The following is a 55,130-nucleotide window of genomic DNA, read 5'->3' as shown; positions in this document are numbered from 1 at the left end:
GTGCAGGCGAAGTGCACGAACTCCCTGGCCTGGGCCAGTGCGGGATCGGCGCCGATGCGCTCCTTGATGAAATACTCGATCGCCTTGACGTCGTGGTTGGTGGTGGCCTCGATCGCCTTCACGCGCTCGCCGTCGGCCACGCTGAAATCGTTGGCAATGGCGCGCAGCTGGTCGACCTGGGCCCCGGAGAACGGAGGCAGCTCCGCGATGGAGCCTTCGCCGGCAAGCGCCAGCAGCCATTCGATCTCCACCTGCACGCGCCGGTGCATCAGGCCGTATTCGCTGAAGATCGGGCGCAGGGGTTCGACCTTGCCGGCATAACGGCCGTCCAGCGGCGACAGGGCGGTGAGGGCGTGGCTGCTCATCGAGGTGTTCCGGCGAGGGGAAACGGCCATTTTACATTGCCGCCGCACTGATGGCCGGCGGCCTATAGTGGCGCCTTCCCCACACCCAAGGAGCGCCCGATGGCCGACTACCGCATCGAACACGACAGCATGGGCGAGCTCAAGGTCCCCTCCGCCGCGCTCTACGGTGCGCAGACCCAGCGCGCGATCGATAACTTCCCGATCTCCGGCCTGGCTCTCCCGCGGGAGTTCATCCGGGCGATGGGGCTGATCAAGGCCGCGGCCGCCGCGGCGAATCTGGCGCTGGGCCACCTGAAAAAGGGCCAGGCGGCGGCCATCCGCAAAGCCGCACTGGCGGTGGCGGAGGGGCGTTACGACCCGCAGTTTCCCATCGACGTGTTCCAGACCGGTTCGGGCACCAGTACCAACATGAATGCCAACGAGGTGATCGCACACCTGGCTGCGCAGGCTGGCGCCAAGGTGCACCCCAACGACCACGTCAACTACGGGCAGAGTTCCAACGACGTTATTCCCACCGCGATCCACGTCAGCGCCACGCTGGCCACCAGCGAGCGCCTGCTGCCTGCCCTCAGGCATCTGAAGAAGATGATCGACAAACGCTCGCGTGAGCTGAAGAACGTGCCCAAGACCGGCCGCACCCACCTGATGGATGCGATGCCGGTGACCTTCGGCCAGGAGCTTTCCGGCTGGTCGGCGCAGATCGGTTCGGCCATCGATCGCATCGAGGATGCCTTAAAGCGCATGCGCCGGCTGCCGCAAGGGGGCACCGCCGTGGGCACCGGCATCAACGCCGATCCGAAGTTCGGCGCGGCCGTGGCTCGCGAGCTCAAGGCGCTGACCGGCGTGCGCTTCGAATCTGCGGATAACTTCTTCGAAGGTATGGCGGCGCAGGATGCGGCGGTCGAGTTGTCCGGCACGCTCAAGACGCTTGCCGTCGCGCTCATGAAGATCGCCAACGACCTGCGCTGGATGAACTCCGGTCCCTTGGCCGGCCTGGGCGAAATCGAGTTGCCCGCGCTGCAGCCCGGCTCTTCGATCATGCCGGGCAAGGTCAACCCGGTCATACCGGAAGCCACCGCCATGGTTGCCGCGCAGGTGATCGGCAACGATGCCGCGATCACCATCGGCGGGCAGTCGGGCAACTTCCAGCTCAACGTGATGCTGCCGCTGATCGCCTACAACCTGCTGCAGTCGATCGAGATCCTGGGCAACGTCAGCCGCCTGTTGGCCGACAAGGCCATTGCCGGGTTCAAGGTCAACCGCGAACGCGTCAACCAGGCGCTGGCGATGAACCCGATCCTGGTCACCGCGCTGAACCCGGTGATCGGCTACGAAAAGGGCGCCGCGACTGCCAAACAGGCCTACAAGGAAAGGCGCCCGATCATGGACGTTGCGCTCGAAACCACGGGTCTGTCGAAAGAGGAGCTGAAAAAGCTGCTCGATCCGACCACGCTGACCCGCGGTGGTATCCACAGCGAGTAGCCCGCGAGGCCGGCGTGGCGGGCGTCTGGCCGACATCAAGCAGTTTGCGCTGCCGCTTTATCGGTGGTGGACGTTCGGCTGTAAACAAAGAAATCCGATAACGATCCTGTCTTGGTATTACCCGTGAAAGGAAATCGATTGGGAATATACTTGATCATATGCCAGTCGGCGCGATTTTCGTCCACCCAGTCCGAGAATTTCCTGTGCCGAACGTGAGGTGCCTGATCAGCTGGGTTATTGTCGGTGTTGGATGAGTAGATGATAACGAGGTGTCTCGACGCATCGAAAAGCCGCGCCATGTAGCTTTCAAATACCATATCCTCAACCAGGTGGAAGATGACGTCGAGCGATAGTGCCAGGTCAGCCTGCTGGCCGGCATAATCAGTGACAAGCCCGAACACCTTGCTTCTATCGGCGTGAAATTTTTTCTTGCAGAGAGCAATCGCCTCGGGGCTTACATCCAGACCCATGTATTTGGGGTACGTCGCCAACGCCAGTTGGTTTCCATCTCCGCATCCGAATTCAATGACCGATCCGATCCCGTTCAAGCAGACCCAGCCATTGATGACCTCGGCCTTGAATTCCGCAAGCTGATTGTAGGAGCCATCCCCTGAATTGCCGCCAGAGCGATATCGCCTTTTCCAATAGCTTTCCGATCCGGGAAAAGGCCGGTTTAGTCTGACCAGGTGGTAGGCTTTTTGAATCACGGGGCCCACGATTGGAATCTTCTTGAAGATGCTTTTCATGCCTGTTTCCAAATTGCATCTCACAGCCGCGAAATCCCTTTACGGGCCAGACCATGCTTCGCAGACGACAGATAGGGGCCCGGAAGCATCAAGCGCGCATGAAAACAATCTCGAGGCTGGTAATCGGAAAGAATCTCCCCTCGCTCTTAGGCTTCGCTTATTTGGAAAAAACGGAGATGTGAAGAATCGGTATTGGCCAACTGCGATTGGCCATCGGCCACAGCGAGCGGGCGGCGGACCGAGCTGAGCATCGCCGTGCTCAATGGAAATCCAGGAGAGGCGGTGTCACTGGCCACTGGCGAATGGGGGCGGGTTTTAACCATCGCTGCCTGCCCGAACCGATCGGCAATATCCCGCCGGCGGAGGCCGGCCTTTCCCCGTAGTCGCCTATTTAAGGCGCCAGACCTTGCCTCCGGCCGGCCCCTTGCCGACGCCATCTGATTCCTACGAGCCTCGACCTCGCCCCTGGACCACGCCACCTTGGACCACGCTGGATCGACAAAAAAGGCCGGAACCCGCGGTTTCGCTGGGGTTGCCGGCCTTTATTGGACTTGCTTGGAGTTTGAATTGGTGGAGGTGGCGGGAGTCGAACCCGCGTCCGAAGGCGCTTGACGCCCGGTACTACATGCTTAGCCCACCGTTGGATCTCGTCCCGCGGCAGCACGGTGTGCGAAGCGCGCCGAAGGACCAGCCTGCTTGATTTGACCCTGACCGACAGGCGGCGGCTTCGGGCGATCCTGTGATGATGACCCTACATCCACGAGCACAGGCACAAGTGGGTTCGGGGCTAGGCCTTAAGCGGCCAGAGCGTAGTTGTCGTCGTTGGCAACTATGAGTTTGCGGCTGGATTTACGAGGAAAGCTGCCCCCTCGGCATGCACCAAGCCATCTCACTACCCCCGTCGAAGCCAGGACACCCCCGGGGAAGATCTGAGCTGGTCAGTCGGACAAGTATATGGGGCCGGCACGGTGGGCTTCAATGCGCACGGTGGCCGGAATTCAGGCCTCGCGGTTGTGGGCGCGCATGGTCCGCTGCTTCTCACGCTGCCAGTCGCGTTCCTTCTCGGCATCCCGCTTGTCGTGTGCCTGCTTGCCACGGGCCAGACCGATCTCCACCTTGACCTTGTTGCCCTTCCAATACATGGCAATAGGCACGAGCGTGTAGCCCTTGCGCTCGACAGCGCCGATCAGCTGGTCGATCTCCTGCTTGTGCAGCAAGAGCTTGCGCGTGCGGCGGTCTTCGGCGATCACGTGGGTGGAGGCGCTGATCAGCGGCGGAATCGAGGTACCGACCAGGAAGATCTCGCCCTTGAGCACTACGGCATAGCCATCGCCAAAATTGATCCGGCCGGCACGCAGCGCCTTGAGTTCCCAGCCCTGCAGCGCGATGCCCGCCTCGTAACGCTGGTCGATGTGGTACTCGTGACGGGCGCGCTTGTTGAGCGCGATGGTCCCGCCTGCGTGCTTGTCCTTGTCTTTCGCTTTTGCCATGTCAGCTAGACTTGCGCCCTTGCGGATGCGCCGGAAGCCGTCGCACCCGAGTGATGAATGAGGTAGCCGTGATCGAAATCCGACGAAGCGCCCTGGTCAACTACACGCCGGCGCAAATGTTCGATCTGGTCAACGATGTGGAAGCATACCCAAAGCGCTTCGCCTGGTGTGCCGACGCGCAGGTGCTCGAGCGGGAGGGTGACGTGCTGGTGGCGCGCCTGGTATTGAAATTTGCCGGCCTGAAGCAGGCTTTCACCACCCGCAATACGACCGAGCCGCCGAAGCGCCTGAATATGCAACTGGTGGAAGGGCCGTTCCGCAGCCTCGACGGAGTGTGGGAGTTCATTGCGCTGGGCGAGCATGGCTGCAAGATCGCATTCGCGCTGGATTTTGACTACGTGGGTCTGGGCGCCGGGGCGATCAAGCTCGGGTTCCAGGGCCTGGCCACCAAGATGGTTGAAGACTTCGGCCGAGAGGCCCGGCGCGCGTATGGCTGAGATCACCGTGGAGGTGGTGCTGGCACTGCCCGGGCGTGTGCGGCGGAGCCAGGTGAAACTCAGCGAGGGCGCCACCGTCGAGCAAGCGGTGGCGGCAGCGGACCTTGGCGGCGAAGCGACACGGGTCGATCCTCGGCGCCTTGGCGTGTTCGGCCGCCTCGCGAACCCCGGGCAGGTGCTGCACGACGGCGACCGGATCGAGATCTACCGTCCGCTTGCGCTCGACCCTAAGGAGGCGCGCCGCCGCCGCGCCCGCTGAACGCGGGCATCGATAGGACTAAGGCGTATTGCCGCCCGGATTGTCCGAACCGCTGCCATCGCCGCCGTTCTTGCTCTTGTCGCCTTCGGTCTCGTCGACCGGATAGGTGGCATGGTACTTCTCGGTATCCTTGAGCATCTTCTCCGCGTCCTGCGCGAAGAAATCGCCTTCGGTGCGCACCAGGGTGTCGTTGTTGAAGGTGAGCGTGAACGTGCGCACCTTGACCGGACCGCCACGGTGCTGCTGGGTGGACACGTAGTCCCAACGGTTGTCGTTGAACGGAGTGTGGACCGAAGGAGAACCCAGGAGCACCAGTACCTGGTGCTTGGTCATGCCGGGCTTGAGCTGATCGACGTCTTTCTTTTCCAGAAAATTGCCCTGTTGCACGTCCGGGACATAGACGAGCCCGCAGCCCACCAGCGAGAGCGCCAGCATGGCGGAACCGAGCGTGCGAATCAGCTTGTGCATGCGTGTTCAAGTCCGGATCGTGAAGGTGTCGATGATACACTAACGGCCTTGGTACGCCGCGTGTGGAGCCCGCTATGGAACAGGAAACCAGAGAGCTGCGCAGGGTCGGCCTGAAGGTCACCCACCCGCGTATGCGTATCCTGCAGATCTTCGAGGAGGAGGGCGTCCAGCACCTCACCGCCGAAGACGTCTACAAGAAGCTGCTCGCCGAACAGGAAGACATTGGTCTGGCCACGGTCTACCGCGTGCTCACTCAGTTCGAGGCCGCCGGCATCGTGGTCAAGCACAATTTCGAAGGCGGCCAGGCCGTCTATGAGCTCGACCGCGGCAAGCACCACGACCACATGATCGACGTAGACAGCGGCAAGGTCATCGAGTTCGTCAGCGAAGAGATCGAGCGATTGCAGCATGAGATCGCTGCCCGGCACGGGTACGTGCTGGAGGACCACAGCCTGGTGCTGTACGTGCGGCCGAAGGGGAAGGGGCGCTGACGTAGTTCTTCCGTCGGCAGAGCCGGCAGGTCGCGAGGCAAAAAAAAAGCCGCGGGAGGACTCCTGTCCACCCACGGCTGATCCGTTACCACTCGGCGCCTCGGCGTTCGCGAATTGCTCGCTTGCCGGGCTGCGCCGTTGGTTCCGGCGGAACGGCATCCTGCCGTTCTTCGTGGCCACCGTCCCCACGGTGACCACGGCACGCCATCTTGCGATGGCGGCTCCCCCACATCGATGGACCGATGCTAACGAGCTGTTCACGATTGCGGTATTGGAAAAATTCCTATGCCAGGCGTCCCGGCTCACGGCCCGACGTGCTGCCCCGCAGCAAAATGCGCAAATGGACGCCCTGGCGGTCCGGCCGCAGCCGGAACAGGCCGCCCAGCGAGGTGACCCGGTCGCGCATGCCTTGCAGGCCACGGCCTCCGCGGGGCAAGCGGTTGGGCAAGCCGACGCCGTCGTCGCGGATGTCGAGCAGGGCCAGCACCACGCCATGGCGCTCGCCGATGCGCAGGCGCAGACGGAATTCGCTGGCCTGGGCGTGCTTGACCGCGTTGGTGGCGCTTTCCTGTACCAGTCGGTACACCGCGGTGCGGGTGTCTTCGTCGAGCAGGCGGGGGTCGCCGCGCATGTCGGTGTGGAAGAAGATCCCGGCGGTGGTCAGCAAATCGCGGATCGGGCCTTCGTCCAGCGCACGCAGCAGGCCGAACTCGTCGAGAACGGCAGGGCGCAGGTCGTCCAGCAGACGGTGCAGGGCGCGTCGCATGTAGCCAAGGATGGTATTGATCGAGACGCTGATGTCTTCCAGTCCGGCTTGGCGCAGGCGCACCTGCGCGAGCTTCATGTGGGTCTGGATGGCGGTAATGTTCTGGCCGAGTTCGTCGTGCAATTCGGCGGCCATATGGCGCCGCTGGTTCTCCTCGGCCTGCAGGTTGCCGCGCGCGGCGTCGCGCAGCTGGCGGGCGAGCTGGTCCAGGCGGCGATTGACTGCGCCCAGGTAGACGTTCTGTTCGGCCACCCGTTCGCTGCTGCGGCGCAGGGCATCGGTTGCCGCCCCCAGCATAAGTGCACCCGTGCCGGCCACCGCCAGGAACAGGTAGCCCGCCGCGCTCTGCGCATGCCCGGGCTGATGATCGACCGCGGCCATGCCCATGCAGGAAATCAGCATCGCCAGCGTGGCGCCGCGCCAACCGTGGCGAAACGCGAAGAACAGCACCGGCGCAAGCGACAGTACGCGGGCGAACTCCGGCTGCGGCGCAGCATGCTCGGAAAGCATGAGCAAAAGCGCCATCGCCGGCAGCATCACCAGCAAGCCGTCCATCACCAGGCTGGCCACCATCTTCCGGTTGGGCCGGGCGCGCAGCAGCATGATCGCCAGCGGCGCTACCAGCAGCACGCCCAGATAGTTGCCCAGCAATTCGCGTCCGAGCGCCCGGATCATTGCCGACGGAGCGGCGCTTTCGTGCAGCAATGCCAGCAATACCGCGTCCGTGGCGGCCACGGCGCCGACCACCAGCACGGCCGAAAGCAGCAGGCGGGTGGCTTCCTCGGGATCGCGCAGGCTGGCGTGCAGGTTGACCCGGCGCAGCAGCCACAAACCCACGGCCATCACCAGCGGTTCGGGCAGGTCGCCTATCAGGAAGGTCTCCCAGCCCATCGGCAAGCCGGAGCGCAGGTCGAGGATCGCGGTGGCGGCCAGTTCCAGCCCCAGCAGCCAGAACCACTGGCGTACCGGCACGATCAGCAGTGCTGCGAAGCGCAGGCCGAAAGGCAGCATCCAGTACGGTTGCTGGGTAGGCAGCAGCACCAGCCACAGCAGCACGTAAAGCACGCCCAGCAACGGGCCGGAGTCGGGCAGGGAAAAGGGCTTCGAACGCATCTGCGGATGGTACATGCGACTGTCGCCTGCCCAGCGTACGGCGAGACCTTGGGCACGGGCGGCCGGTCTCTTATAGACTCGGGCCGCAGGGCCGGGCGCGGGGCGTCCGAAGCGGGCGAGCCACAAGGCATGGGCTGGTGCGCCGCCCGAAACCAAGTCAGCGGGGCACCATGTACAGCATCGTTCTGGTCGACGACCACGCCATTGTCCGCGAGGGATTCAAGCGGCTCATCGAAATGGAGCCCGATCTGGAGGTCATCGCCGAGTGTCGTTGCGCCGACGATGCGGTCGAGGCGATCAACCACCGCCGGCCCGACCTGGTGGCACTGGATCTTTCCTTGCCCGATGGCAGCGGCCTGCCGCTGATCGAACACCTGCACAGCCTTGCGCCGGACACGCACATCGTGGTGTTGAGCATGCATGATGGCGAACCCTATGTCTCCGAGGCGCTGCGCCGTGGCGCCAGCGGCTACGTCACCAAGGGCGCCGCGCCGGAGGAACTGGTGGCGGGACTGCGCCAGGTGATGCAGGGCGACACCTTCCTGAGTTCGGATCTGCGCCAGCGCCGCGCCGAGCGGCCCAGCGAGGCGCTCGACCCGGTCAACCGGCTCACTGCACGCGAGCGCGAGGTTTTCCTGCTGCTGGCTGCAGGCAAGGCGCCCAAACAGGTGGCCGCTGTGCTGGGCGTGGGGCAGAAGACCATCTACATCCACCGTGCCAGCCTGATGGGCAAGCTCGGCGCCGGCTCGGAACTGGACCTGTACCGGATGGCCAGCGAGCGTGGGCTGCTCTCGGAGCGCAAGAACTGACGGGCGCGAGCGGGTGCGGATGGGGGCAGGGTAGGCCGTACCCATCGGCTGCATCACGAGATGGGCTGATGGCCCACCCTGCATCCCACCGCGGGATCAGGCGCTTTGCGCACGCTCCAGCATCTGTTTGGCATGCGCCCGCGTTTCGCGGGAGATCTCCACGCCGCCAAGCATGCGCGCCAGTTCGTCGCGGCGGCCGGCCGCGTCCAGCTTCCCGATCTGCGTGCGGGTGGTATCGCCTTCGCTGTGCTTGCTCACGCGCAGGTGGGCGTGGCCTTGCGCCGCGACCTGCGGCAGGTGGGTGACGCAGAGGACCTGGCGCTCGGCGCCGAGCGCGCGCAGTTTCTGCCCGACCACTTCGGCCACCGCGCCGCCGATGCCGGTGTCGACTTCGTCGAACACCATGCAGCCGATCGTATCCTTGCCCAGCGTAGCCACTTCGATGGCCAGGCTGATGCGCGCCAGCTCGCCGCCCGAGGCGACTTTGCGCAATGCCCGCGGAGGCTGGCCGGGATTGGCGCTGACCAGCAGTTCGCAACGTTCGCGGCCCTGCGCGTCCGGTTCGGTGCCGTCGACCGGTTCCAGCTCGATCACCAACCGCCCGCCGGCCATGCCCAGCTCGCTCATCAAGGCGCTGACTTCCTCGCCAAGGCGTGCAGCCGCCGTGCGGCGAGCCCGGCTCAGGGTGTCGGCAGCCTTGGCGTAGTCGCGTTCCAGCCTTGCGCGTTCGTCAGCAAGCCGTTCGAGCGCGTCGCCGGCGCCTTCGAGTTCGCCCAGTTCCGCCTGTAGCGTTCCCAGGCGGTCGTGCAGTTCGGCCACGGGCAGGCGATGGCGCCGGGCCAGTTCATGCAGGCGGGTGAGGTGGGTATCGACCTCGGCATAGCGCTCGGGATCCAGATCGACGTCCTGTGCGTAGCGCGACAGGACGTCGGTGGCCTCGCCGAGCTGGATCTCGGCGTTCTCCAGCAGTTCCAGTGATGGTGCGAGGCGCGGGTCGATCGCTGCGAGCTTGCCCAGTTCGCCATGTGCACGGCCCAGCGCGCGGCGCAAGGCGAACTCGCTGTCGCCGTCGAGCAGCTCGACTACACCCGAGGCGCCTTCGGCCAGCCGGCCGGCGTTGGCCAGGCGCTTGTGGCTGGCCTCCAGCTCGGCCAGCTCCACGGCCGGCAGGGCCCAGCGCTCGAGCTCGCCAACCTCGTGGCGCAGCAGCTCCAGTCGCTCGTCGCGATTGTCGCCGCCATTCAGCTTGCGGATGCGCGTTCCCAGTTCGCGCCACTGCGTCGCCAGCACGCGCACCTGCGCCACCGATTCTTCGTTCCCGGCGTAGGCATCGAGCAGGTCGAGCTGGTGGCTGCGCGAGAGCAGTGCCTGGTGTTCGTGCTGGCCGTGGATTTCCACCAGCAAGGTGGCCAGTTCCCCCAATTGGCTGGCGTTGGCCGGGCGGCCGTTGATCCAGGCGCGCGAACTGCCTTCGGCCCGGATCACCCGGCGCAGCTGGCAGACACCTTCGTCGTCCAGTTCTTCGCGCTCGAGCCAGGCGCGCGCTTCGGGCAGGGCGGACAGATCGAACTCGGCGGCCAGCTCGGCGCGGTCGCAGCCCTCACGCACCATGCCGCTGTCGGCGCGGGCGCCCGCCAGCAGCATCAGCGCGTCGACCAGCAGCGACTTGCCGGCTCCGGTCTCGCCGCTGACCACGGTCAGGCCGGGGCCAAAGGTGACTTCGGCTTCTTCGACGACGGCGAAATGGCGGACGTAAAGGGAGGTAAGCATGGCGGTGGATTGTAAGGGGAGCGATCCGCAGCGTGGCTACCGTCGCGGCCGGCTTTCTTGCAAACTGCGGGACCGCACCTTATTTCTGTGCCGTCTCACCGGTTGCCACAGCGCATGACCCGATCCCACGGCCACGACCTCGATACCCGCGCCCGGCGCCTGCTGCGCACGCTGATCGCGCAATACCTGGCCGATGGCGAGCCGGTGGGATCGCGCACGCTATCGCGCTCCTCCGGCCTGGACGTCAGTCCGGCGACGATCCGCAACATCATGGCCGACCTGGAGGATGCCGGGCTGGTCGCTTCGCCGCACACGTCGGCCGGCCGCGTGCCCACGCCGCGCGGCCTGCGCCTGTTCGTCGACAGCCTGATCGAGCTGCAGCCGCTGCCGCGCGATGAAATGGTCCGGCTCAAGCGTGAGCTGCCACCCGGGCCGACCACCACCCGTGACCTGCTCGGCAACGTCTCGACTTTGCTTTCGGCGATGACTCATTTCGCCGGTGTGGTGACGGTCCCGCGCCAGGGCGACTTCCCGCTGCGCCACATCGACTTCGTACCGTTGCCGGACGCGCGCGTGCTGGTGATCCTGGTGTTTTCCGACAACCAGGTGCAGAACCGCATTGTGCAACTGGCCAGGCCGCTGGACGGGCGCGAGCTGGAGCAGGCCGCCAATTACCTCAATACGCACTTTGCCGGCCTGCGCGTGGACGACATCCGCGCGCACCTGCTGCGTGAGCTGCGCGAAGCGGGCAGCGAACTGAACCGCCTGGTGGCCAGCGCTACCGAACTGGCGGCGGCCTCCTTCGCCCCGCAGGGCGATGCAGAAGACGTGCTGGTCAGCGGCCAGACCAACCTGATGGGCTATGCGGAGCTGGCCGACCTGGACCGTCTGCGCGAGTTGTTCGAGGCATTCCAGAAGAAGAACGAGTTGCTGCAGCTGATGGAGGTGTGCGCCCGGGCGCCCGGCGTGCGGCTGTTCATCGGCGAGGAATCGGGCTTCGCCGCGCTGGACGGTTGCAGCGTGGTGACCGCCAGCTACGGGGTTCAGGGCCGGGTACTGGGCGCCGTCGGCGTGATCGGCCCGACCCGCATGGCCTACGAACGCGTCATTCCGGTGGTGCAGGCGACGGCCGGATTGCTCAGTGACGCCTTGAATCGCGCCGCGACGTCCCTATAACCGGCCCCGGAGGGCGGGTTTCCCGCAGTTTTGACGGCCGGCACGGAGGTGCCGGCCCGGACTTTCGTTTGGGAGTAATGCATGCAGAACAACGAGCAGACGCCGGAGCAGGCGCAGGAATCCGGTCCCGCGGACGCGTTGGGAACCGACGCCCTGCAGGGGCGCATCGCCGAGCTGGAGGCAAGCAACGCCGAGCTGCGCGAAAGCGTGCTGCGCGAGCACGCCGAGCTGGAGAACCAGCGCCGGCGCCTGCATCGCGACCTGGAACAGGCGCGCCGCTTCGCCAACGAGAAACTGCTGAACGAACTGCTGCCGGTGTACGACAGTCTCGAGCGCGGGCTGGCCATCGAGAGCGGTGATGTCGCGGCGGTACGCGAAGGGCTGGCGCTGACCCTGAAGGCGCTGCTCAAGGTCGCCGAGAACCACGGCCTGGTGCCGATAGACCCGGTCGACCAACCGCTCGATCCGGAACGCCACCATGCCGTGAGCATGGTGGAGGCGCCGGGCAAGGCGCCGGGCACGGTGGTCAGCGTGCTGCAGAAAGGCTATGTGCTGAACGACCGGCTGCTGCGTCCTGCGCTGGTCGCCGTGGCCAGGGACTGACACATTCGTTCGCTGAACACGCACCCGGCCCCGCGGCATTGAATCGCCACACGTGGGCCACCATCTGAAAAGCCATCGCGGCCGCGGGGGCCGCCTAGAAAGCATTTGGAGCTGAACACTATGGGCAAGATCATCGGCATCGACCTGGGCACCACCAACTCCTGCGTCGCCGTCATGGACGGCAGCAACGCGAAGGTGATCGAGAACGCCGAGGGCGATCGCACCACGCCCTCCATCGTTGCCTTCAGCAAGGACAACGAGGTCCTGGTGGGCGCGCCGGCCAAGCGCCAGAGCGTGACCAATCCGAAGAACACCTTCTATGCGGTGAAGCGCCTGATCGGCCGCAAGTTCACCGACGCCGAGGTCCAGAAGGACCTGCACATCGTGCCCTACGGCATCGTCGCGCATGAGAACGGCGACGCCTGGGTAGAGACCTCCGACGGCAGGAAGATGGCGCCGCAGGAGATCTCCGCGAAGGTCCTGATGAAGATGAAGAAGACCGCCGAGGACTATCTCGGCGAGCCGGTCACCGAGGCGGTCATCACGGTGCCGGCCTACTTCAACGACAGCCAGCGCCAGGCGACCAAGGACGCCGGCCGCATCGCAGGGCTGGAGGTCAAGCGCATCATCAACGAGCCGACCGCGGCCGCGCTGGCCTACGGCCTGGACAAGAAGGGCGGCGACCGCAAGATCGCCGTGTACGACCTCGGCGGCGGCACCTTCGACGTGTCGATCATCGAGATCGCCGAGGTCGACGGCGAGAAGCAGTTCGAGGTGCTGGCCACCAACGGCGACACCTTCCTCGGTGGCGAGGACTTCGACAAGCGCGTCATCGACTACCTGGTCGACGAATTCCAGAAGGACCAGGGCATCGACCTGCGCAAGGATCCGCTGGCGCTGCAGCGCCTGAAGGACGCGGCCGAGCGCGCCAAGATCGAGCTGTCCTCCGCGCACCAGACCGAGGTGAACCTGCCGTACGTGACGGCCGACGCTTCCGGTCCGAAGCACCTGAACATCAAGCTCACCCGCGCCAAGCTCGAAGCGCTGGTGGAAGACCTGGTCAAGCGCACCATCGAGCCGTGCCGCATCGCGCTCAACGACGCCGGCCTGCGCGTATCGGACATCAACGAGGTGATCCTCGTCGGTGGCCAGACCCGCATGCCCAAGGTGCAGGAGTCGGTCAAGGACTTCTTCGGCAAGGAGCCGCGCAAGGACGTCAACCCGGACGAGGCCGTCGCCGTCGGCGCGGCGATCCAGGGCGGCGTGCTGGGCGGGTCGGTCAAGGACGTGCTGCTGCTGGACGTCACCCCGCTGTCGCTCGGCATCGAGACGATGGGCGGCGTGATGACCAAGCTGATCGAGAAGAACACCACCGTGCCGACCAAGGCCGCGCAGACGTTCTCGACTGCCGACGACAACCAGACCGCGGTGACCGTGCACGTGCTGCAGGGTGAGCGCGAGCGCGCCAGTGCGAACAAGTCGCTGGGCCGTTTCGACCTGTCGGGCATCGACCCGGCGCCGCGCGGCATGCCGCAGATCGAGGTCACCTTCGACATCGACGCCAACGGCATCCTGCACGTGTCGGCCAAGGACAAGAAGACCGGCAAGGAGCAGAAGATCGAGATCAAGGCCGGCTCGGGCCTGTCCGAGGACGAGATCCAGCGGATGGTCGCCGACGCCGAGGCGAACAAGGAAGAGGACAAGAAGTTCCACGAACTGGTCGCCACCCGCAACAAGGCCGACCAACTGGTCCATGCCACCCGCAGCGCGCTGAAGGAACACGGCGGCAAGGTCGGCGCGCAGATCGGTGGCATCGAAGAAGCGTTGTCCGAGCTGGAGAAGGTCAAGGACGGCGACGACAAGGCGCAGATCGAGGCCAAGATGCAGAAGCTCGAGCAGGTCGCGCAGGCGCTCTACGCCGCGGCGCAGGGCGGTGGCGCCGGTCCGGAAGCCGGTCCGCAGGCCGCGCCGGGCGGTGGCTCGGCACAGCCGGACGACGTGGTCGACGCGGAGTTCACCGAAGTCAAGGACGAGAAGAAGTAATCGTCCGTAGTCGGCGCAGCCGATGGTCGAGCAGCCCGCGCCGGCTATCATGCCGCGCGGGCTGTTTGTTGAAAGGGCGGCCCAGGGTCGGGCAGCGCCGGATTTCCAGCAGTAGGACATAGGGTTCAGTAGGGGTGTCGTCGAAGTCATGAATGCAGCAACGGGCAAGCGCGATTACTACGAGGTGCTCGGCGTCGAGCGCACCGTCACCGAAGTCGAGCTGAAGAAGTCGTTCCGCCGGTTGGCGATGAAATACCACCCGGACCGCTGCCCGGACGATCCCTCTGCGCAGGAGAAGTTCAAGGAGGCCAAGGAGGCCTACGAGGTCCTGGCCGATCCGCAGAAACGTTCCATGTACGACCAGCACGGCCACGCCGCCTTCGAGGGCGGCATGGGAGGCCGTGGCGGTTTCGGTGACATGGGCGACATCTTCGGCGACATCTTCGGGGACATTTTCGGCATGGGCGGCCGCGGCCGCGTGCGCCGTGGCGCGGACCTGCGTTACGTGATGGAGCTGGACCTGGAAGAGGCGGTGTTCGGCGTCGAAAAGACGATCGAGATCCCGACCCAGGTCAACTGCCACCACTGCAACGGCTCCGGTTCGGCCGACGGCAAGACGACCCAGTGCAAGACCTGCCACGGGCACGGCCGCGTGCGCATGCAGAACGGCATTTTCTCGATCCAGCAGGCGTGCCCGCATTGCGGCGGCAGCGGCCACACCATCGAGAAACCGTGCAAGGCCTGCCGCGGCGAGGGCATGCTGGAGGAAACGCGCACGCTGTCGGTGCGCATCCCGGCCGGCGTGGACAGTGGCGACCGCATCCGCCTATCCGGGCAGGGCGAGGCTGGCCCGGCCGGTGCCGAGGCGGGCGACCTGTATGTCGACGTGCGGGTGCGCGAACATGCGATCTTCCAGCGGGACGGCAACGACCTGCACTGCGAGGTGCCGATCCGTTTCTCTCAGGCCGCGCTCGGCGCCGAACTGAAGGTGCCCACGCTGGAAGGCGAAGTGCCGGTATCGATCCCGCCGGAAACGCAGACCGGGCAGACGTTCCGCCTGCGCGGCCGTGGCGTCAAATCGGTGCGCTCCGGGCGCGTCGGCGACCTGATCTGCCGGGTGATGGTGGAGACGCCGGTGCGCCTGACCCGCGAACAGCGCGAACTGCTCGAAAAGCTCGAGGCCACCTTCGCCGAAGGCGAGCCAGACGCGCACACGCCGCGCGCCAAGAGCTGGGTGGACGGCGTCAAGGATTTCCTCTCTCGCGTCACCTCGTAAGGCGAGGCTGCCCGCGCGACACGTTCACTGTCGACACCCGTTCCTGTCGGGGTCGGGTGCGGTGCGTGACGCCTTGCACGCGGTTACGCTACGCGCTTCAACCGCACGGATCCCGCGATGAACCCACCGCTTCGCCTCGCCATCAACGGCGCAACCGGCCGCATGGGCCAAGCCTTGCTCGATCTGCTGCAGCACGACAGTCGCTTCGAAGTCGTCGCTGCACTGACTGCGCCGGGAGTGCCGCAGTTGGGCGAACGCGCGTGGCAGAGCCCCGCCGCACCGTGCTTCCAGGCCGGCTGGCCGCAGGATGCGCTGGACGTGGTGATCGATTTCAGCGGTCCGGACGGCCTGGCTTCTGCGCTGGACCACTGCACGCCCCGCGGCGTCGCCCTGGTCAGCGGCACTACCGGCATCGATGCGGCGCTCAAGGCGCGAGTGGCGGAGGCATCCAAGCGCATCGCGTTGATGCACGCGAGCAACTTCAGCCTCGGTGTGGCGGTTCTCACCCGGCTGCTGCGCGAGGCCGCGGCGGTGCTGCCGGACTGGGACCTGGAAATCGTCGAGGCGCACCACAACCGCAAGACGGACGCGCCATCAGGCACTGCGCTGTCGCTGGGCGAGGCAGCGGCCGCGGCGCGTGGCAGCACGCTCGCACGGGATGGGGTCACCGGCATCCGAGAGGGCGCGCGCCACGCCGGCAGCATCGGTTTCGCGGTAGTGCGGGGCGGAGACATCGTGGGCGAGCACATTGCCATGCTGATCGGCGCCGGGGAGCGGGTGGAGCTCGGCCACCGGGCGACCGACCGCAGCATTTTCGCCCGGGGGGCGATCGAGGCGGCTTGTTGGCTTTGCCGGCAGGCAGCAGGTGCCTACAACCTCGAGGCGGTGCTTGCATCGAGGTTGACCTTGCGGTCTTAAGAGCGTTGCTCGGCGGCGGTCACCCGGCCGGATAAGGGCAGCCCTGGAGGCCGGGTCGCACGTGAGCGGAGGCCAGGCGGCATGCGTGCACCGCCGCTTGTCCCGTCCGCGTCGCGCCGCTACCATGCCGCCCGTTGTCATTGGGGAGTAGCCATCCTCACCCGCGAGGGCATCGCGCCTTCGTTCCCCGAGGAATTCGCGTCAACAGACTTGGAGCGACTCGCTCCATGGCGTGGATGGCCGCGCCGCCGCAAGCCGGCGGAGCGCTGCCCGGCGAGACCTTTGGCCACGATGCGCTCGAACCCTTGCCGGGCGGGCCGCATCGTCGTGCCATCGGTTTTCCGCTCGCCCGGCCGGATACGCATTGATGCTCACCACGTTGTGGTTCCTGCTTTCTGCCGGCGCGATTTACGCGGCCTGCGAGTACTTCGTCAACGGCATCGAATGGCTCGGCCGGAAATTCCGGCTCGATGCGACCGCGACCGGCACGGTGCTCGCGGCGTTCGGTACCGCGCTGCCGGAAAGTGCGGTCACTTTCATTGCCGTGGTGTTCGGGCACTCGCCCGAACAGCGGGACATCGGCGTCGGCGCCGCGCTGGGCGGACCGCTGGTGCTTGGCACCATCGCCTACGCCGTGGTCGGCGTCGCGTTGTGGGGCAACCGACATCGGCTCAAGCGCCCCAACGCACTCGTGAAGGTGGACAACGCGCGTCTTGCCCGCGACCAGCGCTGGTTCCTGTCGATCTTCGCGGTCAAGTGCACGCTGGGCCTGGTCGCATTCGCGTTCAAGCCGTGGCTGGGCGTGCTGTTCATCGCCGCCTACGGCCTGTACGTGTGGCGCGAGCTAAGGAGCGCCGAGACGGCATCGGAAGAAGAGGAACTCGAACCACTGAAATTCCAGCCGCATGCGGACGATCCGGCGATGTGGCGCGTGGCAACCCAGAGTGTGCTGGCATTGGTCGTGATCGCCATCGCCTCACGCGTATTCGTGACGCAGATCGAGGTGATCGGGATGGCTTTTGGTCTCTCGCCGCACCTGGTGGCGCTGGTGCTGAGCCCGGTGGCGACCGAATTGCCCGAGACCGTCAATGCGTTGATCTGGGTGCGCCAGGGCAAGGAACGCCTGGCGTTGGCGAATATCTCCGGCGCCATGATGATCCAGGCGACCATTCCCAGCTCGCTGGCCTTGTTCTTTACCCCGTGGCTGTTCGACGAGCCATTGATCGTGGCCGGCGCGCTCACCACGGTGGCGATCGGCTATCTGTGGTGGCTGTTCCAGCGCGGGCACGTCAAGGCGCGCTGGCTGGTGCCGGTGGGACTGCTGTATGGCGTGTTCGCCGCCTTCGTGGCCTGGCACCTGGCCTGAGGGTTAGTCGCGATGCGCGGCGCTGCGGTCGCGGCCGGCGCCGAACTTGCGATCGAGCGCGCCGACGAGCTTCTTGAAGGTGCGCGAGAACCTCCCGCGCCGCGTCTTGCGCAACTTTTCCTCCTCGCTGGTCAGCCAGGCGACCTGCACGACCCGGCGCTCGCCTTCGAAGGGCAGGTGGCCATGGAACGAGTTCTCGCAACGCTTGAACACGGCGAATTCGCCATACAGCGGAGTGAGCTCGGGGGCGACCAGGGCGTCGATGTCGTCGATGCGATGCAGGAACCGCAGGCAGCCGTCGCTCGTGTCCGGCCATTGCCCGTTGAGGTAGAGCAGGGCGGTGGCGACCTTGGATTTGCTGTCGGTATGGATGGTTCCGTGGCGCTTGTTGAGGTAGCGGCACAGCGTTACCAGCGTCGGGTATCGGCCCAGGTCGTCGATGCCCAGGCGTTCGCCGATCGCGCGGGCGAAAGCCGGTGCTGTCAGGTTCGCCACCAGCGCATTGATCGACGGACCGCAGTCGGCAGGGTCGTAGGGAAAGAAGCCTGCGCTCGTGTAGCGCGGAAAGTCGCGTTCGAGGCCGGCGCGCGCGTCGTCCGGCAATTGGCCGTGGGCGATCAGGAGCGGGAACGGCTCGCGCCGCACGTCCGTATCGGGGCGGTCGAGGCGGGCGGGATCGAGCAGGACGGTGGCGTTCATGGACGGCCGGGCGAACGGAATACGGCCAGTTTAGCGCGCGCCGACAGCGCACAGACGCCCGCGTTGTTCACGCTCCCGTGCGGTGGACAGATTCGGCCCCCGCTTCTATCATTGCGTCCCGCCCGAGACTTCTTCCGACCCAAGGTCCACAAGCCTGCTTCCAGCGGCTTGCGGACTTTGCTGCACCTAAAGGCGGCCCCATGCCCATTCCCGCTCTGCTTGCCCTCGAAGATGGCAGCGTGTTCCACGGCCATGCCGTGGGCGCGACTGGCGAAACCGTCGGCGAGGTGGTTTTCAACACGGCGATGACGGGCTACCAGGAGATCCTCACCGATCCTTCCTACGCCCGCCAGATCGTCACCCTCACGTACCCGCACGTCGGCAACACCGGCGTCAATCCGGCCGACGCCGAGTCCACCCGCGTACAGGCCGCCGGCCTGATCGTGCGCGACGTGCCTCGCCGTCCGAGCAACTGGCGCAGCACCGAAAGCCTTCCCGACTACCTGTCGCGCCAGAACATCGTGGCGATCGCCGGCATCGACACCCGCCGCCTCACCCGCATCCTGCGCGACAAGGGCGCGCTGAACGGCTGCATCCTGGCTGGCGAGGGGAGTGATGCCGAAACGGCGCTGGCCAAGGCGCGCGCTTTCCCGGGCTTGAACGGCATGGACCTGGCCAAGGTGGTGAGCGTGCGCGAGCCCTACCGCTGGACCGAGGGCGTGTACGACCTCGATCGCACGGCCTTCGCCGAGCCGGATACGCGTTACAAGGTGGTCGCGTACGACTTCGGCACCAAGCTCAATATCCTGCGCCTGCTGGCCAGCCACGGCTGCGACGTTACCGTGGTGCCGGCCCAGACGCCGGCTGCCGAAGTGCTGGCGTTGAAGCCCGATGGCGTGTTCCTGTCCAACGGCCCGGGCGACCCGGCCGCGTGCGACTATGCCATCGCGGCGACCAAAGCCTTCCTCGATGCGCAGATCCCGCTGTTCGGCATCTGCCTGGGCCACCAGTTGATGGGCCTGGCGCTCGGCGCGAGGACCCTGAAGATGAAGTTCGGCCACCACGGCGCCAACCACCCGGTGAAGGACCATGACGACGGCCGCGTGCTGATCACCAGCCAGAACCACGGTTTCGCGGTGGACCCGGCCACGCTGCCGGCCAACGTGCGCGTCACCCACACCTCGTTGTTCGACGGCTCGCTGCAGGGCTTCGCGCTCACCGATCGTCCGGCGTTCTGCTTCCAGGGCCATCCGGAAGCCGCCCCGGGGCCGCATGACGTCGGCTATCTCTTCGCGCGCTTCGCGCAGCTCATGCAGGAGGCCCGCTAATGCCCAAGCGCACCGACATCAAGAGCGTGCTGATCATCGGCGCCGGCCCGATCGTGATCGGCCAGGCCTGCGAGTTCGACTATTCCGGCGCGCAGGCCTGCAAGGCGCTGCGTGAGGAGGGTTACCGGGTGATCCTGGTCAACTCCAACCCGGCCACGATCATGACCGACCCGGAGATGGCCGACGCGGTCTACATCGAACCGATCAACTGGCAGACGGTCGAGCGCATCATCGCCAAGGAAAAGCCCGACGCGGTATTGCCGACCATGGGCGGGCAGACCGCACTCAACTGCGCGCTGGACCTGGCCGACCACGGTGTGCTCGAGAAGCACGGTGTGGAACTGATCGGTGCCTCGCGTGATGCGATCCGCATGGCCGAGGACCGCGAGCTGTTCAAGCAGGCCATGGCCGAGATCGGCCTGGAATGCCCGAAGGCGGAAGTGGCCAGGAGCTACGAGCAGGCGGTCGGGATCCAGGCCAAGGTCGGCTTTCCTACCATCATCCGCCCGAGCTTCACCCTGGGTGGCTCCGGCGGCGGCATCGCCTACAACGTCGAGGAGTTCGAGGAGATCGTCAAGCGCGGCCTGGAGCTCTCGCCGGTGCACGAGGTGCTGGTCGAGGAATCGGTGCTCGGCTGGAAGGAATTCGAGATGGAAGTGGTCCGCGACACCGCGGACAACTGCATCATCGTCTGCTCGATCGAGAACCTCGACCCGATGGGCGTGCACACCGGTGACTCGATCACCGTCGCGCCGGCGCAGACGCTTACCGACAAGGAGTACCAGCGCCTGCGCGATGCGAGCCTGGCCGTGCTGCGCAAGATCGGCGTGGACACCGGCGGCTCCAACGTGCAGTTCGGCATCAATACCGAGAACGGCCGCGTGGTGGTGATCGAGATGAACCCGCGCGTGTCGCGGTCCTCGGCATTGGCGTCCAAAGCCACCGGCTTCCCGATCGCGAAGGTCGCGGCCAAGCTCGCGGTCGGGTACACCCTGGACGAGCTCAAGAACGACATCACCGGCGGCCTTACCCCCGCCTCGTTCGAGCCGACCATCGACTATGTGGTCACCAAGATCCCACGCTTCGCCTTCGAGAAGTTCCCATCGGCCGATGCACGCCTGACCACGCAGATGAAGTCGGTCGGCGAGGTGATGGCGATGGGCCGCACCTTCCACGAATCGCTGCAGAAGGCGCTGCGTGGGCTGGAGATCGGCAAGACGGGCCTGAACCCCACTGGCCTGGACCTGACCACTGCCGATGGCCTGGCGACGGTCCGGCGCGAGCTGCGAGAGCCGCGGCCCGAGCGCGTGTTCTACGTGGCCGACGCCTTCCGTGCCGGACTGTCGCTGGAGGAAATCCACGACTGCAGCCGCATCGATCCGTGGTTCCTGGCCGCCTTCGAGGATATCGTCCTGACCGAGAAGGAGGTCAGGGCCCAGGGCCTGACCGCGCTCAACGCCCCGCGCATGCGCGAGCTCAAGCGCATGGGCTTCGCCGATGCGCGCATCGCCCAGCTGCTGAATACCGACGAGGCAGCCGTGCGCCACCTGCGCCACACGCTCGGCGTGCGCCCCGTGTACAAGCGCGTGGATTCCTGCGCCGCGGAATTCGCCACCAGCACCGCCTACATGTACTCGACCTACGAGGAAGAGTGCGAATCCAACCCGACCGACCGCGAGAAGATCGTAGTGCTGGGCGGCGGGCCGAACCGCATCGGCCAGGGCATCGAGTTCGACTACTGCTGCGTGCACGCTGCACTGGCGCTGCGCGAGGACGGGTTCGAGACCATCATGGTCAATTGCAATCCTGAAACAGTCTCGACCGACTACGACACCTCCGACCGCCTGTACTTCGAGCCGCTCACGCTCGAGGACGTGCTCGAGATCGTCGAGCTGGAGAAGCCCAAGGGTGTGATCGTGCAGTACGGCGGCCAGACCCCGCTCAAGCTCGCGCGCGCATTGGAGGCTGCCGGCGTGCCGGTGATCGGCACCTCGCCCGATTCCATCGACCTGGCCGAGGACCGCGAGCGCTTCCAGCAGATGATCCACAAGCTGGGCCTGCGCCAGCCGCCCAACCGCACCGCGCGCAACGCCGACGAGGCGCTGGCGCTGGCTCGCGAGATCGGCTATCCCCTGGTGGTGCGCCCGAGCTACGTACTGGGTGGCCGCGCGATGGAAGTGGTCTACGACGACGCCGACCTCTCGCGCTACATCCGCGAAGCGGTGCAGGTGTCGAACGACTCGCCGGTGCTGCTGGACCGTTTCCTCGACCACGCGGTCGAGGTGGACGTCGACATCATCGCCGATGCCGAAGGCAACGTGCTGGTCGGCGGCATCATGGAGCACATCGAGGAAGCCGGCGTGCACTCGGGCGACTCGTCCTGTTCGCTGCCGCCGTACTCACTCTCCACGGAAATCCAGGATGAACTGCGCCGTCAGGCCGCAGCGATGGCGAAGGAACTCAAGGTCATCGGCCTGATGAACACGCAGTTCGCGATCCAGGGCGATACCGTCTACATCCTGGAAGTGAACCCGCGCGCCTCGCGCACGGTGCCGTTCGTCTCCAAGGCGACCGGCGTGCCGCTGGCAAAGATCGCCGCCCGGTGCATGGCTGGGCGCACGTTGCCGAGCCAGGGCGCGACCAAGGAGATCATCCCGGGCTATTTCTCGGTCAAGGAAGCAATCTTCCCGTTCCTGAAATTCCAGAACGTCGATCCGATCCTCGGTCCGGAGATGCGTTCGACCGGCGAGGTCATGGGCGTGGGACGGCAGTTCGGCGCGGCCTTCGCGCGCGGCCACGAGGCGGCGGGCATCAAGGCGCCGAGCGAGGGCAAGGTGTTCCTGTCGGTGCGCGACGCCGACAAGGAGCGCCTGCTGCCGGTCGCGAAGGAAGTGCTGGCACGCGGCTTCAACCTGGTTGCCACCGGCGGCACGGCGGCGTTCCTCAACGAACACGGCGTGCCGTGCGAGCGCATCAACAAGGTGCTCGAGGGCCGGCCGCATATCGTCGACCTCATCAAGAACGGCGAGATCGTCTATATCGTCAACACGACCGAGGGCAAGCAGGCCATCGCCGATTCGTTCTCGATCCGGCGCGAGGCGCTGCAACAGCGCGTCACCTATTCCACCACCGTCGCCGGCGCGCGCGCGCTCGTCCATTCGCTGGATTTCCATGGCGAGGCCGACGTGCACAGCCTGCAGGAACTGCACAAGGAGCTGAGCGCATGAGTCGCGCCCCCATGACCAAGGCCGGTTCGGAACGCCTGCGCGCCGAACTGGACCGCCTCAAGTCGAGCGAGCGTCCGCGCATCATCGCTGCGATCGCCGAAGCTCGCGCCCACGGCGACCTGAAGGAAAACGCCGAATACCACGCAGCGCGCGAGCAGCAGAGTTTCATCGAGGGCCGCATCGGCGAGCTGGAGGCGGCGTTGTCCACCGCCGAGGTGATCGACGTGTCCAAGCTCGGCGCAGGCAGCAAGGTGGTATTCGGCGCCACGGTGGACCTGGAGGACGAGGACTCCGGCGAGGCGGTGACCTACCAGATCGTGGGCGACCTGGAGGCCGACATCAAGCAGCGCCTCATCGCGGTGTCCTCGCCGATCGCCCGCGCGCTGATCGGCAAGAGCGAAGGCGACAGCTTCGAGTTCAGGGCGCCCAACGGCGTCAAGCGCTACGAGATCACCGGCGTCCGCTACGAGTGAGCCACCATGGGCGGGGCAGGGTGGGCTTCAGCCCGCCTTGCCCCTCAGGTAGGCGGCCCCTGGGGTGGGTCCTGCACGGAAATGCAGGCAACAAAAAAGGCCGCATCAAGCGGCCTTTTTGCGTCCAACCCGGCGAATCAGCGCTGGCGCGCCTTGAACCGCGGGTTGCTCTTGCAGATCACGAAGACCTTGCCGCGACGGCGCACGACCTTGCAGTCACGGTGCCGCTGCTTGGCGGACTTCAGAGAGGAAAGCACCTTCACGGCCAGCTCCTGGAACCAAATCGGGAAAATTCAAGCTGGCAAGTGTAGCGGCTGCCTGCGGGTTTCACAAGTCATGTGCATCCTCGACGCCCTTGACGATCTGCAGGAACTTGGCCAGCACCGGCGATGGGTTGTCCTTGCGGCTGGCCACTGCCAGCAGCAGGTAGGCGTCCGGGTCCTCCAGCGAGACATAGCTGACGCCGCCCAGTTGCACCGCGCGCATGCTGGCCGGTACCAGCGCCAGTCCGATGCCCGCGGCGACCAGGGCCAGCAGGCCATTGATCTGCTGCGCCTGCTGGCCGATCAGCGGATGGAAGCCTGCCTTGGCGCCCAACTGCACCAGCCGGTCGTACAAGGTCGCGGCCAGCTCGCGTGGCTGGCTCACGAAGGATTCGCTGGCGAGCGAACCGAAGTGGACACTGTCCTGCTCGGCCAGCCGGTGCCCGCAGGGAACGGCCAGCACCAGCGGCTCGTAGTCGATCACGTCCATGCGTAACGCCTGCGCATCCGACGGGTGGCGCGGCTCGTCGCGCACGAAGCCGACGTCGATCTGCTCGGCCCGCAGCGCGGCGAACTGCGGCTCGCTGTACATCTCGTGCAGTTGCATGCGCACTTTGGGTGCGTTCTGGCGGAAGCGCAGCAGAGTCTGCGGCAGCGCACGGTGGAAGGTGACCGAAATCGTGTAGGCCAGCCGCAACGCGCCGCTGAAGCCGGCTGCCGCATCGCTGACATGGGCGCGGGTTTCCTCCGCCTTGGCCAGGATCTGCCGCGCCTCTTCCAGCAGAATGCGTCCCGGTTCGGTCAGCGCCACGTTGCGCTTGTCGCGGTCCAGCAGACGGGTGCCGAGATCCTGTTCCAGCGCCTGGATCTGTTGCGACAGCGGGGGCTGGGAGATGTGCAGGCGCTGGGCGGCGCGGGTGAAGCTCAACTCCTCGGCGACGGCCACGAAATAGCGGAGTTGGCGGAGATCGAACATAGTCGCGAATCGAATAAATAGTTTGCAAAATATATATTGGATGGCGTTTTGTGACGAGCGTATCTTTTGCCTCGTCCCGCCACCTTCCCCCTCCCCCCAGGTGGCGGCGGCCCTCGCCCCGCAGCGACGCTACCCCGCGGTCTCGGTCCTCCTCCCCCAGAGCCGACACCGACGCGTCGTTCGCGGGGCGCTTTCCTTTTCGGCGTCCTAGAGCGACGCGGCCAGCCGTGTGCCTTGGGCGATCGCCCGTTTGGCATCGAGTTCGGCCGCCACGTCGGCGCCACCGATAACGTGCGGCTTCACGCCGGCCTGGAGCAGGGCGTCAGCCAGCGTGCGGGACGGTTCCTGCCCTGCGCAGACCACCACGTTGTCCACCGGCAGCAGCTGCGGCTGGCCGTCCAGCAGAATGTGCAGTCCGGCATCGTCGAATCGCTGGTATCGCACGTTGCCGAGCATACGTACCTGCCGTGCTCTGAGCGTGGCGCGGTGGACCCAGCCGGTGGTTTTATTCAGACGTGAGCCTGGGCGGCCTTCGCTTCGCTGCAGCAACCAGACCTGCCGGGCCGGCGGCTCGGGCGCCGGTGCAACCAGGCCGCCACGGTTGGCGAGCGTGCGGTCCACGCCCCACTCCTGCGCCCAGAGGACGGGGTCCAGCGTGGGGGAGGGCGGCCGCTCGGCCAGAAACTCGGCGACGTCGAAGCCGATGCCGCCGGCGCCGATGATCGCCACCCGCGGGCCTACCGGGTGGTCGTGCGCGAGCACGTCCAGATAGCCCAGCACCCGCGGATCGTCGCTGCCGGGGAACTGCACCTGCCGTGGCACCACCCCGGTCGCCACGATCACTTCGTCGAAACCCTGCAACGTCTGAGGCTCGGCATGGCAACCCAGCTGAATGCCGACACCCAATTCGGCAAGACGATGGCGGTAATAGCGCAGCGTCTCGTAAAATTCCTCCTTGCCGGGGATGCGCTTGGCATAGTTGAACTGGCCGCCGATGTCGGATGCCTGTTCGAACAGGGTCACCGCATGCCCGCGCTCGCCCAGGGTGGTCGCGCAGGCCAGTCCGGCCGGGCCGGCGCCGACCACCGCGATACGCTTCGCCCGCGCCGCCGGCACGATCATCAATTCGGTTTCATGACAGGCGCGCGGGTTGACCAGGCAACTGGCGCGCTTGTCCTGGAACACGTGGTCCAGGCAGGCCTGGTTGCAGGCGATGCAGGTGTTGATCGCGGCGCCACGACCGGTACGCGCCTTGGCGGCCCACGCCGGATCGGCCAGGAACGGGCGCGCCATCGAGACCATGTCGGCATCGCCGGCGACCAGCACCCGTTCGGCCACCTCGGGCATATTGATGCGGTTGGTCGCCACCAGCGGCAGGCTGACTTCGCCCTTGAGCCGTCGCGTGACCCAGGCGAACCCGGCGCGCGGCACCGAGGTCACGACTGTCGGCACGCGCGCCTCGTGCCAGCCGATGCCGGTATTGATGATGCTGGCGCCGGCGGCCTCGATGGCCTTGGCCAGCGCCACGATCTCGTCCCATGATTGCCCGCCCTCGACGAGCTCCAGCATCGACAACCGGTAGATGATCACAAAGTCGCGCCCGACCGCTTCGCGCGTGAGGCGCACTATCTCGACCGGTAAACGCATGCGCTGCCTGGCGTCGCCACCCCAGGCATCCTGGCGCTGGTTGGTCCGCGATGCGAGGAACTGGTTGATCAGGTAACCCTCCGAACCCATCACCTCCACGCCGTCATAGCCCGCCTCGCGGGCGAGTTGCGCGCACCGCACGAAGTCGCCGATCGTACGCGCCACGCCGCGGGCGGACAGGGCGCGCGGCGTGAATGGCGTGATCGGCGACCTGAGCTTCGAGGGGGCCACCGAGAGGGGGTGATAGCCGTAACGGCCTGCATGCAGGATCTGCATGCAGATGCGCCCGCCCTCGGCATGCACCGCACGGGTCACCTTGCGGTGCCGCGCCACATGCCAAGGCATCGACAGGCGCCCGCCGAACGGCTTGAGCCAGCCTTCGATGCTGGGAGCGATGCCGCCGGTGACTATCAGGCCGACGCCGCCGCGGGCGCGTTCGGCAAAGTAGGCAGCCAGCTTGCCGTAGTTGGATGCGCGGTCTTCAAGGCCGGTGTGCATCGAGCCCATGAGGATGCGATTGGGCAGGGTGACATGGCCCAGGTCCAGTGGGGCGAACAGGTGCGGGTAATGCATGCCGGCGTCCATTCAAACGGTCGTATGAATGTGCCGGGAGGACGGAGGGAAAGCAAGCAAGCCTTGGTGTGGTCTGTACAAGGATGGAGCTTGAGCAGCTTATCGTTGTCCTGACGGTTGCCCGGACGCTTGATACTTCCGGCGGGCTGTTCGAACTCGCGGCGGAGATCGGCCATGGCGGATGGCACTGCAACGGCGAATGCGCGGCTGGATAGCACGCGCCAGGAGGGTGATCAACGCGTTAACATGGGGCTTTGCCGCATCGGGAGCCCCATGAGCCGCACGCCGCCGGTCCCAGTCCTCACCATCGACGGGCCGTCCGGGTCGGGCAAGGGCACCATCAGCCGCCTGGTCGCCGAGCAGTTGGGTTGGCGGCTGCTCGATTCGGGCGCTCTGTACCGGGCGGTAGGCTATGCGGCCGGGGCCGAAGGATTGGACCTGTCCGATGCCGAGGCGGTTACCCGCTGCGCACAGTCCACGAAAATCCGTTTCCAGGCCCCCGCCGACGGTGGCGACACGCGGGTGATCGTCAACGGCCACGATGCCACCGATGAACTGCGTACGGAAACCGCCGGTGCCGCCGCTTCGGCGATCGCCTCGATCCCTTCGGTAAGGCAGGCTCTGGTCGATCTGCAGTTGGGTTTCCGCAAGAGCCCGGGCCTGGTCGCCGACGGGCGCGACATGGGCACGGTGATCTTCCCCGACGCGCCATTCAAGGTGTTCCTGACCGCCAGCGCCGCCGAGCGGGCGAAAAGGCGCTATAAGCAGTTGAAGGAAAAGGGGCTGAACGTTACACTTGGCGCCCTTCAGCGCGAGATCGAGGCGCGTGACGAACGCGATGCTTCGCGTACCGTCGCCCCGCTTCGCCCGGCCGACGACGCGGTTCTGGTGGATACCACCGGCATGCCGATCGACGCCGTGGTCGCGAAAGTACTTGCCGTCGTGCAGCCCTGACCGGCTGTACGCGGCTTTAGGCGCCTCCGCCGCGGCGGGGGTTTTGGTCAACGGTGCCGACAGGGCGGTCCGTCACAGGGCGCGTTTTCTGCGACACCCACAACCGGTGGGCCGGTTAGCTCGTGCGCATATCAATCCGACGGCGCGCACAAGGGGCTTTGGGCCTTTTCTCATTTCTGGAATCAACATGACTGAAAGTTTTGCCGAGCTGTTTGAACAGAGCCAGCAGGCCATCGCCAAGCTGAAGCCGGGTGCCATCGTCACCGGCATCGTTGTGGAAATCCGCAACGACGTCGTCGTGATCAACGCCGGCCTCAAGAGCGAAGGCATCGTCCCGATCGAGCAGTTCAGGGACGAAGAGGGTACGCTGGAAGTGCAGGTAGGCGACGAGGTGAAGGTTGCCCTCGACGCCCTGGAAGACGGCTTCGGCGAGACCAAGCTCTCCCGCGAGAAGGCCAAGCGTTCGATGGTGTGGGACGACCTCGAGCAGGCTTTCGACAAGGAAGAGACCATCACCGGCAAGATCTCCGGCAAGGTCAAGGGCGGCTTCACCGTCGACATCAAGGACGTCCGCGCGTTCCTGCCGGGCTCCCTGGTCGACGTGCGCCCGGTCCGTGACCCGGTGTACCTCGAGGGCAAGGACCTCGAGTTCAAGATCATCAAGCTCGACCGCAAGCGCAACAACGTGGTCGTCAGCCGCCGCGCCGTCGTCGAGACCGAGTTCTCCGAGGAGCGCGAGAAGCTGCTGGAGCGCCTGACCGAGGGCGCGGTGGTCAAGGGCACGGTCAAGAACCTCACCGACTACGGCGCATTCGTGGACCTGGGCGGCATCGACGGCCTGCTGCACATCACGGACATGGCGTGGAAGCGCGTCCGTCATCCGTCCGAAGTCGTCAACGTCGGCGATGAGCTGGACGTGCGCGTGCTCAAGTACGACCGCGAGCGCAACCGCGTTTCACTGGGTCTCAAGCAGCTCGGCGACGATCCGTGGGTCAACATCTCGCGTCGCTACCCGGTCGGTTCGCGCTTGTTCGGCAAGGTCTCCAACGTCACCGACTACGGCTGCTTCGTCGAGATCGAGCCGGGCGTCGAGGGCCTGGTCCACGTGTCCGAGATGGACTGGACCAACAAGAACGTCAACCCGGCCAAGGTCGTGCAGGTGGGCGACGAGACCGAAGTGATGGTGCTGGACGTGGATGAAGAGCGTCGCCGCATCTCGCTGGGCATCAAGCAGACCCGCTCCAACCCGTGGGAAGCCTTCGCCGCCATGCACAAGAAGGGCGATAAGGTCTCCGGCCAGATCAAGTCGATCACGGACTTCGGCATCTTCATCGGCCTGGACGGCGGCATCGATGGCCTGGTGCACCTGTCCGACATCTCCTGGCAGGCGTCGGGCGAAGACCTCGTGCGCAACTTCAAGAAGGGCGACGAGATCGAAGCGGTGGTGCTGGCGGTCGATCCGGAGCGCGAGCGCATCAGCCTCGGCATCAAGCAGATGGAGCAGGATCCGTTTGGTCAGTTCATGGCCAACAATCCGCGTGGCACCATCGTCAACGGTACCGTCAAGGAAGTGGACGCCAAGGGTGCGGTGATCGACCTGGGCGAGGGCGTGGAGGGTTACCTGCGCGCCAACGACATCGCCAAGGAGCGCATCGACGACGCCACCCAGCACCTGAAGGTCGGCGACAAGGTGGAAGCCAAGTTCACCGGCATGGACCGCAAGGGCCGCCAGTTGGCGCTCTCGATCCGTGCCAAGGACGAGGAAGATCTGCATGACGCGATGGCCGAATACGGCTCCGCTTCCGGTGGCACCACCAAGCTGGGCGCGCTGCTCAAGGAGCAGCTCAACAAGTCCGAGTAATTCCTTTATAATTACAATGACTTGAGTACGAAGCGGGGCGGCACCAAGCCGCCCCGCCGTTTAACGTCACGGACATTGGGGACCCATGACCAAATCCGAACTGATCGAGGCGCTGGCCAGGCGCCAGACCCATCTTGCGTTTGGCGACGTCGAACTCGCGGTCAAGAGCGTGATCGAGCAGATGAGCCACGCGTTGGCCCAGGGTGAGCGCATCGAGGTCCGCGGCTTTGGCAGCTTCGCGCTGCACTATCGGCCGCCGCGCATGGGGCGCAACCCCAAGACCGGCGAAGCGGTGGCCCTGCCGGGCAAGCACGTACCACATTTCAAGCCTGGCAAGGAATTGCGCGAACGCGTGAACCTGGCGCTGCAGGCCGAAATGGCCTGATGGCGTTTCCAGACCGGGGCTTCCGGCTTTCCGGTCGGTGTAGTCGAGGCAGGCGGCGCGAGCCGGTCCTGCCTTTTTGTCGCCTGCGGTCTGGGCTGGCCAGGCACCGCGGAGCGGGGATAAAGGCGCCAGACCCAGGGTAAACAGCCGTGCCAGTTCAAGCCGATTCGGGTAAAGTCGCGCGATGCGATTGATTGCCCTGCTCATCCTCGCGCTTTTCATCGCCGCCGGAGTGGTCATCGGCGCGCTCAATGCCGACCCGGTGAGCTATGACTTGGGCTTTTTCCATGTGACGACCCCAAAGGGCGCGGGGCTGCTGGTCGCCCTGGTGATCGGCTGGCTGCTGGGCGGGCTCACCGCCTGGTTGGGCATGAGCCTTCACCATCGTCGCGTGCTGCGCCGCGAGCGCCGGTCCAACGGGAAGATGCCGGCCCGCGCATGAACGTCCTCTACGTGCTGCTCCTGCTGGTGCCGGCCGCTTTCGCCAGCGGATGGTTCGCGGCCCGCCGTGCCGCTGTGCACCGTTCGGGGATGCGGGTCAGCGAACTGTCTTCCGATTATTTTCGTGGCCTCAATTACCTGCTCAACGAAGAGCAGGACAAGGCGATCGAGGTATTCCTCAAGCTTGCCGAATACAACCGCGATACCGTCGAAACCCACCTGGCGCTCGGCAATCTTTTCCGCCGTCGCGGCGAAGTCGACCGCGCGATCCGCCTGCACCAGCATCTGGTGTCGCGACCGGGCCTGACCGAAGCAATGAAAACCGTGGCTCTGCTTGAGCTGGGTGAGGACTATATGCGCGCCGGTTTGCTCGATCGCGCCGAAGCGTTGTTCTCCGACCTGGTCGCGATGAATGCGCACGCGCCGTCGGCACTGCGGCACCTCGTTGCGATCTACCAGCACGAGCGCGATTGGCACAAGGCCATCGACCATGCCCGCCGGCTGGAGGCGATGACCGGCGACGACGAGTCCCCGATGATTGCGCAGTTCTATTGCGAGCTGGCCGAACAGGCGCGCCAGCACGGTGCGCAAGCGGAAGCGCGCGGCTACCTCCGGCAGGCTTTCGAATGCCAGGCCGATTGCGTGCGCGCCTTCATGCTCACCGGCAGGCTGCATGCCGAAGCCGGCGAGCACGCCGAGGCCGTCGAAGCCTACGAGGCAGCCGTCGGCGCGGACATCGCCTTCGTGCCGGAAATCCTGCCGCCGTTGCTCAACAGCTATGCCCGTACCGGGCAGATGGAGCGCGCGGAGCACTTCCTGCGCGACATCCTGGCGCGCTACCACGGGATCTCGCCGGTGCTGGCGTTGACCAAGCTGTACCACCAGCGCGATGGCGAGCGCGCCGGCATCGATTTCCTGACCTCGCAACTGCGCCAGCGCCCGTCGGTACGCGGCCTGATGGCGCTCATCGATGCCACCATGGACAAGATCGACGGCGAGGCGCGCGAGAACTTCCTGATCCTGCGCGACCTCACCCGCAAGCTGCTGGAGGGCCAGGCGATGTACCGCTGCAGCCGGTGCGGCTTCGGTGCCAAGGCGCACCACTGGCAATGCCCCAGTTGCAAGGGCTGGAGCACGATCCGTCCGATCCACGGCGTCGCCAACGAGTGACCCGCGTCGAACTCGCCATCGTGCTGGGATGGAGTCTGGTGGCGCTGGCGATCGCGGCGCTGGCGGTACGCGGCGCGATCGCCTATGCGCGTCGGCGCGGCATGCTGGACCAGCCAGGCCAGCGCCGCTCGCACACGCTGCCAACCCCACGCGGGGGGGGCATCGGCATTGTGCTGGCGTGCCTGGTCGTGCTGCCCTGCATCCTTTGCAGCTTGGCCGGGCCGTGGGACGCACCCACGATCGCGAACCTGGAGCTGGCTCTCGTGCTGGTGGCCGCGATCGGCTGGTGGGACGACCATCGGCCGTTGCGGCAATGGCCGAGGCTGGGCGTGCAGTTGCTGGCGACCGCGTTCGTCGGCGGTGCACTGCTCGCCGACGCAGGCCTGGCTTGGGGATGGCTGCCATTGCTGGTATTGGCCGGCGGCTGGAGCATCAACCTGCACAACTTCATGGACGGCATCGATGCGCTGCTGGCGCAGCAGGGCATATTCGTGGCGGCAGGACTCGGTTGCCTGGCCGCCAGCGCGGGACAGCCGGCGTTGGCCGGAGCGGGTTTCGCCACGGCAGCTGCCTGCCTGGGATTCTGGCTCTACAACCGGCCGCCGGCGCGCATCTTCATGGGCGACGTCGGCAGCGGCAGCGTCGGGCTTCTGCTGTTCGCGCTTTCGGCCATGTTGTGGCGGATTGAACCGGCGCTGGTCTGGCCGGCACTCATCCTCGGATCGAGTTTCGTTGCCGATGCGAGCTTGACGTTGCTGAACCGCTTCCTACGCGGCAGGCGCTGGTATGCTCCGCACCGCGAGCATCTTTACCAGTGGCTGGTACGATCCGGCGGCACGCATGCGCGGGCAGCCGCGTGGTACCTGGGCTGGAACCTGCTCGTCGCCGCTCCGGCGGCGGTCGCCGCGAGTCAATATCCGGCCATGGCATTGCCCGCCTGTGCCGCCGTCTATACGGTGGCCGGCGCAACATGGATCGTTAGCAAGCGCCGCTGCATGCGGCGAGCATCAATGAAGGATCGTCATGTCGCCACGTAAATGGATCGCCCTCATCCATCCGCGCATCGCCGTGGTCGCGCACGACCTGGCGATGGCCGGGTTTGCCTGGTGGATCGCCAAGGCCCTGCGCTACGCTACCGTTTCAGGCCAGGACGGTAGTTTCGATGTGCTGGAGTTCCCCATCGTGCTGGCGATGCAGGGGCTGATCTTCACCTGGACGGGCCTGTACAAGGGTGTCTGGCGCTTCGCCAGCCTGCCGGATCTTTGGAACATCCTCAAGGCCGCCGTCGTCGGCACGGTAGCGATCGGCCTGGCGCTGTTCCTCTACCAGCGCATGGAAGGCGTACCGCGTTCGGTGCTGCTGCTCTATCCGGTGGCGTTGACGTTGCTGCTGGGCTTGCCTCGGCTGGCGTACCGGTTCTGGAAGGACAGCAGGCTCGACCTGTTCAGCACGCGTACCTCCAAGCGCGTGCTGATCGTAGGAGCCGATCGCGCGGGCGAGGCGCTGTCGCGCGACCTTCGGCACGACGGGCGGTACAGCGTGATCGGTTTCGTCGACGACAAGGCGAGCCTGCGCGGCGCCTCGATCAACGGGCATCCGGTGCTGGGTTGCATCGACCAGTTGCCCGAGCTTGCGCGCGAGGCGGCGGTGGAGATGCTGCTGATCGCGCTGCCCGCGGCCACCACCGGGCAGATGCGCCGGGTGGTCGAGCTGTGCGACCAGACCGGCCTGCCATACCGAACCGTTCCGCGGCTCGAGGACGTCGTTGCCGGCCGCGCGCAGTTCAACGAGATCAAGGAAGTGGCGATCGAGGACCTGCTTGGCCGCGATGCGGTCGAGCTGGACTGGACGGCCATCCGCGAAACCCTCACCGGTCGCCGCGTGTTGATCACCGGCGGCGGTGGCTCGATCGGCTCGGAGCTGTGCCGGCAGGTGGCGAGGCTTGGCGCGCAGTCGCTCACCATCGTCGAACAGAGCGAATACAACCTCTACGCCATCGGCAAGGAGTTGCGCGGCGACTATCCGGAGCTGTTGCTCGAATGCGTCCTGTGCGACTGCGGCGACCGCGTGGCGATGCAAAAGACCTTTGCCGAGGTCAAGCCCGAGGTGGTCTTCCACGCGGCTGCGTACAAGCACGTGCCCATGTTGCAGAAGCAACTGCGCGCCGGGTTCCGCAACAACGTGCTGGGTACGCGCACGGTGGCCGACCTCGCCAACGAATTCGAGGTCGGCTGCTTCGTGCTGATCTCGACCGACAAGGCGGTCAATCCGACCAGCGTGATGGGTGCCTGCAAGCGCGTGGCCGAGATCTATTGCCAGAACCTCAATGCGCATTCGGCCACGCATTACATCACCGTCCGGTTCGGCAACGTCCTCGATTCGGCGGGCTCGGTGGTGCCGCTGTTTCGCCAGCAGATCCGCTCCGGTGGCCCGGTGACCATCACCCATCCGGAAATCACCCGCTACTTCATGACCATCCCGGAGGCCTGCCAGCTCATCCTTCAGGCTGCGTGCCTGGGGCAGGGCGGCGAGATCTTCGCGCTGGACATGGGCGAGCCGATGAAGATCCGCGACCTGGCCGAACAGATGATCCGCCTGGCCGGCAAGAAGCCGGGCACCGAGGTGCCGATCGTCTATACCGGCCTGCGTGCAGGCGAGAAGTTGTTCGAAGAGCTGTTCCACCAGCTGGAGAACTACAGCGCGACCGCGCACGCCAAGATCTTCCTCGCGCAACATCGCGAGGTGTCGTGGGAGCTGTTGCAGGCGCTGCTCAACAAGGCCTGCGACGCCACTGCAGCGTTCAATGAAGATGAACTCAGGCGCTGCGTGTCCAGCCTGCTGCCATCGTTCCGCTGGAGCGACACGGCGCAGCCGGACAACGTGGTCTCGATCCGCCGCGAGGCGGGCCGCATCGAACAGGGCCGTATCGAAACAGGAGAAAACTGAGTGACCAAGCCGTTGCGCAAGGTGGTGTTCCCCGTGGCCGGACTCGGCACGCGTTTCCTGCCGGCGACCAAGGTGGTCGCCAAGGAAATGCTGCCGGTGCTGGACAAGCCGCTGATCCAGTACGCGGTCGATGAAGCGGTGGACGCCGGCGCCGACACCCTGGTGTTCGTCACCAATCGCTACAAGCACGCCATCGCCGATTATTTCGACAAAGCCTACGAACTCGAGGCCAAACTGGAGGAGAAGGGCAAGGACGAGTTGCTCGCGCTCGTGCAGGGCACGCTGCCGTCCAACGTGCGCGCGATCTTCGTAACCCAGCCCGAGGCCCACGGCCTGGGCCATGCCGTGCTGTGCGCGAAACCGGTGGTGGGCAACGAACCGTTTGGCATCATCCTGCCCGATGACCTGATCTGGAACCGCGGCAGGGGTGCCCTCGGCCAGATGGCCGCGCTGGCGGAAGCCGAGCATGCCGGCGTGATCGCGGTGGAGGAAGTGCCGCACGATCAGACCGACAAGTACGGCATCGTCGATGCCGAGCCGGTCGATGAGCGCAGCGCTCGCATCCGCTACATGGTGGAGAAGCCCAAGCCTGCCGATGCACCCTCCAACCTGGCTGTGGTGGGTCGCTATGTGCTGCCGGGACGTATCTTCGAACTGTTGGAACAGACCGAGCCGGGCGCCGGCGGCGAAATTCAGCTCACCGACGCGATCGAGGCACTGCTGATGGAGCAAGGCAAGGTGCTTGCCTATCGTTTCGAAGGCACCCGCTTCGATTGCGGCAACAAGGCCGGCCTGGTCCGCGCCACGATGCACATGGCCATGCAGGACCCCAAGCTGGCGCCGGTCGTGCGTGAATTCGTCGGCCAGCTCTGATCCTCTGGTTGTCGCGGCGGGCTTTTCCTACAAAGCGCGGCATGGCTTTGAACGCGTACCGGTCCATCGGATCGGGGGCGACCCGCCCGCTTGCGTGATGGCGGGAGTGACTCGACTGATTCCGGGCGAGTCGTCGGTTCGCGTAAGCAACGTGCACTGGCCGGTGGTAGCCGAACTGTGCCACCGGCCAGCCGGCCAGTTGGCCGTACGTGCAGCCGCCTGACCGCGACCCGCCGCAAACCACCTGGTCGTTGCGTGGCAGCGTGTATGCATTGCGCCCGAAGGATCGCGGCCAGGTGCCGATTGCCTCCGCCCTCGCCGACGTGGAAGTGCCGGACGATGCCTGAGTGGGCTGCGCCCGCTCGGCCTCGCTCGTCCGGCAACCGCATGGCGCAAGAAACTATCGCGCACGTGTCGTCGACCACCAGGCACCCAGCGGCGAGCGCGTGCCGGGCGTCGGGCTGGTCGAATAGCATCGCGCGCCGCGATATGCTCGGCCGTCAACCCGACTGGCCCGACCCCATGACGCCGTCGACCGCTACCTCCTACTATCGCGCCACGGCCACGCCGTACGAGGCGTATGCGCCGCTCGAAGGCCGGCATGAAGCGCGCGTGGCCGTGATCGGTGGTGGCTTTGCCGGACTCAATACGGCGTTGGGCCTGGCCGAGCGCGGGCTGCGTGACGTGGTATTGCTGGAGCGCGCACAGGTCGGCTATGGCGCTTCCGGGCGCAACGGCGGCTTCGTGTTCGCCGGCTATTCGCTGGGCGAGCAGGCCTTGCTCGATCAGTTGGGCGAGGCGCGTGCACGGGCATTGTTCCAGCGCACGATCGATGGCGTGCACCGCATCCGCCAGCGCGTGGCCGACTATGCGATTCCCTGCGATGCGGTCGACGCTGGCGTGATCTGGGCCAACTGGTTCCGTGACCCCGGAGTGTTGCGAGCGCGCCAGCAGCTGCTGGTGGAGCATTACGGCGTGGCATGGGAATGGTTGCCAGAGGCGCAATTGCGAGAGCGCATCCACAGCACGCGCTATCACGATGGCCTGTTCGAACGCGATGCGCTGCACCTGCACCCGCTGAACTACGCGATCGGCCTGGCCGGCGCGGCGGCCGCGCAGGGCGTGCGCGTCCACGAACACAGCGGCGTGCGGCGGCTGCAGCGCGAAGGCAACCGCTGGCGCGTACAGGCTGCAAGCGGCGAAGTGCTCGCCGAGCAGGTGGTGCTCGCGTGCGGCGGGTACCTGGCGGGACTGCGGCGCCAGATCGACCGCGCGATCCTGCCGATCGCCACCTACGTGATGGTGACCGAGCCGCTGGGCGACCGCCTGGCCGATTGCCTGGCCACACGCGCGGCCATCTACGACACCCGGTTCGCCTTCGACTACTACCGGCCCCTGCCCGACACGCGGCTGCTCTGGGGCGGCCGCATCTCGGTGCTCGATCGCTCGCCACGTGCGGTACAGCGGCTGTTGCGACGGGACCTGCTGCGCGTGTTTCCCCAACTGGGCGACGTGCGTGTCGACTACGCCTGGTCGGGCCTGATGAGCTACGCGCGCCACCAGATGCCGCAGATCGGCGGTCGCGAGGACGGATTGTGGTGGGCGCAGGCGTTCGGTGGCCATGGCCTGAGCTCTACCTGTGCAGCCGGTGAGTTGTTGGCGGCGGCGATCGCCGAAGGCGACCCGGCGTGGCGTCAGTTCACCGACTACGGCCTGGCGTCGACGTATCGCCCGTTGGGGTTCGTGGCGGCGCAGGCGAGCTACTGGCGCGCGGAACTGCAGGATTGGCTGAAGACGAGACTGGAAGGATGAGCGTGGAAGAGATCAGCTGGGCGGACTTCGAGAAAGTCCTGATCGTGGCCGGCACGATCGTGCGGGTGGAGCCGTTTCCCGAGGCGCGCAAGCCGGCATGGAAAGTGTGGGCCGACTTCGGCCCCTATGGCGAGCGCAAGACCAGCGCACAGATCGCGGCGCTGTACGCGTCCGAGCAACTGGTCGGCAAGCAGATCGTCGGCGTGCTCAACTTTCCCGAGAAGCAGATCGGCCCGTTCCGCTCGCAGTTCCTGTTGACCGGCTTCCACACCGACGCGGGCGTGGTGGTCACCACGGTCGAGCGGCCGGTGCCCAACGGCGCTCGTCTGGCATGAACGCGCCCCGCCCGGCGCGCATGGCCGATGCCAGCGAGATCGCGCGACTGGCGGGTGAGCTGGGCTATCCGGTCGACGCGGCAACCATGGTCGCGCGGCTGGAGGCGCTGGCGGCTGATCCACGCCAGTGTGTGTGCGTGATCGATAGGGAGGGCGCGCTCGGTGGTTGGATTGCCGTCGCGCGTCGCCTGAGCCTGGAAGGCGGCGAGCGCGTGGAGATCACTGGCCTGGTGGTCGACAGCACGGTCCGCCGTGGCGGCGTGGGGCGCTCACTGGCGGCCGCGGCCGAGGCCTGGGCGAGGGAGCAGGGCGTCGGCCTCGTGCTGGTGCGTTCCAACGTGCAGCGCCGGGCGTCGCATCCCTTCTACGAAGGGCTGGGTTACGTGCGGAACAAGAGCCAGCACGTCTATACGCGCCACCTGGGCTGACCAGGCACCGAGCACGTCTTCTCTCGGGTATGACCCAGAGCTGCGTCCGGCTTCTTGCGATGCCGTCAGCGCTCGGTCCCCAGAACGGCCAGCGGCTGGCCCCCGTGGATGGCTTCGATGCCCGAGGCCAGGCCGGTCTGCGCGTCTTCATGAACCACCGCAAGCGCTTCGGCCGATGCATCCACCGGCACCACGTCGAGCAACTGGATGGCCGCCAGGCCATGCACGTCCAGCACGCTGCCGGGCGGCACCACCCGCGACAGGCGCACGTGGTGCAGATGGCGCTTGCTGCCACCGCGGTAATGCATGCGCGCTACGATTTCCTGGCCTGGATAACAGCCCTTGTCGAGCGACGTGGCGCCCAGTGTTCCCAGGCCAAGCCATGCCGGCAGCATCTCGCCGGCAAGGGACTCCGGCAGCCATGGCCAGCTCGTGCGCAACTGCGCCAATCGCCAGTTGCCGTCGGCCGCGGCATCGACCTTCAGGCTGTACGGGCCACAGCCGACAACGAGCGCGTCCCCTGTTTGCTTTGCTGCGTACAGCGGCAACGGGTTGCCTGTGCCGAGCGGGCGTGCTGCATGCGGCGTGATGGCCGCCTTCGCTCGGAACACGTAGCGCCTCAGCTCGATGGCCAGCGCCTCGGCCTGCCCGCCGCGCAGCAACAGCAGCAGTCGCTGGGCGTCCAGCCGCACCAGGTGGAACAGGAACTTCACGCGTCCCTGCGCATTTAGCCAGGCGCTGAACTGCCATCGGCCATCGGCGAGGGAGGCGAGATTGCTGCTGAATTGCGCCTGCGCGAAAGCGATCGCGTCGGTGCCTTCGATAGAGACGAGCTCGGCGGAGTAGGGGCATGGCATGGCGCATGAGATAAGGGATCGAGCGCGCGAAGGCAAGGTGTGGACGCCGCTTTTCACCCAGCGTCAAGGTTGTGCTGCGCGGTCAGCGCGTATTACGCTTCTGCGGCTTTACTTATGTCCGAGACCTCCTCCCAGACCGAACCCGCCCCTGCTTCCGCGCCCGCGGAGCAGACCGCCGTGCCCGCGCGGCCGGCCCAGGGCGAGACGCGAACGGAGCGGCCAGCGCCGGATCCCACCCGCTACGGCGACTGGGAAAAGAACGGACGCTGCATCGACTTCTGATGCCGCCGGGTCGGCGCGAGCCGGCACAGGCGATCAGGAGCGGGCGACTCGGGCGAGACGCGAATCCACTACACGGACAGCCGCCATGGCAGACACGCGACGACCGCTCTCACCGCATCTTTCCGTCTACAAATGGCAAGTGCAGATGGTGACTTCCATCCTGCACCGCGCCACCGGCATCGCCCTGTCCGTGGGCCTGCTGCTGGTCGCGTGGGCGCTGATCGCGCTGGCCGGGGGCGAGGAGCGGTTCAAGCACTTCACCGCCTTCGTCGGCAGCCCCGTAGGGATCATCCTGCTGATCGGCTGGAGCTGGTCGCTGTTCTACCACCTGTGCAACGGCATCCGTCACCTGGTGCAGGACGGCGGTTACGGGTACGAGATCGTGCAGTTCGTCCGCTCGAGCTGGGCCTCGATCATCGTCAGCCTGCTGCTGACCGCGGCCGTATGGGCCTACGTGCTGACCCTGGGAGCCGCCGCATGAGCGCCTATCCGAAGGAATACCGCAACCCGCTGAAGAAGGCCCGCGGCCTGGGCTCGGCCCAGCATGGCGTGAGCCATTGGTGGGTGCAGCGCGTCACCGCCATCGCGCTGGTGGGCCTGGGCATCTGGCTGGTCACGCTGGTGCTGCGCATGCTGCACGCCGACTACGCTACCGCCCGCGCACTGGTCGCCCGGCCGTGGAACGCCGTGCTGCTGATCGCCTTCGTCGTCACCGCGTTCTGGCACGCCGTGCTCGGCCTGCAGGTGGTGATCGAGGACTACGTGCACACGCGCTGGAAGGAGGCCACGCTCCTGATGGCGATCAAGTTCATTGCCGTGCTCGCCACCCTGGCGGGCGTGCTCGCGGTGCTGCGCATCGCCCTGGGAGCGTGAGTTCGATGGAAGCCTACAAGGTTCAGCAACACAAGTACGACGTGATCGTGGTCGGCGCCGGTGGCGCGGGCCTGCGCGCCACCTTCGGCCTGGCCGAGAAGGGCCTCAAGGCCGCGTGCATCACCAAGGTCTTCCCGACCCGCTCGCACACCGTCGCGGCGCAGGGCGGCATTTCCGCCGCGCTGGGCAACATGGGCGAGGATGACTGGCGTTTCCACTACTACGACACCATCAAGGGATCCGACTGGCTCGGCGACCAGGATGCGATCGAGTACATGTGCAAGGAGGCGCCGGCGGCGATCATCGAGCTGGAGCACTACGGCGTGCCGTTCTCGCGCACCGAGGAAGGCAAGATCTACCAGCGTCCGTTCGGCGGCATGACCACGCACTACGGCAAGGGGACCGCGCAGCGCACCTGCGCCGCGGCCGACCGCACCGGTCACGCGATCCTGCACACGCTCTACCAGCAGGCGCTGGCGCATGACGCGGCGTTCTTCATCGAGTACTTCGCGATCGACCTGATCTTCGACCAGGCCGGTGTCTGCCGCGGCGTGCTCGCGCTGGACATGAACGAGGGCACGCTGCACTTCTTCCGCGGCCATGCCGTGGTGCTGGCTACCGGCGGCTACGGCCGCGCCTACTTCAGCGCGACCTCGGCGCACACCTGCACCGGCGACGGCGGCGGCATGGTGCTGCGCGCGGGCCTGGCGCTGCAGGACATGGAGTTCGTGCAGTTCCATCCCACCGGCATCTACGGCGCCGGCTGCCTGATCACTGAAGGCGTGCGCGGCGAGGGTGGCTACCTCACCAACTCCGAGGGCGAGCGCTTCATGGAACGCTATGCGCCCAGCGCCAAGGACCTGGCCTCGCGTGACGTGGTCAGCCGCGCGATGACCATCGAGATCCGCGAGGGCCGCGGCGTCGGTCCCGAGAAGGACCACATCCACCTCAACCTGATGCACCTGGGCGCCGACGTGATCCACGAGCGGCTGCCGGGTATCGCCGAATCGGCGCGCATCTTCGCCGGTGTGGACGTGACCAAGGAACCGATCCCGGTCATCCCGACCGTGCACTACAACATGGGCGGCATCCCGACCAACTACCACGGCGAGGTCGTGCAGAAGAAGGGCGACGACGTCGATGCCGTGGTGCCGGGCCTCTTTGCCATCGGCGAAGCGGCCTGCGTGTCGGTGCATGGCGCCAACCGCCTGGGCTCCAACTCGCTGCTCGACCTGGTGGTGTTCGGTCGCGCGGTCGCGGGCCGCTGCGCCGAGTTGATCCAGCCTGGCACGCTGCACAAGGACCTGCCAGCGAGCATCCTCGATGGCGCGCTGGGTCGCTTCGACGCGCTGCGCAACGCCAAGGGCAGCAAGCCCACCGCGCAGATCCGCGCCGAGATGCAGAAGACCATGCAGAAGGATGCGGCGGTGTTCCGCACCGGCGAGACGCTGGCCGAGGGCAAGCGCCGTATCTCCGAGGTGTTCGACTCGTTCAAGGACGTCAGCGTCACGGACCGCTCGCTGGTGTGGAACTCCGACCTGATCGAAACGCTGGAACTGTCCAACCTGCTCGCGCAGGCGGTAGTCACCATGCACTCGGCCGAGCAGCGTACCGAGAGCCGCGGCGCCCATGCGCGCGAGGATTTCCCGGAGCGCAACGACGAGCAGTGGATGAAGCACACCCTGGTCAGCCTGAGCGATGCGGGCCAGACCAGCTTCGACTTCCGCCCGGTGCACATGTACACGCTGACCGACGAGGTCGACGTGGTGCCGCCGAAGAAGCGCGTCTACTGAATTTCAGAGTGCGGCCATGGATGGCCGCTTTTTGATTCTCGCGCTCATGGATGAGCGCACAGACCATGCGAGGTCACCGTGGCAGAGTTCACGCTACCGAAGAATTCCAAGATCCAGTCCGGCAAGCATTACCCGGCCAAGGGCGCCAAGAAGCCGCGCACCTTCAAGGTGTACCGCTGGAGCCCGGACGACGACCAGAACCCGCGCATCGACACCTACGAGGTCGACATGGCCACGTGCGGGCCGATGGTTCTGGACGCGCTGCTGAAGATCAAGAACGAGATCGACCCGACGCTCACGCTGCGCCGCTCCTGCCGCGAAGGCATCTGCGGCTCCTGCGCGATGAACATCGACGGCACCAACACGCTGGCCTGCACCAAGGCGATCGACGACTGCGCTTCGGGCGACGTCAAGATCTATCCGCTGCCGCATATGCCGGTGGTCAAGGACCTGGTGCCGGACCTGACTCACTTCTACGCGCAGTACGCTTCGATCAAGCCGTGGATCCGCACGCAGAGCCCGGCGCCGGCGCGCGAGCGCCTGCAGTCGCCGGAGGACCGCAAGCAGCTGGACGGCTACTACGAGTGCATCCTGTGCGCCTGCTGCTCGACCAGTTGTCCCAGCTACTGGTGGAACGGCGACCGCTACCTGGGGCCCGCGATCCTGCTGCAGGCTTACCGCTGGATCGCCGACAGCCGCGACGAGGACACCGGTGGCCGCCTGGACGACCTGGAAGATCCGTTCAAGCTGTACCGCTGCCACACCATCATGAACTGCGCGCGCACCTGCCCGAAGGGTCTCAACCCGGCCAAGGCAATCGCGGAGATCAAGAAACTGATGGTCGAGCGCCGCTCGTAAGAGCCGCACAATCTGGCGCCCTCTCCCCTGCGGGTGAGGGCTGTGGTGAGGGGCCACTCTTGCGAAACACTTCCAACAGAGCCGCCGCCATGCAACCGGATCGTGCGAAGGGTGCCTTGCCCGCAAGTCCGGCAAGACGCGCCGAGGCGTTGTCCCACTTTTTTCGCAAGCCCCGCCCTTCACCCCAACCCTCTCCCCGCAGGGGAGGGGGAGCCGACAGCGGCGCCTCCGCATGAGCCTCTCTCGCCTGCGCTGGCGTGCCCGCCGCGGCACGCGCGAGCTCGACGCCCTGCTCGGCGGCTGGTTGGACGACCGGTACGCGAGCGCTGACCCCGCTACGCAGCAAGCCTTCGACGAGCTGCTCGACACCCAGGACCCGGATCTCTGGGACTGGATCATGGGCCACGCGCCAGCCCCGCGCACCGATTGGCAGGCGATCATCGATGACATCCGCGCCCGCCATCGGCTTTGACTACCGGCCATCGCGCGTGCCGCGCCAGCTGCTGGCCATGGTTGCGGCACTTGCCTGCGTCGCCATCGCGCTGAGCGGTGTGCCTCTAGGATTCAAGCTTGTACTGGGGACGGGCGTCTTGTTCCTGGCTCTCGCCGCTGCGCGCCGCTCGGCGCGTTCGCGTATCGCCGGCGTGGGCTACGGGTCCGACGGCTGGGCGCTCTACCAGGCCGACCGCAGCCAGCTTCCGGCCACGCTCCTCTCCCATCGCGTGATCGGCACCTGTGTCCTGCTGCGGCTGCAGACCGATCGCGCAACCGAAATCCTGCTGCTGGCGCCGGACAACAGCGATCCGGACATCCGCCGTCGCCTGCGCATGCGCCTGGCCGCGCAATCTCCCGCTGCCGGGATCCTGTAGTCGCGCTCCCGAGCGAGCCTGCCGTGCACGCAGATGCCGGGTTCCCAAGGCGCCCTCGCGGCGCGATCGCATGGCACTTTCTATCGTGGGCACGGTCCGAGCGAATACCGGATAATGCACTGTCGGGCGGCCCGCCCATCGACCGGAAGAAGCGACCGCCCATGTTCCGACCGCTCGAACTGTTCATCGGCCTGCGCTACACGCGCGCCAAGCGCCGCAACCAGTTCATCTCGTTCATCTCCACCATTTCGATCGTCTGCATTGCCATCAGTGTCATGGCGCTGATCACGGTGATGTCGGTGATGAACGGCTTCGATTACCAGCTTCGCTCACGCATCCTGGGCGCGATCTCCCACGCAACCGTCTCGGGCCTGCCGGGAGAGGCGGTGCGCGACTGGCCACGTGCCGTGAAGATTGCCGAGGCCAACCCGCACGTGAAGGGCGCTGCCCCCTACGTCGAGATGGAAGCCTTCCTGCAGGCCCGTCGGCCCAGCGGCGCGATGGTGCGTGGCGTCGAGCCAAGCCAGGAGCCGAAGGTCTCGGACATCAACACGCACATGGTCGAGGGCAGCCTCGACGAGCTCAAGCCCGACAGCTGGAACATCGTGCTGGGCAAGGAGCTGGCGCTGACGCTGGGCGTGACGGTGGGTGACCGCGTGACGATGGCCGTGCCGGAGTTCCGCGGAACGCCGATGGGCAGTGTGCCGCGCCTGCGTGGCTTCCACGTGGTGGGCATCTTCGAGCTCGGCATGCAGGAGTTCGACTCGGGCCTGGCGCTGGTCAACATGCACGACGCCGAGAAGCTCGACAGCCTGGACGGACCGACCGGTATTCGCCTCAAGCTCGACGACCTGTTCAATGCCCGCCCGGTGGCAAAGCAACTGGCCGATGCGCTGGGCCAGTTCTACGTCGTGCAGACCTGGATGGACAGCCACGCCAACTTCTTCTCCGCGATCTCGATGGAGAAGCACGTGATGTTCATCATCCTGTCGCTGATCATCCTGGTTGCGGTGATCAACCTGATCTCGATGTTGATGATGCTGGTCACCGACAAGCAGGCCGACATCGCGATCCTGCGCACGCTCGGTTCGACCCCGCGCAGCATCATGGCCATGTTCATGGTCCAGGGCGTACTGGTGGGCATCGTCGGCATCGGCTTCGGCGTGGGGTTCGGCTCGCTGCTGTCATGGAAGCTGCCCGCCATCGTCAAATGGATCGAGCACGTCACCGGCATCGTGTTTCTTTCCCCGGACGTCTACTACATCAGCGAAGTGCCCAGCCGGCTGGTTGCCAGCGACGTCGGCTGGGTGACGCTGGTGACCTTCATCTTCTCGCTGCTGGCGACGCTCTATCCCGCGTGGCGCGCCTCGCGCACGCAGCCGGCGCAGGCGCTGCGCTATGAATAAGCCCATGACCATGGACAAGAACATCGTGCTGCGCGCCAGCGGGATCGCCAAGACCTACGAGGAAGGCGATCTGAAGACCGAAGTGCTGAGCGACGTCAACTTTACCCTCGGGCGCGGCGAGACGCTGGCGATCGTCGGCGCCTCCGGTTCGGGCAAGAGCACGCTGCTGCACATCATTGGCGGGCTGGACACGCTCACCCGCGGTGAGGTCGAGATCGAAGGCCGCGTCCTCTCCAGGCTCTCCGACGCCGAGCGCGGCCGCGTGCGCAACCAGTCGATGGGCTTCATCTACCAGTTCCACCATCTGCTGCCCGAGTTCACCGCGCTGGAGAACGTATGCATGCCGCTGCTGATCCGCGGCGTGGCTGTCAACGAAGCCCAGCGCCAGGCGCGCGTGCTGCTGGAGCGGGTAGGGCTGGGTAAGCGCGAAGAGCACAAGCCGGCGGAGCTTTCCGGCGGCGAACGCCAGCGTTGCGCGGTGGCGCGCGCGCTGGTCACCCGGCCGGCCTGCGTGCTCGGCGACGAGCCCACTGGCAATCTTGACGAGGGCAATGCTGCGCAGGTGTATGAATTGATGCTCGAGCTCAACCGCGAGGTTGGCACCAGCTTCATCCTGGTCACCCACGACCACCGGCTGGCGGCGAAGATGGATCGCACGCTCGAGCTGCACAACGGCGTGTTGCAGGAAAAGGCCCGCGCACCGCTGGCCTGAGCGCGATGCGCCGGGCCGGCTCCAGCTCACCACACCTGCTGGCCACGGTTGGGCTGAAGCCCGACTCGTAGATGGTGCCGGCGTCGAACGCCTACACGTATTTCAGCCACGCAGGCATCCTTCACCCGTTAGGCTGGACCTTCCCCACGGGAGGGTTGAATGCACGAGGCACGGATGCCCGGTGCGGCGGCCACCGGCGTCGCCCTGTTGCTCGGCGTGGCGACCGTCCAATGGTTGCCCGTCCTGCCGTCGCCCGCATGGAGTGCGCTACCGGGTTTGATCGTCCTGTGGGTGAGCCTGCGCTGGCCACGCCTGCGCCTGCCGGCGCTGGTGCTGCTGGGAGCGGCATGGGCGATATGGCGCGGCACCCTCGCGCTCGACCTGCGCTTGCCGCGCGACCTGGAACAGCGCGACCTGGATGTCGTCGGTACGCTCTCCGGCCTGCCGCAAGTGCGCACCGACGCTGCCCGGTTCGTGTTGGATGTCGACCAGGCAAGCCTGGGCGGGAAACCGGTGCCGCTGCGCGGTCGCATTCGCCTGAGCTGGTATGACGATGCGCCGGTACTGCCGGCCTGCTCGCGTTGGCGATTGCACGTGCGGCTGCGCCGTCCCCGCAGTCTGCTCGATCCCGGCAGCTTCGACGGCGAGCGCAGCGCGCTGGAGAAGCGTATCGCTGCCACCGGCTACGTGCGCGCAGATGGCATCAATCGGTTGTTGCGACACGGGCGCTGCATTGATGGCCTGCGCGACCGGATCGCCCGCGGCATCGGCGCCGCCATCAGCGATCCCCACGATGCCGCACTGGTGAAAGCGTTCTCCATCGGCGACACCCGCGGCCTGGACCAGGATGACTGGGAGGTCGCCCGCGCCAATGGCGTGCCCCATCTCATTGCCATTTCCGGCTTCCACGTAGGCGTGGCGGCGCTGTTCGGCGTCGCGCTGGTGCGCTTGCTGTTCCTGCTGTGGCCGCGCCTGGCGCTGCGGCTCCCGCGGCTTCCGGCGCAGGCCGCCGCGGCGCTGCTGGCCGCGGGCTTTTATGGCCTGCTGGCCGGCTTCGGGCTGCCGACGGTGCGCACGCTGCTGATGATCGCCGTGGTGGCGCTGGCGCGTTGCAGCCGGCGCGCCATCGGCGGTGGGCAGACCCTGGGCCTGGCACTGGTTGCCATGCTGCTGGCCGATCCGCTGGCCGTGCTGTCGGCCGGATTCTGGCTTTCGTTCGTGGGCGTGGCGTTCCTGATGCTGTGCCTGGAGGCACGCCCGCGTGGCTTGCGCGGCTTCCTCCACGAGCTGTCGGCCGGGCAGCTGGTGATGACGGTAGCGCTGCTGCCGCTGACGCTGTGGTTCTTCGGGGAGGCCTCGCTGATTGGCGCATTGTCGAACCTCATCGCGGTGCCCTTCGTGAGCTTCGTGATCGTGCCGTGCGCCTTGCTCGGCATGTTGCTGCTCCTGTTGGCGCCGCCGGCCGCGGCACCCGTGCTGAAGCTCGCTGGCGTACTTGCACACGTCCAATGGTGGCTGCTCGAACGGATGGCGACCTGGCCCGGTGCGCACTGGTATCTGCCGGAGGTGTCGCCATGGGCGCTGCTGCTGGCGACGCTGGGTGCGCTGTGGCTGTTCGCTCCACGCGGCCTGCCGTTGCGCGGGCTCGGCCTGCTGCTGTTCCTGCCGCTGGTCCGGCCAGTCGCGCACCCTCCGACCGAGGGTGGCTTCCAGGCCTGGGTCCTGGACGTGGGGCAGGGACTGTCGGTGGTGGTGCGCACTCGCAGCCATGCACTGGTCTATGACGCCGGCGCGCGCTACCCGTCCGGCTTCGACCTTGGCGAGGCGGTGGTCGTGCCCGCACTGCACGCGCTCGGTATCGGCCGGCTGGACCTGTTGATGGTCAGCCACGCCGACAACGACCATGCCGGCGGCGCGCGGGCCGTGGCCGATGCCTTCCCCCAGGCGGCGCGTTATGCAGGAGAGCCGGCCCGCATGCCGCTGCCGATGAAGCCGTGCCGGGCGGGACAGGCGTGGCGCTGGGATGGCGTCCTTTTCCGCGTGCTGTCGCCGGGTTCGCACACAACGGGCCAGCGCAACGACCGCTCCTGTGTGCTGGCCGTGGACGGCGCGGGCGGGCGCCTGCTGCTGACGGGCGACATCAGCAGCGGGGCGGAGCCGGCCGTCGCTGCCGCGGTCGGACCAGCACGGCCGACCGTGCTGGTGGTCCCGCACCACGGCAGCCGGCACTCGTCCTCGCCCTCGTTCATCGCCGCGATCGCGCCCCGCCTCGCGGTCGTTTCGGCCGGCTGGCACAACCGTTTCGGCCATCCGCATCCGCTGGTGATCCGGCGTTACGCCGAAGCGGGCGTGCCGCTGCTGGACACGGCGACGCGCGGCGCCGTCGAGATTGACGCAACGCCCACCGCCGCGCCCGCTGTGGCGGCCACCTGGCGCCAGCGCGCACCGCGCTACTGGCGCGAGTAAACGGCGGTTTTGCAACTGCCAAGCGCACCGCGGAACGATGTGAAGGGACTGCTATGATGCGGCCTCTCCTTGGGAAGTAGCCTTGGCAGGAGTTAGGCAGTGCTTGAAATTCTGATGGCGGGCGGATGGGCAATGGCACCCATCCTGATCTGTTCGGCGGTGGCCCTGGCGATCGTGCTGGAGCGATGGTGGACCCTGCGCCGCAAGGCCGTGCTTCCGGACGGGCTTGGTGAAGAAGTGCGCCAGTGGGCGCGCAGCGGGCAACTCGATCCTGCCCATCTGGACGCCCTTGCTGCCGGCTCGCCGCTCGGCGAACTGCTGGCCGGCGCGCTGGCCGTGCGCAATCGTCCGCGCGAGCAGATCAAGGAGCGCATCGAGGACACCGGCCGCCACGTCGTGCATCGCATGGAGCGCTACCTCAACACGCTCGGCACCATCGCCCTGATCGGACCGCTGCTGGGCCTGCTCGGCACCGTGATCGGCCTGATCCGCATGTTCATGCAGGTGATGGGCGGCGGCATGGCCGACCCGACCAAGATGGCCGGCGGCATCGGCGAGGCACTGATCTGCACCGCCAGCGGCCTGGTGGTGGCGATCCCGGCCTACGTGCTGCATCGCTACTTCCGCTCCAAGGTGGCCGGCTACTGCATCGACATGGAAAAGCAGGCCACCGCGCTGCTGGATGACCTGACCGGTACCGCGGCACCGGTGGCGCGTCCGCGCCGCACGACGGCGGCTGCCGCTTCCAACGCAGGCTGAGCACATGCGTATCGGTTCCGACCGTCGCCAGGACGATTTCGAGATCAACGTGATCTCGCTGATCGACGTGCTGTTGACGTTGCTGATGTTCTTCGTGCTGACCACCACGTTCGTGCAGCACTCGCGCTTGCAAGTCACGCTGCCGCAGGCCAGCGCTGAAGACCGCGACATGCAGGCCCCGGCTCTGACCGTGATGATCGACCGCGATGGCCGCAGCTACGTGGGCAGCGACGAGGTAATGGGGCAGGGCGTCGAGCCGCTCAAGCAGGCCATCGCGCGCGTCGCAGGCCAGGATCGTGACCGTCCGGTCACCATCCGCGCTGACGCCCAGACGCCGCACCAGAACGTGGTCACCGCGATGGACGCGCTCGGCCAGCTCGGCTTCACGCACCTGTCGATCGCCACCACGCCCAGCCAGGAGCCATCGAGTTGATGGCCAGCCGCAAGGTGGCCATCTGGGACGCCCAGAGCCTGCGCGTCTACAAGCGGCTGCTCGGCTACACGCGGCGCTGGTGGCTGGTGGGCGTGGTGGCCATCATCGGCATGGCGCTCGACGGCGGCGCGCTGACTGCCTTCACGGATAAGCTGCGGCCGATGATCGACGACCTGTTCGCCAAGAAGGATCCGTACCTGATTTTCTGGATGCCGATCTGGATCGTGGGGATCTTCGCCGTGCGCGGCATCGGCACCTTCATCAGCAGCTACGGCATCTCTTACGTGGGCCGCAACGTCGTGCAGGCGATGCAGGCCGATGTGTTCGCCGCCTACCTGAGGCTGCCGGCGGCGTTCTTCGGTAACGAGCCGTCCGGCCAGCAGATATCCCGCATCACCTACACGAGCGAGCAGGTGGCGTCGGCCTCCACCGACGCGCTCAAGATTGTGGTGACCGAGGGCGTCACCGTCATCGGCATGCTGTACGTGATGCTCAGGAACAGTACCTACCTGTCGCTCACGCTGTTGATGATGGCGCCTGGCATCGCGCTGGTCGCCACCATGGTGAGCCGGCGCTACCGGCAGATCAGCCGGCGCATCCAGGGTTCGATGGGCTCGGTGACCGGCGCGGTGGACGAGTCGGTCCAGGCGCACCGGGAAGTGCGCGTCTACGGCGGCCAGCAGCACGAGGCCGCCCGTTTCGCCGACGTGTCGCACCGCGCGCGTCGCCTCAACATGAAGATCGCCACCACCAGTGCCAGCTCGAGCACGGCCATCCAAAGTGTCGCGGCGCTGGCGCTCGCGCTGCTGGTGTACCTGGCGACGCGGCCGAACGTGATCGACGGTATTTCGCCCGGCGTGTTCGTCACCGTGCTGACGGCCATGGGCGCGATGATGCCTTCGCTGAAGCGGTTGGCGAACGTGCAGGGCACCATCCAGCGCGGCCTTTCCGCGGCCGAGGACCTGTTCGAGGTGATCGACCTGCCGCCGGAGCAGGACACCGGCCGGCTGGAACTGGACCGCACCCATGGCGACCTTCGCTTCGAAGGCATCCGCCTGCAGTATCCGCGCAGCGAAATCGAAGCCCTGCGTGGCGTCGACCTGCATTGCGCGCTCGGCACCGTGACCGCGCTGGTCGGCCGCTCCGGCAGCGGCAAAAGCACCCTGGTCAGCCTGCTGCCGCGTTTCCAGGAGCCCAGCGCCGGGCGCATCGTACTCGACGGGCATGACTACCGCGAATACACGCTGGCCTCGCTGCGGCGGCAGATCGGCTGGGTGGGGCAGAGCGTGGTGCTGTTCGACGGCACCGTGGCGCAAAACATCGCCTATGGCGAGCTCGCCGGCGCAAGCGAAGCGGACATCGTCGCCGCGGCCGAGGCGGCCAACGCGATGGAGTTCATCCAGCGCATGCCGCAGGGCATCCACAGCCCGATCGGGCAGGGTGGCGGCATGCTCTCCGGCGGCCAGCGCCAGCGGCTGGCGATCGCCCGCGCGATCCTCAAGAACGCGCCGATCCTGGTGCTGGACGAGGCCACCAGCGCGCTGGACACCGAATCCGAACGGCTGATCCAGCAGGCTCTGCAGCGCCTCATGCGCGACCGCACCACGCTGGTCATCGCGCACCGGCTTTCCACCATCGAGCATGCCGACCAGATCGCCGTGATGGACCAGGGACGGATCGTTGAACGCGGCACTCACGCGGAATTGGTAGCCTTGGGCGGTCAATACGCCGCGTTGCACCGCATGCAGTTCCACGAACAGGAAGAAGGCTGAGGCGTCATCATGGCGCTCGCGCAGAAGCTGGAAGAAGCCTGGTACAACGGCGGCCGCACCCCGGTGTGGACGCACCCGTTGTCGTGGCTCTACAGCAGCGTGAGCAGCCTGCGTCGTTCCTTCTACCGGCGCGGCTGGCGGCGCAGTGTGCGCCTGAACGTGCCGGTGGTGGTGATCGGCAACATTACCGCCGGCGGCACCGGCAAGACGCCACTGACCATTGCCGTGGCACAGGCGCTGCGCGAACGGGGCTTCCATCCCGGCGTGGTCAGCCGCGGCTACGGCGGGCGCCAGCGCGAGCCGCTGCTTCTCAGCGAAACTCCCAGCCCGCAACAGGTCGGCGACGAGCCCTGCCTGATCCGGGCCCAGGGCATCCCGGTGGCGGTGGGGCGTGACCGCCCGGCCGCGGGTCGCCTGCTTGTCGGCGCCGGCTGTGACGTGATCATCGCCGACGACGGCCTGCAGCACTACCGCCTCGCGCGCGACGTGGAAGTGTGCGTGATCGACGCCGTGCGCGGCTTCGGCAACGGCCGCCTGCTGCCGGCCGGCCCGCTGCGCGAGCCGCTGATACGTCTGGCCACCGCGGACATGCGCGTGTGCAACGGCGGCGAACGCACGGGCGCCTACTCCATGCAACTGCGCGGCGGCGAAGCCTGCTCGCTCACCGACGACACCTGCCAGCCGCTGACCGCCTTCACCGGCCAGCGCGTGCACGCCATTGCCGCCATCGGCCACCCCGCGCGCTTCTTCGACAGCCTGCGTGCCTACGGCATCCTGCCGGTCGAACATCCCTTCCCGGATCACCACGCGTTCGTCCCCGCCGACTTCAACCTGGGCGAGGACCTGCCGGTGCTGATGACCGACAAGGACGCCATCAAGTGCCGGCGCTTCGCGCAGCCGGGGTGGTGGCGGGTGCCGGTGCGTGGGGAGCTTCCAGCAGAGTTCTTCGACGCGCTGGCGAGCCGTATCGAATCCAGTCGGGGCTTTTAGAGCCAGCCGATTCCAGCCGTCGCACGTTCCCGTACCGTTTCCAGGTGTGGCACGGCCGCGGTGCCCTGGAGCCTCGGCTTGAAGTAGCCATCCTCGTAGTAGCGGATCTTGTTGCACCGAATGGGGTGTGGCGTGCCTTCGATGAACACGATTTCCTTCTTCGGGTCGAGCGCCTTCAGTTCCTGCGGCAGCATCAGCGCACGCTTCTCTTCCATCTCGGCATAGGAGACGCTGCTGCCCTGGCCAAACCTGCCTTTGGATCGCGTACGCTGGCGCTTGCGTTCGGTGGTGTAGCCGAGCATGTCGCTGTATTCGTTGGCGTCGCGCTGCTCACGAGGCGTGTAGATGATCTGACAGGCCAGGTTCGTGATCATGCTGCGGGCCTTTTCAGCGCCGTATACGGCATCCAACTGCGAGAGCGACTGGATGACACAGAACACGCGCACGTTGTAGCCGGCGAAATAGGCAACGCCGTCGACCATGACGTCCACACGTCCCAGCGCGGTGAACTCGTCCAGCATGAACAGGCACTGGTGCCTGAGCGTCGGATCCTTGTCCGGAGTGGTGTCGACATTGAGTTTGATGGCCTGATTGAAAAAAAGATTCAACAGGCCTGCTGCTTCCGTGAGCTTGCTGGGGGCAATGCCAACATAGATGGACTGGACGCGTCGGCGCAGGTCCGGCAGCCAGAAGTCGTTACCCGAGGTGGCCTTGTCCAGGATCGGATTGGCCATGATAAGCAGGGGCGCCTGCGTGCTGGCAATCACCGATGTGAACGTCTGCTCGGCGAGCGCCGTGATATTGGCAAAGGCGGTACGCGTATCGTGGCCGATGTGGGAGAGGGCCAGTATCGACTTCAAATGCGCCTTCAGGTCACTGCCGTCTCCCGAAAGCAAACGGTAGATGGCGCCTAAGGTGGGATAGCCGTCTTCCTTTCCGAACCCTTTGCTGACCCCGTCCGCCCAGCAATCGAACAACAGGCTGGCGGTCGCGACGAAGGTCGAGCGTGCCATGTTCGCCCAGAACGGATCCTGGTCGAGCGGGTCCTTGTACAGGCAAGCGGCAATGGCCTGCAGATCCGAGATGCGATGGATGGCATCGTTCCGGACGTACGCAAACGGATTCCAGCGGTGGGTACGCAGATCCTCGGCAAATGGATTGAACAAGTACGCGGGGCCCAACTTCGAACGCCATTTCGATGTGATGTCGAAAGCTTCCTGCTTGATGTCGAGCACGACCATCGAATCTTCGTAATCGAGCAGGTTGGGAATCACCGCGCCGACACCTTTGCCGCTTCGCGTAGGTGCGGCGAGCAAGGCGTGGCGGGTGCCCTGAAGGCGCAGGAACGAGGTGCCAAGCTTGCCCACAATGATGCCGGTGGGATCATTCTTGAGTAGACCCAGCCGGGAAAGATCCGCACGCCTTGCAAATCTTGCGTCGCCATGGATCGAACGCTTCCGGGGCTTCAATATTGCGTACAACAGGCATAGCCAAGCCAGAAGAGGAACACCGAAACCCACGATGCCCGCTGTTTCGATGATCTTCGCGTAAGGCGCCAGGGAAGGTCGATCGAGCGCAGCGAAATAGCGCCAATAGGTGGTCTCATCCAGAGGCGTGCGCACATGGATCAGGACTAATACCAGCCAACCGGAAGCGTATGCGCCCGCGGCCAGCGCCAGTACGGCAGTAACAAGCACCGTGGCCGTTCTCGTTCTAGCGATCATCCGGTGTCCGCCTGTCCACGTTCCCACCCACTTGGTCAGCGCCTTCGAGGCGCGCCGCTCAGCTGTTGCGCGTGCCCGCCGCGGGCTCCACATGCGACCAGGCCGGCGCGTAACCCGGTGGCGTGAAACGGCGCGCGCCATGTCGAGGTTGGACGGAGGCTTCTGGTATGAACGCATGCGGGCACACCCGCGCGAACTGGGCTGCCGAGACCGCGTTGAAGCAGTAGTAATTGGTCACCGCGAAGGTGCCTGTCGGAGCGCTGATGGGCGCCCAGCAGTCGGTCGGGACTCCCAAAGTGCAGAACAGGAACGGATCGTTCCCGTAATAGGGAATGAATTCGTAATAACCCCGCGCCACGGCTCCGGCGCTGCAGGTCAGGAGCCCGCCTAGCAGCAGGCCTTTCAGGATCGCCTTCTTCATGGATACTCCAGGCTCAGTGGTCGGACGAAGGGTCACTGCAGGCGACTAGCACTACATGGCAATGCGCGTCGCTGTTTGAGCTGCATTGGTGCATGGCGGCCTCCCGGGCGAACTTTTTTGTGACATCGGCGCTTGCGACAAGATCGCGTGCGCTGGCCACCAAAGCGCCACAGCCGTTGCCGTAGGCAATTGCAACGGAACAGGCCACACCGCCACTTTCCCCGCACGAAGCCAGAGCCGCTTTTTCGGCGTCCTGCTTGGTGGGAAGATCATCCGACGTGGCGACGTGGTTCGCCGTCCGGTCGGAAGCAATCGCTCCCCAATGGCTTGCCCTTGGTGGGGGCGCAACCACGCGCCCGTAGCGATCATGGGCTATCGGCGCACAGATCACCGGGCCCGGGATCCCAGCGGGTGTCGCCTGGTATTTCCCCGGCGGGCAGGTGCTTTGGGCTAGAACGCAGCTTGGCAGTAGCTGCGTTCCAATGGCAGCCACGTACCACCATGGGGGGCGTCTCATGGCGGCGGCCTGAGTCTGGAAACAAGTGGTCACGGCCTTGCGTGCTTTGCTGAAACTGGCCATCGAGCACATCGATTCTTCCTTGATTAATGGCTGGTGTTTACCGGGATCGGACGACTGCAATCGGCATACATGACATGGCAGGTGGCGTCATGCTGCCGCCCGCACGCTCGCATGGGGTCGTCTCTCGCTAGATCCAGGTCCGTGTCGATGACCAGTGGGTAATCTCGCCCCGCCACCACCGCTGCGCAGGTGTTCTTGAACGTCTGCCATCTGCGGCATTTGACGCCGCCTCTCTCGTCGCAATCGATCATGGCGTCGAGCTCGGCGGCGCTGGAATACACCTCGTCCGTATCTACGCCGAGCACG

56 protein-coding genes, 1 other RNA gene and 1 riboswitch (2 of these 58 cut by a window edge) are annotated in these 55,130 nt (G+C 66.3%); of the genes, 41 read left to right on the top strand and 16 right to left on the bottom strand.

The window, feature by feature from the left end:
- On the bottom strand, positions 1–365 hold the 5' portion of the coding sequence (gene purB / locus BMZ38_RS08885) for an adenylosuccinate lyase (RefSeq protein ID WP_091336458.1). Its footprint begins 1,003 nt before the window's first position; 365 of the gene's 1,368 nt are visible here — the first part of the coding sequence; it begins with the start codon at positions 363–365; its stop codon lies off the left edge, out of view.
- Positions 366–464: 99 nt separating this feature from the next.
- Here purB and BMZ38_RS08880 point away from each other — a divergent pair, with 99 nt between their 5' ends.
- Positions 465–1,847 carry a class II fumarate hydratase gene (locus tag BMZ38_RS08880; RefSeq protein WP_091336456.1) on the top strand — a complete coding sequence of 461 codons (1,383 nt, stop codon included), beginning with the start codon at positions 465–467 and terminating at the stop codon, positions 1,845–1,847.
- A gap of 35 nt (positions 1,848–1,882) precedes the next feature.
- Here the strand turns inward: BMZ38_RS08880 and BMZ38_RS08875 are convergent, their stop codons facing one another.
- From BMZ38_RS08875 to smpB, 3 genes are all read right to left on the bottom strand, one after another.
- Positions 1,883–2,593: a class I SAM-dependent methyltransferase gene (locus BMZ38_RS08875; protein WP_091336454.1), complete on the bottom strand. Its 711-nt coding sequence runs from the start codon at positions 2,591–2,593 to the stop codon at positions 1,883–1,885.
- Positions 2,594–3,161: 568 nt separating this feature from the next.
- Positions 3,162–3,513, bottom strand: a transfer-messenger RNA (tmRNA) gene (ssrA, locus tag BMZ38_RS08870).
- 78 nt (positions 3,514–3,591) lie between these two features.
- Complete coding sequence (gene smpB / locus BMZ38_RS08865; RefSeq protein WP_091336452.1) at positions 3,592–4,083, bottom strand: SsrA-binding protein SmpB; 492 nt, start codon at positions 4,081–4,083, stop codon at positions 3,592–3,594.
- Between the two features lie 68 nt (positions 4,084–4,151).
- On the opposite strand from smpB, the gene BMZ38_RS08860 reads away from it, so the two are divergent.
- Both BMZ38_RS08860 and BMZ38_RS08855 read left to right on the top strand, forming a co-directional pair.
- Positions 4,152–4,580 (top strand): type II toxin-antitoxin system RatA family toxin, encoded by a 429-nt coding sequence (locus BMZ38_RS08860; RefSeq protein WP_091336571.1) that lies wholly within the window; start codon positions 4,152–4,154, stop codon positions 4,578–4,580.
- Between the two features lies 1 nt (position 4,581).
- Complete coding sequence (locus BMZ38_RS08855; RefSeq protein WP_425431870.1) at positions 4,582–4,839, top strand: RnfH family protein; 258 nt, start codon at positions 4,582–4,584, stop codon at positions 4,837–4,839.
- An 18-nt stretch (positions 4,840–4,857) separates the two neighbouring features.
- On the opposite strand, the gene BMZ38_RS08850 is transcribed toward BMZ38_RS08855, so the two are convergent.
- Positions 4,858–5,307 carry an outer membrane protein assembly factor BamE gene (locus BMZ38_RS08850; RefSeq protein WP_091336448.1) on the bottom strand — a complete coding sequence of 150 codons (450 nt, stop codon included), beginning with the start codon at positions 5,305–5,307 and terminating at the stop codon, positions 4,858–4,860.
- A gap of 74 nt (positions 5,308–5,381) precedes the next feature.
- On the opposite strand from BMZ38_RS08850, the gene fur reads away from it, so the two are divergent.
- Positions 5,382–5,798: a ferric iron uptake transcriptional regulator gene (gene fur, locus BMZ38_RS08845; RefSeq protein ID WP_091336446.1), complete on the top strand. Its 417-nt coding sequence runs from the start codon at positions 5,382–5,384 to the stop codon at positions 5,796–5,798.
- A gap of 283 nt (positions 5,799–6,081) precedes the next feature.
- On the opposite strand, the gene BMZ38_RS08840 is transcribed toward fur, so the two are convergent.
- Positions 6,082–7,677 (bottom strand): MASE1 domain-containing sensor histidine kinase, encoded by a 1,596-nt coding sequence (locus BMZ38_RS08840; RefSeq protein ID WP_091336569.1) that lies wholly within the window; start codon positions 7,675–7,677, stop codon positions 6,082–6,084.
- A gap of 170 nt (positions 7,678–7,847) precedes the next feature.
- Between BMZ38_RS08840 and BMZ38_RS08835 the strand changes: the two genes are divergently transcribed.
- The gene (locus BMZ38_RS08835; RefSeq protein WP_091336444.1) at positions 7,848–8,486 is read left to right on the top strand and encodes a response regulator transcription factor; all 639 of its coding nucleotides are present in this window, start codon (positions 7,848–7,850) and stop codon (positions 8,484–8,486) included.
- 96 nt (positions 8,487–8,582) lie between these two features.
- Here the strand turns inward: BMZ38_RS08835 and recN are convergent, their stop codons facing one another.
- Positions 8,583–10,256: a DNA repair protein RecN gene (gene recN, locus BMZ38_RS08830; RefSeq protein ID WP_091336442.1), complete on the bottom strand. Its 1,674-nt coding sequence runs from the start codon at positions 10,254–10,256 to the stop codon at positions 8,583–8,585.
- Between the two features lie 114 nt (positions 10,257–10,370).
- Between recN and hrcA the strand changes: the two genes are divergently transcribed.
- The 7 genes from hrcA to BMZ38_RS08800 all read left to right on the top strand — a co-directional run bounded on the left by hrcA (position 10,371) and on the right by BMZ38_RS08800 (position 17,638).
- The gene (gene hrcA, locus BMZ38_RS08825; protein ID WP_091336440.1) at positions 10,371–11,432 is read left to right on the top strand and encodes a heat-inducible transcriptional repressor HrcA; all 1,062 of its coding nucleotides are present in this window, start codon (positions 10,371–10,373) and stop codon (positions 11,430–11,432) included.
- Positions 11,433–11,513: 81 nt separating this feature from the next.
- A complete protein-coding gene (grpE, locus tag BMZ38_RS08820; RefSeq protein ID WP_091336438.1) occupies positions 11,514–12,035 on the top strand; it encodes a nucleotide exchange factor GrpE in 522 nt (173 codons plus the stop codon).
- 120 nt (positions 12,036–12,155) lie between these two features.
- Positions 12,156–14,078, top strand: a complete 1,923-nt coding sequence (dnaK, locus tag BMZ38_RS08815) for a molecular chaperone DnaK (protein WP_091336436.1) — start codon at positions 12,156–12,158, stop codon at positions 14,076–14,078.
- Between the two features lie 148 nt (positions 14,079–14,226).
- Positions 14,227–15,354 (top strand): molecular chaperone DnaJ, encoded by a 1,128-nt coding sequence (dnaJ, locus tag BMZ38_RS08810; RefSeq protein ID WP_091336434.1) that lies wholly within the window; start codon positions 14,227–14,229, stop codon positions 15,352–15,354.
- A gap of 117 nt (positions 15,355–15,471) precedes the next feature.
- Positions 15,472–16,272, top strand: a complete 801-nt coding sequence (gene dapB / locus BMZ38_RS08805; RefSeq protein WP_091336432.1) for a 4-hydroxy-tetrahydrodipicolinate reductase — start codon at positions 15,472–15,474, stop codon at positions 16,270–16,272.
- A gap of 130 nt (positions 16,273–16,402) precedes the next feature.
- Positions 16,403–16,544, top strand: a riboswitch (yybP-ykoY riboswitch).
- A complete protein-coding gene (locus tag BMZ38_RS17755) occupies positions 16,500–16,640 on the top strand; it encodes a hypothetical protein (protein WP_175483698.1) in 141 nt (46 codons plus the stop codon). Its footprint overlaps the riboswitch before it by 45 nt.
- Positions 16,640–17,638, top strand: coding sequence for a sodium:calcium antiporter (locus BMZ38_RS08800; protein ID WP_091336430.1), 999 nt, complete (start codon positions 16,640–16,642; stop codon positions 17,636–17,638). The genes BMZ38_RS17755 and BMZ38_RS08800 overlap by 1 nt, the downstream gene beginning before the upstream one ends.
- 3 nt (positions 17,639–17,641) lie before the next feature.
- On the opposite strand, the gene BMZ38_RS08795 is transcribed toward BMZ38_RS08800, so the two are convergent.
- Positions 17,642–18,337 (bottom strand): 2OG-Fe(II) oxygenase, encoded by a 696-nt coding sequence (locus BMZ38_RS08795; RefSeq protein ID WP_091336428.1) that lies wholly within the window; start codon positions 18,335–18,337, stop codon positions 17,642–17,644.
- Between the two features lie 200 nt (positions 18,338–18,537).
- Between BMZ38_RS08795 and carA the strand changes: the two genes are divergently transcribed.
- The 3 genes from carA to greA are packed head-to-tail and all read left to right on the top strand — an operon-like array spanning position 18,538 to position 23,365.
- A complete protein-coding gene (gene carA, locus BMZ38_RS08790; protein WP_091336426.1) occupies positions 18,538–19,665 on the top strand; it encodes a glutamine-hydrolyzing carbamoyl-phosphate synthase small subunit in 1,128 nt (375 codons plus the stop codon).
- Complete coding sequence (gene carB / locus BMZ38_RS08785; RefSeq protein WP_091336424.1) at positions 19,665–22,892, top strand: carbamoyl-phosphate synthase large subunit; 3,228 nt, start codon at positions 19,665–19,667, stop codon at positions 22,890–22,892. Before carA ends, carB begins: the two co-directional genes overlap by 1 nt.
- The gene (gene greA, locus BMZ38_RS08780) at positions 22,889–23,365 is read left to right on the top strand and encodes a transcription elongation factor GreA (RefSeq protein ID WP_091336422.1); all 477 of its coding nucleotides are present in this window, start codon (positions 22,889–22,891) and stop codon (positions 23,363–23,365) included. Before carB ends, greA begins: the two co-directional genes overlap by 4 nt.
- 137 nt (positions 23,366–23,502) lie before the next feature.
- Here the strand turns inward: greA and ykgO are convergent, their stop codons facing one another.
- The 3 genes from ykgO to BMZ38_RS08765 all read right to left on the bottom strand — a co-directional run bounded on the left by ykgO (position 23,503) and on the right by BMZ38_RS08765 (position 26,824).
- Complete coding sequence (ykgO, locus tag BMZ38_RS08775) at positions 23,503–23,628, bottom strand: type B 50S ribosomal protein L36 (RefSeq protein ID WP_008215056.1); 126 nt, start codon at positions 23,626–23,628, stop codon at positions 23,503–23,505.
- Between the two features lie 64 nt (positions 23,629–23,692).
- Entirely contained in the window at positions 23,693–24,604 is a 912-nt protein-coding gene (locus BMZ38_RS08770; protein WP_091336420.1) for a LysR substrate-binding domain-containing protein, read from the bottom strand.
- Between the two features lie 207 nt (positions 24,605–24,811).
- On the bottom strand, positions 24,812–26,824 hold the full coding sequence (locus BMZ38_RS08765) for an NADPH-dependent 2,4-dienoyl-CoA reductase (RefSeq protein WP_091336566.1): 2,013 nt from the start codon (positions 26,822–26,824) through the stop codon (positions 24,812–24,814).
- Between the two features lie 273 nt (positions 26,825–27,097).
- Here BMZ38_RS08765 and cmk point away from each other — a divergent pair, with 273 nt between their 5' ends.
- The 12 genes from cmk (at position 27,098) to BMZ38_RS08710 (ending at position 38,029) form a co-directional block, all read left to right on the top strand.
- Positions 27,098–27,778, top strand: coding sequence for a (d)CMP kinase (cmk, locus tag BMZ38_RS08760; protein ID WP_091336418.1), 681 nt, complete (start codon positions 27,098–27,100; stop codon positions 27,776–27,778).
- Between the two features lie 187 nt (positions 27,779–27,965).
- A complete protein-coding gene (gene rpsA, locus BMZ38_RS08755; RefSeq protein ID WP_091336416.1) occupies positions 27,966–29,639 on the top strand; it encodes a 30S ribosomal protein S1 in 1,674 nt (557 codons plus the stop codon).
- Between the two features lie 85 nt (positions 29,640–29,724).
- The gene (locus BMZ38_RS08750) at positions 29,725–30,024 is read left to right on the top strand and encodes an integration host factor subunit beta (protein WP_091336414.1); all 300 of its coding nucleotides are present in this window, start codon (positions 29,725–29,727) and stop codon (positions 30,022–30,024) included.
- 184 nt (positions 30,025–30,208) lie between these two features.
- Positions 30,209–30,466, top strand: coding sequence for a LapA family protein (locus BMZ38_RS08745; protein WP_091336412.1), 258 nt, complete (start codon positions 30,209–30,211; stop codon positions 30,464–30,466).
- Entirely contained in the window at positions 30,463–31,635 is a 1,173-nt protein-coding gene (gene lapB / locus BMZ38_RS08740; protein WP_091336410.1) for a lipopolysaccharide assembly protein LapB, read from the top strand. Before BMZ38_RS08745 ends, lapB begins: the two co-directional genes overlap by 4 nt.
- The gene (locus BMZ38_RS08735) at positions 31,575–32,672 is read left to right on the top strand and encodes an MraY family glycosyltransferase (RefSeq protein WP_091336408.1); all 1,098 of its coding nucleotides are present in this window, start codon (positions 31,575–31,577) and stop codon (positions 32,670–32,672) included. Before lapB ends, BMZ38_RS08735 begins: the two co-directional genes overlap by 61 nt.
- A complete protein-coding gene (locus tag BMZ38_RS08730; RefSeq protein WP_091336406.1) occupies positions 32,659–34,581 on the top strand; it encodes a polysaccharide biosynthesis protein in 1,923 nt (640 codons plus the stop codon). Before BMZ38_RS08735 ends, BMZ38_RS08730 begins: the two co-directional genes overlap by 14 nt.
- Entirely contained in the window at positions 34,582–35,454 is an 873-nt protein-coding gene (gene galU, locus BMZ38_RS08725) for a UTP--glucose-1-phosphate uridylyltransferase GalU (RefSeq protein WP_091336404.1), read from the top strand.
- Between the two features lie 209 nt (positions 35,455–35,663).
- A complete protein-coding gene (locus BMZ38_RS17750; protein ID WP_175483700.1) occupies positions 35,664–35,801 on the top strand; it encodes a hypothetical protein in 138 nt (45 codons plus the stop codon).
- Positions 35,802–35,976: 175 nt separating this feature from the next.
- Positions 35,977–37,266: an NAD(P)/FAD-dependent oxidoreductase gene (locus BMZ38_RS08720; protein WP_091336403.1), complete on the top strand. Its 1,290-nt coding sequence runs from the start codon at positions 35,977–35,979 to the stop codon at positions 37,264–37,266.
- Between the two features lie 2 nt (positions 37,267–37,268).
- Positions 37,269–37,601, top strand: coding sequence for a tRNA-binding protein (locus tag BMZ38_RS08715; RefSeq protein ID WP_245747205.1), 333 nt, complete (start codon positions 37,269–37,271; stop codon positions 37,599–37,601).
- Positions 37,598–38,029, top strand: a complete 432-nt coding sequence (locus tag BMZ38_RS08710) for a GNAT family N-acetyltransferase (RefSeq protein WP_091336399.1) — start codon at positions 37,598–37,600, stop codon at positions 38,027–38,029. The genes BMZ38_RS08715 and BMZ38_RS08710 overlap by 4 nt, the downstream gene beginning before the upstream one ends.
- A gap of 65 nt (positions 38,030–38,094) precedes the next feature.
- On the opposite strand, the gene ygfZ is transcribed toward BMZ38_RS08710, so the two are convergent.
- A complete protein-coding gene (ygfZ, locus tag BMZ38_RS08705; protein WP_091336398.1) occupies positions 38,095–38,886 on the bottom strand; it encodes a CAF17-like 4Fe-4S cluster assembly/insertion protein YgfZ in 792 nt (263 codons plus the stop codon).
- 114 nt (positions 38,887–39,000) lie between these two features.
- On the opposite strand from ygfZ, the gene BMZ38_RS08700 reads away from it, so the two are divergent.
- The 14 genes from BMZ38_RS08700 (at position 39,001) to lpxK (ending at position 52,099) form a co-directional block, all read left to right on the top strand.
- Entirely contained in the window at positions 39,001–39,168 is a 168-nt protein-coding gene (locus tag BMZ38_RS08700) for a DUF1674 domain-containing protein (RefSeq protein WP_091336396.1), read from the top strand.
- A gap of 85 nt (positions 39,169–39,253) precedes the next feature.
- Complete coding sequence (gene sdhC, locus BMZ38_RS08695; RefSeq protein ID WP_091336394.1) at positions 39,254–39,649, top strand: succinate dehydrogenase, cytochrome b556 subunit; 396 nt, start codon at positions 39,254–39,256, stop codon at positions 39,647–39,649.
- Complete coding sequence (gene sdhD, locus BMZ38_RS08690) at positions 39,646–40,041, top strand: succinate dehydrogenase, hydrophobic membrane anchor protein (RefSeq protein WP_091336392.1); 396 nt, start codon at positions 39,646–39,648, stop codon at positions 40,039–40,041. The genes sdhC and sdhD overlap by 4 nt, the downstream gene beginning before the upstream one ends.
- Positions 40,042–40,046: 5 nt before the next feature.
- Positions 40,047–41,834 carry a succinate dehydrogenase flavoprotein subunit gene (gene sdhA, locus BMZ38_RS08685; protein ID WP_091336391.1) on the top strand — a complete coding sequence of 596 codons (1,788 nt, stop codon included), beginning with the start codon at positions 40,047–40,049 and terminating at the stop codon, positions 41,832–41,834.
- A 78-nt stretch (positions 41,835–41,912) separates the two neighbouring features.
- Entirely contained in the window at positions 41,913–42,692 is a 780-nt protein-coding gene (locus tag BMZ38_RS08680; protein WP_091336389.1) for a succinate dehydrogenase iron-sulfur subunit, read from the top strand.
- A 232-nt stretch (positions 42,693–42,924) separates the two neighbouring features.
- Complete coding sequence (locus BMZ38_RS08675; RefSeq protein ID WP_091336387.1) at positions 42,925–43,164, top strand: FAD assembly factor SdhE; 240 nt, start codon at positions 42,925–42,927, stop codon at positions 43,162–43,164.
- Entirely contained in the window at positions 43,136–43,561 is a 426-nt protein-coding gene (locus BMZ38_RS08670) for a protein YgfX (RefSeq protein WP_091336385.1), read from the top strand. The genes BMZ38_RS08675 and BMZ38_RS08670 overlap by 29 nt, the downstream gene beginning before the upstream one ends.
- Positions 43,562–43,722: 161 nt before the next feature.
- Positions 43,723–44,967: a lipoprotein-releasing ABC transporter permease subunit gene (locus BMZ38_RS08665; RefSeq protein WP_091336382.1), complete on the top strand. Its 1,245-nt coding sequence runs from the start codon at positions 43,723–43,725 to the stop codon at positions 44,965–44,967.
- Positions 44,960–45,679, top strand: a complete 720-nt coding sequence (gene lolD, locus BMZ38_RS08660) for a lipoprotein-releasing ABC transporter ATP-binding protein LolD (protein ID WP_245747206.1) — start codon at positions 44,960–44,962, stop codon at positions 45,677–45,679. The genes BMZ38_RS08665 and lolD overlap by 8 nt, the downstream gene beginning before the upstream one ends.
- A 159-nt stretch (positions 45,680–45,838) precedes the next feature.
- Positions 45,839–48,145, top strand: a complete 2,307-nt coding sequence (locus BMZ38_RS08655; protein WP_245747207.1) for a DNA internalization-related competence protein ComEC/Rec2 — start codon at positions 45,839–45,841, stop codon at positions 48,143–48,145.
- Between the two features lie 114 nt (positions 48,146–48,259).
- Entirely contained in the window at positions 48,260–48,904 is a 645-nt protein-coding gene (locus BMZ38_RS08650) for a MotA/TolQ/ExbB proton channel family protein (protein ID WP_091336380.1), read from the top strand.
- A 4-nt stretch (positions 48,905–48,908) separates the two neighbouring features.
- Positions 48,909–49,337, top strand: a complete 429-nt coding sequence (locus tag BMZ38_RS08645; protein WP_091336378.1) for an ExbD/TolR family protein — start codon at positions 48,909–48,911, stop codon at positions 49,335–49,337.
- Positions 49,337–51,109: a lipid A export permease/ATP-binding protein MsbA gene (gene msbA, locus BMZ38_RS08640; protein ID WP_091336376.1), complete on the top strand. Its 1,773-nt coding sequence runs from the start codon at positions 49,337–49,339 to the stop codon at positions 51,107–51,109. Before BMZ38_RS08645 ends, msbA begins: the two co-directional genes overlap by 1 nt.
- 9 nt (positions 51,110–51,118) lie before the next feature.
- Entirely contained in the window at positions 51,119–52,099 is a 981-nt protein-coding gene (lpxK, locus tag BMZ38_RS08635) for a tetraacyldisaccharide 4'-kinase (RefSeq protein ID WP_091336374.1), read from the top strand.
- On the opposite strand, the gene BMZ38_RS08630 is transcribed toward lpxK, so the two are convergent.
- The 4 genes from BMZ38_RS08630 to BMZ38_RS08615 all read right to left on the bottom strand — a co-directional run.
- Positions 52,096–53,823 carry a type IV secretory system conjugative DNA transfer family protein gene (locus BMZ38_RS08630; protein ID WP_091336372.1) on the bottom strand — a complete coding sequence of 576 codons (1,728 nt, stop codon included), beginning with the start codon at positions 53,821–53,823 and terminating at the stop codon, positions 52,096–52,098. The two genes, lpxK and BMZ38_RS08630, sit on opposite strands and share 4 nt — an antisense overlap.
- Before the next feature lie 58 nt (positions 53,824–53,881).
- On the bottom strand, positions 53,882–54,244 hold the full coding sequence (locus tag BMZ38_RS08625; protein WP_091336370.1) for a hypothetical protein: 363 nt from the start codon (positions 54,242–54,244) through the stop codon (positions 53,882–53,884).
- A gap of 13 nt (positions 54,245–54,257) precedes the next feature.
- Positions 54,258–54,761: a DUF4189 domain-containing protein gene (locus tag BMZ38_RS18195; protein WP_425477769.1), complete on the bottom strand. Its 504-nt coding sequence runs from the start codon at positions 54,759–54,761 to the stop codon at positions 54,258–54,260.
- Positions 54,762–54,847: 86 nt separating this feature from the next.
- Positions 54,848–55,130, bottom strand: partial view of a DUF4189 domain-containing protein gene (locus BMZ38_RS08615; protein ID WP_091336366.1) — the 3' portion only. The gene runs 242 nt beyond the window's last position; the window shows 283 of its 525 coding nt (coding positions 243–525); the start codon falls outside the window, past its right edge; the stop codon is at positions 54,848–54,850.

Origin of the sequence: Frateuria terrea, from assembly GCF_900115705.1 — a bacterium.
Lineage (GTDB): Bacteria > Pseudomonadota > Gammaproteobacteria > Xanthomonadales > Rhodanobacteraceae > Frateuria_A > Frateuria_A terrea.
This window is presented reverse-complemented; position numbering and strand designations above follow the sequence as displayed.

Bases quoted from the DNA above. Each gene is read 5' to 3' on its own strand.
- BMZ38_RS08880 (WP_091336456.1), top strand. From the start codon at position 465: ATGGCCGACTACCGCATCGAACACGACAGCATGGGCGAGCTCAAGGTC.
- BMZ38_RS08875 (WP_091336454.1), bottom strand. From the start codon at position 2,593: ATGAAAAGCATCTTCAAGAAGATTCCAATCGTGGGCCCCGTGATTCAA.
- smpB (WP_091336452.1), bottom strand. From the start codon at position 4,083: ATGGCAAAAGCGAAAGACAAGGACAAGCACGCAGGCGGGACCATCGCG.
- BMZ38_RS08850 (WP_091336448.1), bottom strand. From the start codon at position 5,307: ATGCACAAGCTGATTCGCACGCTCGGTTCCGCCATGCTGGCGCTCTCG.
- fur (WP_091336446.1), top strand. From the start codon at position 5,382: ATGGAACAGGAAACCAGAGAGCTGCGCAGGGTCGGCCTGAAGGTCACC.
- BMZ38_RS08840 (WP_091336569.1), bottom strand. From the start codon at position 7,677: ATGCGTTCGAAGCCCTTTTCCCTGCCCGACTCCGGCCCGTTGCTGGGC.
- BMZ38_RS08835 (WP_091336444.1), top strand. From the start codon at position 7,848: ATGTACAGCATCGTTCTGGTCGACGACCACGCCATTGTCCGCGAGGGA.
- recN (WP_091336442.1), bottom strand. From the start codon at position 10,256: ATGCTTACCTCCCTTTACGTCCGCCATTTCGCCGTCGTCGAAGAAGCC.
- hrcA (WP_091336440.1), top strand. From the start codon at position 10,371: ATGACCCGATCCCACGGCCACGACCTCGATACCCGCGCCCGGCGCCTG.
- grpE (WP_091336438.1), top strand. From the start codon at position 11,514: ATGCAGAACAACGAGCAGACGCCGGAGCAGGCGCAGGAATCCGGTCCC.
- dnaK (WP_091336436.1), top strand. From the start codon at position 12,156: ATGGGCAAGATCATCGGCATCGACCTGGGCACCACCAACTCCTGCGTC.
- dnaJ (WP_091336434.1), top strand. From the start codon at position 14,227: ATGAATGCAGCAACGGGCAAGCGCGATTACTACGAGGTGCTCGGCGTC.
- dapB (WP_091336432.1), top strand. From the start codon at position 15,472: ATGAACCCACCGCTTCGCCTCGCCATCAACGGCGCAACCGGCCGCATG.
- BMZ38_RS17755 (WP_175483698.1), top strand. From the start codon at position 16,500: ATGGCGTGGATGGCCGCGCCGCCGCAAGCCGGCGGAGCGCTGCCCGGC.
- BMZ38_RS08800 (WP_091336430.1), top strand. From the start codon at position 16,640: ATGCTCACCACGTTGTGGTTCCTGCTTTCTGCCGGCGCGATTTACGCG.
- BMZ38_RS08795 (WP_091336428.1), bottom strand. From the start codon at position 18,337: ATGAACGCCACCGTCCTGCTCGATCCCGCCCGCCTCGACCGCCCCGAT.
- carA (WP_091336426.1), top strand. From the start codon at position 18,538: ATGCCCATTCCCGCTCTGCTTGCCCTCGAAGATGGCAGCGTGTTCCAC.
- carB (WP_091336424.1), top strand. From the start codon at position 19,665: ATGCCCAAGCGCACCGACATCAAGAGCGTGCTGATCATCGGCGCCGGC.
- greA (WP_091336422.1), top strand. From the start codon at position 22,889: ATGAGTCGCGCCCCCATGACCAAGGCCGGTTCGGAACGCCTGCGCGCC.
- BMZ38_RS08770 (WP_091336420.1), bottom strand. From the start codon at position 24,604: ATGTTCGATCTCCGCCAACTCCGCTATTTCGTGGCCGTCGCCGAGGAG.
- BMZ38_RS08765 (WP_091336566.1), bottom strand. From the start codon at position 26,824: ATGCATTACCCGCACCTGTTCGCCCCACTGGACCTGGGCCATGTCACC.
- cmk (WP_091336418.1), top strand. From the start codon at position 27,098: ATGAGCCGCACGCCGCCGGTCCCAGTCCTCACCATCGACGGGCCGTCC.
- rpsA (WP_091336416.1), top strand. From the start codon at position 27,966: ATGACTGAAAGTTTTGCCGAGCTGTTTGAACAGAGCCAGCAGGCCATC.
- BMZ38_RS08750 (WP_091336414.1), top strand. From the start codon at position 29,725: ATGACCAAATCCGAACTGATCGAGGCGCTGGCCAGGCGCCAGACCCAT.
- BMZ38_RS08745 (WP_091336412.1), top strand. From the start codon at position 30,209: ATGCGATTGATTGCCCTGCTCATCCTCGCGCTTTTCATCGCCGCCGGA.
- lapB (WP_091336410.1), top strand. From the start codon at position 30,463: ATGAACGTCCTCTACGTGCTGCTCCTGCTGGTGCCGGCCGCTTTCGCC.
- BMZ38_RS08735 (WP_091336408.1), top strand. From the start codon at position 31,575: ATGCCCCAGTTGCAAGGGCTGGAGCACGATCCGTCCGATCCACGGCGT.
- BMZ38_RS08730 (WP_091336406.1), top strand. From the start codon at position 32,659: ATGTCGCCACGTAAATGGATCGCCCTCATCCATCCGCGCATCGCCGTG.
- BMZ38_RS08720 (WP_091336403.1), top strand. From the start codon at position 35,977: ATGACGCCGTCGACCGCTACCTCCTACTATCGCGCCACGGCCACGCCG.
- BMZ38_RS08710 (WP_091336399.1), top strand. From the start codon at position 37,598: ATGAACGCGCCCCGCCCGGCGCGCATGGCCGATGCCAGCGAGATCGCG.
- ygfZ (WP_091336398.1), bottom strand. From the start codon at position 38,886: ATGCCATGCCCCTACTCCGCCGAGCTCGTCTCTATCGAAGGCACCGAC.
- BMZ38_RS08700 (WP_091336396.1), top strand. From the start codon at position 39,001: ATGTCCGAGACCTCCTCCCAGACCGAACCCGCCCCTGCTTCCGCGCCC.
- sdhC (WP_091336394.1), top strand. From the start codon at position 39,254: ATGGCAGACACGCGACGACCGCTCTCACCGCATCTTTCCGTCTACAAA.
- sdhD (WP_091336392.1), top strand. From the start codon at position 39,646: ATGAGCGCCTATCCGAAGGAATACCGCAACCCGCTGAAGAAGGCCCGC.
- sdhA (WP_091336391.1), top strand. From the start codon at position 40,047: ATGGAAGCCTACAAGGTTCAGCAACACAAGTACGACGTGATCGTGGTC.
- BMZ38_RS08675 (WP_091336387.1), top strand. From the start codon at position 42,925: ATGAGCCTCTCTCGCCTGCGCTGGCGTGCCCGCCGCGGCACGCGCGAG.
- BMZ38_RS08670 (WP_091336385.1), top strand. From the start codon at position 43,136: ATGACATCCGCGCCCGCCATCGGCTTTGACTACCGGCCATCGCGCGTG.
- BMZ38_RS08665 (WP_091336382.1), top strand. From the start codon at position 43,723: ATGTTCCGACCGCTCGAACTGTTCATCGGCCTGCGCTACACGCGCGCC.
- lolD (WP_245747206.1), top strand. From the start codon at position 44,960: ATGAATAAGCCCATGACCATGGACAAGAACATCGTGCTGCGCGCCAGC.
- BMZ38_RS08655 (WP_245747207.1), top strand. From the start codon at position 45,839: ATGCACGAGGCACGGATGCCCGGTGCGGCGGCCACCGGCGTCGCCCTG.
- BMZ38_RS08650 (WP_091336380.1), top strand. From the start codon at position 48,260: ATGGCGGGCGGATGGGCAATGGCACCCATCCTGATCTGTTCGGCGGTG.
- BMZ38_RS08645 (WP_091336378.1), top strand. From the start codon at position 48,909: ATGCGTATCGGTTCCGACCGTCGCCAGGACGATTTCGAGATCAACGTG.
- msbA (WP_091336376.1), top strand. From the start codon at position 49,337: ATGGCCAGCCGCAAGGTGGCCATCTGGGACGCCCAGAGCCTGCGCGTC.
- lpxK (WP_091336374.1), top strand. From the start codon at position 51,119: ATGGCGCTCGCGCAGAAGCTGGAAGAAGCCTGGTACAACGGCGGCCGC.
- BMZ38_RS08630 (WP_091336372.1), bottom strand. From the start codon at position 53,823: ATGATCGCTAGAACGAGAACGGCCACGGTGCTTGTTACTGCCGTACTG.
- BMZ38_RS08625 (WP_091336370.1), bottom strand. From the start codon at position 54,244: ATGAAGAAGGCGATCCTGAAAGGCCTGCTGCTAGGCGGGCTCCTGACC.
- BMZ38_RS18195 (WP_425477769.1), bottom strand. From the start codon at position 54,761: ATGAGACGCCCCCCATGGTGGTACGTGGCTGCCATTGGAACGCAGCTA.